At 34.1% G+C, this 57,671-nt stretch carries 45 protein-coding genes (1 of these 45 running past the window's edge); 33 read left to right on the top strand and 12 right to left on the bottom strand.

The annotated features are described in order from the left end of the window. Positions 1 to 483: 483 nt before the first annotated feature. The 18 genes from H8R24_RS04255 to H8R24_RS04340 all read left to right on the top strand — a co-directional run bounded on the left by H8R24_RS04255 (position 484) and on the right by H8R24_RS04340 (position 34,290). The gene (locus H8R24_RS04255; RefSeq protein ID WP_225876765.1) at positions 484 to 3,456 is read left to right on the top strand and encodes a SusC/RagA family TonB-linked outer membrane protein; all 2,973 of its coding nucleotides are present in this window, start codon (positions 484 to 486) and stop codon (positions 3,454 to 3,456) included. Between the two features lie 11 nt (positions 3,457 to 3,467). Further along, positions 3,468 to 5,045, top strand: coding sequence for a RagB/SusD family nutrient uptake outer membrane protein (locus H8R24_RS04260; protein WP_187017322.1), 1,578 nt, complete (start codon positions 3,468 to 3,470; stop codon positions 5,043 to 5,045). Positions 5,046 to 5,184: 139 nt separating this feature from the next. Then, positions 5,185 to 8,529: an FG-GAP-like repeat-containing protein gene (locus H8R24_RS04265; RefSeq protein WP_225876766.1), complete on the top strand. Its 3,345-nt coding sequence runs from the start codon at positions 5,185 to 5,187 to the stop codon at positions 8,527 to 8,529. Continuing rightward, positions 8,522 to 11,773 (top strand): VCBS repeat-containing protein, encoded by a 3,252-nt coding sequence (locus H8R24_RS04270; RefSeq protein WP_187017323.1) that lies wholly within the window; start codon positions 8,522 to 8,524, stop codon positions 11,771 to 11,773. The genes H8R24_RS04265 and H8R24_RS04270 overlap by 8 nt, the downstream gene beginning before the upstream one ends. Before the next feature lie 37 nt (positions 11,774 to 11,810). After that, positions 11,811 to 13,136, top strand: a complete 1,326-nt coding sequence (locus H8R24_RS04275; RefSeq protein WP_187017324.1) for a vanadium-dependent haloperoxidase — start codon at positions 11,811 to 11,813, stop codon at positions 13,134 to 13,136. A 1-nt stretch (position 13,137) separates the two neighbouring features. Next, the gene (locus tag H8R24_RS04280) at positions 13,138 to 14,052 is read left to right on the top strand and encodes a hypothetical protein (protein WP_187017325.1); all 915 of its coding nucleotides are present in this window, start codon (positions 13,138 to 13,140) and stop codon (positions 14,050 to 14,052) included. Positions 14,053 to 14,213: 161 nt separating this feature from the next. Beyond that, positions 14,214 to 15,515: an MFS transporter gene (locus H8R24_RS04285; RefSeq protein ID WP_187017326.1), complete on the top strand. Its 1,302-nt coding sequence runs from the start codon at positions 14,214 to 14,216 to the stop codon at positions 15,513 to 15,515. Positions 15,516 to 15,536: 21 nt separating this feature from the next. After that, complete coding sequence (locus tag H8R24_RS04290; protein ID WP_187017327.1) at positions 15,537 to 16,475, top strand: carbohydrate kinase family protein; 939 nt, start codon at positions 15,537 to 15,539, stop codon at positions 16,473 to 16,475. A 21-nt stretch (positions 16,476 to 16,496) separates the two neighbouring features. Continuing rightward, a complete protein-coding gene (locus H8R24_RS04295; protein WP_187017328.1) occupies positions 16,497 to 17,744 on the top strand; it encodes an MFS transporter in 1,248 nt (415 codons plus the stop codon). A 21-nt stretch (positions 17,745 to 17,765) separates the two neighbouring features. Beyond that, entirely contained in the window at positions 17,766 to 19,637 is a 1,872-nt protein-coding gene (locus H8R24_RS04300) for a trehalase family glycosidase (RefSeq protein WP_187017329.1), read from the top strand. A gap of 68 nt (positions 19,638 to 19,705) precedes the next feature. After that, complete coding sequence (locus tag H8R24_RS04305) at positions 19,706 to 20,140, top strand: CBS domain-containing protein (RefSeq protein WP_187017330.1); 435 nt, start codon at positions 19,706 to 19,708, stop codon at positions 20,138 to 20,140. A gap of 154 nt (positions 20,141 to 20,294) precedes the next feature. Further along, positions 20,295 to 22,580, top strand: a complete 2,286-nt coding sequence (locus H8R24_RS04310) for an NADP-dependent malic enzyme (RefSeq protein WP_187017331.1) — start codon at positions 20,295 to 20,297, stop codon at positions 22,578 to 22,580. Between the two features lie 69 nt (positions 22,581 to 22,649). After that, positions 22,650 to 23,231, top strand: a complete 582-nt coding sequence (ruvA, locus tag H8R24_RS04315; RefSeq protein WP_187017332.1) for a Holliday junction branch migration protein RuvA — start codon at positions 22,650 to 22,652, stop codon at positions 23,229 to 23,231. 22 nt (positions 23,232 to 23,253) lie between these two features. After that, positions 23,254 to 30,402 carry a T9SS outer membrane translocon Sov/SprA gene (gene sov / locus H8R24_RS04320; RefSeq protein WP_187017333.1) on the top strand — a complete coding sequence of 2,383 codons (7,149 nt, stop codon included), beginning with the start codon at positions 23,254 to 23,256 and terminating at the stop codon, positions 30,400 to 30,402. An 86-nt stretch (positions 30,403 to 30,488) separates the two neighbouring features. Next, positions 30,489 to 30,869, top strand: a complete 381-nt coding sequence (gene gcvH, locus H8R24_RS04325; protein ID WP_187017334.1) for a glycine cleavage system protein GcvH — start codon at positions 30,489 to 30,491, stop codon at positions 30,867 to 30,869. Next, positions 30,862 to 31,245 carry a VanZ family protein gene (locus H8R24_RS04330; protein ID WP_187017335.1) on the top strand — a complete coding sequence of 128 codons (384 nt, stop codon included), beginning with the start codon at positions 30,862 to 30,864 and terminating at the stop codon, positions 31,243 to 31,245. Before gcvH ends, H8R24_RS04330 begins: the two co-directional genes overlap by 8 nt. Before the next feature lie 167 nt (positions 31,246 to 31,412). Beyond that, positions 31,413 to 32,156, top strand: a complete 744-nt coding sequence (deoC, locus tag H8R24_RS04335) for a deoxyribose-phosphate aldolase (RefSeq protein ID WP_187017336.1) — start codon at positions 31,413 to 31,415, stop codon at positions 32,154 to 32,156. 19 nt (positions 32,157 to 32,175) lie between these two features. Then, on the top strand, positions 32,176 to 34,290 hold the full coding sequence (locus H8R24_RS04340) for a gliding motility protein RemB (protein ID WP_187017337.1): 2,115 nt from the start codon (positions 32,176 to 32,178) through the stop codon (positions 34,288 to 34,290). Positions 34,291 to 34,292: 2 nt separating this feature from the next. On the opposite strand, the gene H8R24_RS04345 is transcribed toward H8R24_RS04340, so the two are convergent. Continuing rightward, the gene (locus H8R24_RS04345; RefSeq protein WP_187017338.1) at positions 34,293 to 35,591 is read right to left on the bottom strand and encodes a glycoside hydrolase family 71/99-like protein; all 1,299 of its coding nucleotides are present in this window, start codon (positions 35,589 to 35,591) and stop codon (positions 34,293 to 34,295) included. Between the two features lie 246 nt (positions 35,592 to 35,837). Between H8R24_RS04345 and cyoE the strand changes: the two genes are divergently transcribed. From cyoE to H8R24_RS04385, 8 genes are all read left to right on the top strand, one after another. Beyond that, positions 35,838 to 36,740, top strand: a complete 903-nt coding sequence (gene cyoE / locus H8R24_RS04350; protein WP_187017339.1) for a heme o synthase — start codon at positions 35,838 to 35,840, stop codon at positions 36,738 to 36,740. A gap of 2 nt (positions 36,741 to 36,742) precedes the next feature. Continuing rightward, the gene (locus H8R24_RS04355; protein WP_187017340.1) at positions 36,743 to 37,330 is read left to right on the top strand and encodes a cytochrome c oxidase subunit 3; all 588 of its coding nucleotides are present in this window, start codon (positions 36,743 to 36,745) and stop codon (positions 37,328 to 37,330) included. Positions 37,331 to 37,372: 42 nt separating this feature from the next. Further along, a complete protein-coding gene (locus tag H8R24_RS04360; protein WP_187017341.1) occupies positions 37,373 to 38,401 on the top strand; it encodes a cytochrome c oxidase subunit 3 in 1,029 nt (342 codons plus the stop codon). Positions 38,402 to 38,419: 18 nt separating this feature from the next. Next, positions 38,420 to 38,770, top strand: coding sequence for a cytochrome C oxidase subunit IV family protein (locus H8R24_RS04365; RefSeq protein WP_187017342.1), 351 nt, complete (start codon positions 38,420 to 38,422; stop codon positions 38,768 to 38,770). A gap of 76 nt (positions 38,771 to 38,846) precedes the next feature. After that, positions 38,847 to 39,488: a hypothetical protein gene (locus H8R24_RS04370; protein WP_187017343.1), complete on the top strand. Its 642-nt coding sequence runs from the start codon at positions 38,847 to 38,849 to the stop codon at positions 39,486 to 39,488. A gap of 10 nt (positions 39,489 to 39,498) precedes the next feature. After that, complete coding sequence (locus H8R24_RS04375; RefSeq protein WP_187017344.1) at positions 39,499 to 40,185, top strand: SCO family protein; 687 nt, start codon at positions 39,499 to 39,501, stop codon at positions 40,183 to 40,185. A gap of 3 nt (positions 40,186 to 40,188) precedes the next feature. Then, the gene (locus H8R24_RS04380; RefSeq protein WP_187017345.1) at positions 40,189 to 40,734 is read left to right on the top strand and encodes a DUF420 domain-containing protein; all 546 of its coding nucleotides are present in this window, start codon (positions 40,189 to 40,191) and stop codon (positions 40,732 to 40,734) included. Next, a complete protein-coding gene (locus H8R24_RS04385; RefSeq protein ID WP_222617360.1) occupies positions 40,727 to 40,960 on the top strand; it encodes a hypothetical protein in 234 nt (77 codons plus the stop codon). Before H8R24_RS04380 ends, H8R24_RS04385 begins: the two co-directional genes overlap by 8 nt. 12 nt (positions 40,961 to 40,972) lie before the next feature. On the opposite strand, the gene H8R24_RS04390 is transcribed toward H8R24_RS04385, so the two are convergent. Then, a complete protein-coding gene (locus tag H8R24_RS04390) occupies positions 40,973 to 42,376 on the bottom strand; it encodes a DUF4403 family protein (protein ID WP_187017346.1) in 1,404 nt (467 codons plus the stop codon). Between the two features lie 317 nt (positions 42,377 to 42,693). On the opposite strand from H8R24_RS04390, the gene H8R24_RS04395 reads away from it, so the two are divergent. The 3 genes from H8R24_RS04395 to tsaB all read left to right on the top strand — a co-directional run bounded on the left by H8R24_RS04395 (position 42,694) and on the right by tsaB (position 46,286). Beyond that, positions 42,694 to 44,130, top strand: coding sequence for a TolC family protein (locus H8R24_RS04395; protein WP_187017347.1), 1,437 nt, complete (start codon positions 42,694 to 42,696; stop codon positions 44,128 to 44,130). A gap of 7 nt (positions 44,131 to 44,137) precedes the next feature. Further along, on the top strand, positions 44,138 to 45,433 hold the full coding sequence (locus tag H8R24_RS04400; RefSeq protein ID WP_187017348.1) for an efflux RND transporter periplasmic adaptor subunit: 1,296 nt from the start codon (positions 44,138 to 44,140) through the stop codon (positions 45,431 to 45,433). 184 nt (positions 45,434 to 45,617) lie between these two features. Further along, positions 45,618 to 46,286 (top strand): tRNA (adenosine(37)-N6)-threonylcarbamoyltransferase complex dimerization subunit type 1 TsaB, encoded by a 669-nt coding sequence (tsaB, locus tag H8R24_RS04405; protein WP_187017349.1) that lies wholly within the window; start codon positions 45,618 to 45,620, stop codon positions 46,284 to 46,286. A 19-nt stretch (positions 46,287 to 46,305) separates the two neighbouring features. On the opposite strand, the gene H8R24_RS04410 is transcribed toward tsaB, so the two are convergent. The 4 genes from H8R24_RS04410 to H8R24_RS04425 form a co-directional block, all read right to left on the bottom strand. Then, complete coding sequence (locus H8R24_RS04410) at positions 46,306 to 47,130, bottom strand: mechanosensitive ion channel family protein (RefSeq protein WP_187017350.1); 825 nt, start codon at positions 47,128 to 47,130, stop codon at positions 46,306 to 46,308. A 97-nt stretch (positions 47,131 to 47,227) separates the two neighbouring features. Beyond that, entirely contained in the window at positions 47,228 to 47,692 is a 465-nt protein-coding gene (locus H8R24_RS04415; RefSeq protein ID WP_187017351.1) for a YtxH domain-containing protein, read from the bottom strand. Between the two features lie 174 nt (positions 47,693 to 47,866). Continuing rightward, on the bottom strand, positions 47,867 to 48,067 hold the full coding sequence (locus H8R24_RS04420) for a dodecin family protein (RefSeq protein WP_187017352.1): 201 nt from the start codon (positions 48,065 to 48,067) through the stop codon (positions 47,867 to 47,869). A gap of 119 nt (positions 48,068 to 48,186) precedes the next feature. Further along, the gene (locus H8R24_RS04425) at positions 48,187 to 49,086 is read right to left on the bottom strand and encodes a NifU family protein (protein ID WP_187017353.1); all 900 of its coding nucleotides are present in this window, start codon (positions 49,084 to 49,086) and stop codon (positions 48,187 to 48,189) included. 162 nt (positions 49,087 to 49,248) lie between these two features. Between H8R24_RS04425 and H8R24_RS04430 the strand changes: the two genes are divergently transcribed. After that, positions 49,249 to 50,247, top strand: coding sequence for a PorP/SprF family type IX secretion system membrane protein (locus H8R24_RS04430; protein WP_187017354.1), 999 nt, complete (start codon positions 49,249 to 49,251; stop codon positions 50,245 to 50,247). A gap of 17 nt (positions 50,248 to 50,264) precedes the next feature. Next, complete coding sequence (locus tag H8R24_RS04435) at positions 50,265 to 50,780, top strand: gamma carbonic anhydrase family protein (RefSeq protein WP_187017355.1); 516 nt, start codon at positions 50,265 to 50,267, stop codon at positions 50,778 to 50,780. Here the strand turns inward: H8R24_RS04435 and H8R24_RS04440 are convergent, their stop codons facing one another. The 5 genes from H8R24_RS04440 to H8R24_RS04460 all read right to left on the bottom strand — a co-directional run bounded on the left by H8R24_RS04440 (position 50,781) and on the right by H8R24_RS04460 (position 54,834). After that, entirely contained in the window at positions 50,781 to 51,494 is a 714-nt protein-coding gene (locus tag H8R24_RS04440; RefSeq protein WP_187017356.1) for a LytR/AlgR family response regulator transcription factor, read from the bottom strand. A 35-nt stretch (positions 51,495 to 51,529) separates the two neighbouring features. Beyond that, a complete protein-coding gene (locus H8R24_RS04445) occupies positions 51,530 to 52,615 on the bottom strand; it encodes a sensor histidine kinase (protein ID WP_187017357.1) in 1,086 nt (361 codons plus the stop codon). Continuing rightward, the gene (locus H8R24_RS04450) at positions 52,616 to 52,879 is read right to left on the bottom strand and encodes a DUF4907 domain-containing protein (protein WP_225876767.1); all 264 of its coding nucleotides are present in this window, start codon (positions 52,877 to 52,879) and stop codon (positions 52,616 to 52,618) included. 82 nt (positions 52,880 to 52,961) lie between these two features. After that, positions 52,962 to 53,969, bottom strand: coding sequence for a Kelch repeat-containing protein (locus tag H8R24_RS04455; protein WP_187017358.1), 1,008 nt, complete (start codon positions 53,967 to 53,969; stop codon positions 52,962 to 52,964). A gap of 16 nt (positions 53,970 to 53,985) precedes the next feature. Then, on the bottom strand, positions 53,986 to 54,834 hold the full coding sequence (locus tag H8R24_RS04460; RefSeq protein WP_187017359.1) for a DUF6268 family outer membrane beta-barrel protein: 849 nt from the start codon (positions 54,832 to 54,834) through the stop codon (positions 53,986 to 53,988). A 231-nt stretch (positions 54,835 to 55,065) separates the two neighbouring features. On the opposite strand from H8R24_RS04460, the gene H8R24_RS04465 reads away from it, so the two are divergent. Both H8R24_RS04465 and H8R24_RS04470 read left to right on the top strand, forming a co-directional pair. Next, entirely contained in the window at positions 55,066 to 56,385 is a 1,320-nt protein-coding gene (locus H8R24_RS04465) for a DUF4270 family protein (protein WP_187017360.1), read from the top strand. Continuing rightward, the gene (locus H8R24_RS04470; RefSeq protein WP_187017361.1) at positions 56,386 to 57,630 is read left to right on the top strand and encodes an aromatic hydrocarbon degradation protein; all 1,245 of its coding nucleotides are present in this window, start codon (positions 56,386 to 56,388) and stop codon (positions 57,628 to 57,630) included. On the opposite strand, the gene murI is transcribed toward H8R24_RS04470, so the two are convergent. Next, a protein-coding gene (gene murI / locus H8R24_RS04475; RefSeq protein ID WP_187017362.1) for a glutamate racemase crosses the window boundary here: on the bottom strand, positions 57,631 to 57,671 show its 3' portion. 736 nt of this gene lie beyond the right edge of the window; 41 of the gene's 777 nt are visible here — the last part of the coding sequence; its start codon lies beyond the right edge, outside the window; the stop codon is at positions 57,631 to 57,633.

Below are 57,671 nucleotides of genomic sequence, written 5' to 3' on the forward strand. Positions count from 1 at the left end.
ATTATGAAAGTGATTATTTGGTGAAATTAAATCCAGTTATATGAAAATTGAGAATACTTTTTCAGCAAGCCCTAAATAAGTGTATTTAGTTGGTTTTGTGGTTTTTGCAGGAATTTTTGTTAAACAAGGTTTTTTGGCTGAAGGAGCGTTTTTAGAGAAAAATCAGTAAAAAGGATAAAAACGCAATAAATCTGCAAGGTTTTGGCGTTTCGGTTCTTTTTTTTAACAAAAACGCAGGTGTTTGAGCTTGTAAAACTTAATAAATCATTCATATTGATAATATTTAGTATTTATTTTTAAGTAATATATAATTTTATCTTTAATTTTTTAAAGGATTAATTTTAAAATCGAAAACGTTTTCGGCTATTCGAAAACGTTATAGTTGCTGTATTTCTTAAAGTTTTCATAAATTATGTCTAAGTTTGATTTTGAATTTAAACAAAACCATTTAAACAATTTATTAACCAACTTATTTTATTACGTATGAAAAATAGTCTAATCAAAGGCTTGATGGTGTTTCTAACGGTACTATGTGCAGGTTTGGCATATTCGCAAGATGTGTCCGGTACAGTATCAGACGCTAGCGGCCCACTTCCAGGGGCTTCAATATTAGTTAAGGGAACAACAATTGGAGCACAGACAGATCTTGATGGAAAGTTCACTATCAGGAATGTTGGAGCAAATGCAGTATTAGTTTTTAGTTACATTGGTCTTAAACAACAAGAAGTAAATGTAGCAGGAAAAACAACAGTGAAAGTACTTTTAAAAGAAGACTCAGCTGAATTAAATGAAGTAATTGTCGTAGGATACGGTAGCGTGAAAAAGAAAGATGCAACTGGTGCAGTTGACCAGATCGGAGCAAAAGATTTTGACAATGTAGCTTCTCCGTCACCAGCACAATTATTAAGAGGTAAAGTAGCGGGTGTACAAGTAACGCAATCAAGTGGGGAGCCAGGAGGTGGAGTTGCAATTAGAATTCGTGGAAATACTTCTATTCGTTCAGGTAATGGACCGCTTATTGTTATTGATGGTGTGCCATTAGACGGAGGAAATGTTTCTGGAGGTGGAGATGATTTATTAGGAACATCTTCTTCAAGAAATCCTTTGAATTTTGTTAACCAAAATGATATTGAAAGTATTAGTGTATTAAAAGATGCTTCTTCTACTGCGATCTACGGTTCTCGTGGAGCAAATGGAGTAATCGTAATTACTACTAAAAAAGGTAAATCAAAAGAGCCGCAATTGTCCTACAATACATCGGTACAGTTTAGTAAAATGTCTGGTAATTTTGATGTGATGAACGCCTCTCAATTTGTTGCTGCAGGTGGTGATGACAAAGGCTCAAGAAGTTACAACTGGAAAGATGCGGTATTAAGAAATGGATTCTCAATGAATCACGATTTGTCTTTTACAAAATCAACAGAGAATTCTAATACTAGAATCTCTTTGAGTGCTTCTAATACTAATGGTATTGTGAAAAACACAGGTTTAGATAAGTATACAGCTACAGTTTATAACTCAAATGACTTTTTTGGCGGAGCTTTGAAAGTTGAAGAAAGAATCATGTATGCGTCTTTGAAAGATGAAACTACAATTTTATCTAATAACGCTGGTTATATCGGGAATATCATAGGTACTGCTTTGTATTGGAATCCAACCTTGCCAATCTATAATGCAAATGGTACATATAATGTAGTTAGTAATACGTATTTGAATCCAGTTCAATTATTAAATTCTTATAAAGATTTTACTAATACGAATAAATTTTTAGGAAGTATTAATACAACTTGGAAAATTAATAGTAAATTGAAATACACGTTCTTAGTTGGTGTAGAAAGTTCTACTTCTAGCAGAAAAAGTCAATTATTGCCTACTATGGATATTCAGAATGTTGCTCAGGCGACAGTTCCTGGTTCTACAACAGTTAAGCATGGTCAAGCTTCAATTAATGCGCAAAATAAATTTAATAAAACTTTTGAACATACTTTGAATTACAACAATGACTTTGGTGATAATTTCAATTTGGATGCATTAGTTGGTTATTCTTATTATGATTACACTGCAGACGGAAGTTTTGCTAGTGGTAAGGGGTATGATAGTGCACAAACAAATTTGATTGATAATATTGAAGGTGGATTACAAAATGAGTTCAGAGTTTCTTCTTATAGAAATAGAACAGAATTACAGTCTTATTTTGGAAGAGTTAATGCAACGCTTTATAAAAAGTTAATTATTACAGGTACATTACGATCTGATGGGTCGACTAAATTAGGAGTTAACAATAAATACGATTATTTCCCATCTGTTGGTATTGCTTACAAAGTGATTGAAAACAAAGAAGGAATTGTTAACGATTTCAAAGTAAGAGGGAACTTTGGTAAAACAGGTAACCAAGAGTTTTCACCAAATTCAGCAATTGCAAGAGCGTCTTATGCGTTAAATGGTGCATTAACTGTAGATAGTAATGCAAATGCTGACTTGAAATGGGAAACTACTAAGTCATACGGTATTGGAGCAGATTTTGAATTGTTCAATAACAAGTTAACCGGATCTGTTGATTATTTTCAAAAGGATACGAAAGATTTGATTTTTCCAGTTCCTGCTGCTGCAACGCAACCTGGTGCTTCTTCTGCACGTTTTAAAAACTTACCAGGAAATTTAATTAACAAAGGGTTTGAGATTTCGTTAAATTACAAAGTAATTGATAAAGAAAATTTTGGTTGGGATGTTTCTGGAAACGCTTCATTTTTGAGCAATAAAATGACTAATTTTGCAGGGTTTATTGCAACAGGAGGGATTAATGGTCAAGGTTTAACGGGCGCTTATGCGCAAGTTGTTACTAATAATCAGCCAATTTATTCTTATTATATGTATGAGTGGAGAGGATACGATTCTACAGGTAATTCAATCTACGCAGATGCGGCTGGAAATGATACTGGTTTAGGTACAGCAGTTAAAAAGATTTTAGACAAACAACCTTTGCCAAAAGTGAATGTTGGGTTCAATACTAATTTTAGATATAAGAATTTTGATTTAGGAGCTTCTTTTTATGGTGCTTTCGGACATTATATTTACAACAACACAACAAATGCTTATTTCTTTAAAGGAGCTTTCTTAGGTGGTAGAAACGTAACGGCAGCAGCAGCTAATTCAGCTCAAGCACAAGGAGATCCTAACTCGCCTTCAACTAGGTACTTAGAAAAAGGAGATTTCTTAAGAATGGGTAACTTAACTTTCGGATATACAGTTAAAGGAGCAGTTTTAGATAAATTCAAAATGTCATCTGCAAGGTTTTTTGTAAATGCATCTAATTTATTTGTAATTACGAGTTATTCAGGAACAGATCCAGAGGTTGATACTGATAAGTCATTGAATGGTGTGCCTTCTGCGGGTATGGAGTATTTATCATATCCAAGAGATAAAAGTGTGTCACTAGGTCTTAATGTAACATTTTAATTAAAAAAACGATGAAAAGAATAAATATTATAAAAAGCATCTTATTGACTAGTACTGTGGTATTGGGGGTAAGTTGTACCAATCTAGATGAACAGGTATTGGATGGTGTTGTAGTTTCAAATGCTGCAGGAACAGTCAATGCTACCTCACTACTAAAAACGGCTATTAACGGTCTTAGGGATTTTCAAGGTCAAGGTCAAATGTTTGCCTTGGATGAGATAGCTGGAGATGGATTAGTAGGTCCTACACGTGGTGGAGACTGGGATGATAATGCAAAGTGGAGACAAATTCACGTGCATACTTGGGCTTCAGATCACGAGGAGGTTAGAAATGCTTGGAATGCATTGCTTTCGCAAGTGTATAACTGTAATTTAGTGATTGAAAATGGAACTGCGACTGAAAAAGCACAAGCTCGTTTTTTAAGAGCTTTTTATTACTACAATGTAATTGATTTGTTTGGTCAAGTACCATACAGAGAGGCAGGATCTACTTTGACGGACGATCCGAAAGTATGGACAAGAACTGAAGCGACAGAGTTTGTAATTGCTGAATTAGAGGCTGTTGTAAGCGCTTTGCCTGCAAGAACTGCTGGAGATGCAAGTATAATTAATTCTGATGCAGCTCACTTTTTATTGGCTAAATTGTATTTAAATAAAGGGGTTTTTGAAGCGGCAGATCCTACTGCTCCAACTTTTGCAGCTGCAGATATGACAAAAGTAGTGGCTAATGTTGACGCTATTAATAGTTCTTTGTCTCCAGATTATTGGGATAACTTTAAACCAACGAACAACACATCTCCTGAGATCTTGTTTTCTTCAAAAAACATTCAAGGTGGTGAAGGTGGAGGTTTACAATTTCATTGGAGAATGGGAATGCATTACAACCAAACTCCCGATGGATGGAATGGTTTTGCAATTGTAGCTGAATATTATAATAATTATGATCCTAATGACAGACGTATTAAAAATTCAGATCCATACATCGTCAATGAGTTTGGAAATAATGTTGGAATGCAAATTGGGCAAATGAAAAACGGTAAAAACCGTGATCAATTTGGTAAAGATAAAGATGCAGCGGGTGTGGCTTATACAAATATACCAGCGGGGACTTTAAATTTACAGGATAGAGTTGGGCATCCACTAATCTACACTTCGGCAGTTACTTTAATAACAGGTGGAGCTACGCTAGAAACAGCGGGTATTAGAATGCAAAAATACATCCCAGATTCAGGAAGTCTTGATAAGCCTGATAATGATTTTGTATTAATGCGCTATTCTGATGCCTTGATGATGAAAGCGGAAGCAATTGCTAGAGGCGGTGCAGGTACAAATGATGTTGTTAAATTAGCAGCTATTGTAGGAAGATCAGGTCAGCTTGGGGTGTTTCCAACTGATTTAGCTGGTATTTACAAAGAAAGAGGGAAAGAATTGTGGTTAGAAGGATGGAGAAGAAACGACATGATTCGTTTTGGAAAATTCTTAGCTGCTAGAGAATTAAAACCTTCTGTTTCTGATAAAAAATACATTTTATACCCTATTCCAGCGGATGCTTTGTTTAATTTGAATTTAAAACAAAACCCTGGTTACTAGGTTTTAGAAAATATGATTATGTTTTGAGTTAGTAGTAAAGAGGGCAATCGTATTGCCCTCTTTATTTTTTTAATTTTAACGCGATTCATTGCTTTATTTACTGAATATTATATAAATTAGACCATTATTTCCTTTCAAAATGTCTGAACTAAATACGACCTATACTATGTTAAATCGTTCTATTTTATTTTTCTTATTATCGCTTCTTTTTGTGAGTTGTTCTAAAGAAAACACAGAAAATAAAAACGCTCTTTTTTCTAAAATGGAAACTGCACAAACCGGAATTAATTTCATTAACGAAGTGAAAAACGGGGAAGATATGAATATCTTCAAATATCGAAATTTTTACAACGGTGGAGGTGTTGCTATTGGAGATATTAATAACGATGGACTTTCGGATATTTATTTTACTTCAAATTTGGGTACTAATAAACTGTATTTGAATAAAGGCAATTTTAAATTTGAAGACATTTCTAAAAAAGCAGGAGTAGAGGGAACAAAGTCTTGGTCTACAGGTGTGGTCATGGTCGATCTTAACGGGGACGGATTTTTAGATATTTATGTCTGTAATGCCGGAAATATTACGGGTGATAATCAAAAAAATGAACTTTTTATTAATAACGGAAATGGGACTTTTACGGATAAAGCTGAACAATATAATTTAGCAGATACAGGAATTACCACTCACGCAGCCTTTTTTGATTATGATAAAGATGGAGATTTAGATTGTTATATTCTCAACAACAGTTTTATACCAGTGAGTAGTCTTAATTATTCCAATAAAAGAGAGTTAAGAGATAAAGACTGGGATGTTGCGGATATTCTAAAAGGTGGAGGTGATCGATTGTTGCGTAACGACCAAGGGAAATTTGTGGACGTGAGTAAAGAATCGGGTATATATGGAAGTCTTATTGGTTTTGGTTTAGGAGTTACTGTAGGTGATGTAAATGGAGATTTATATCCAGATATTTATATTTCAAATGATTTTTACGAAAGAGATTATTTGTATATCAATAATAAAAACGGAACGTTTACAGAACAAATTGAAGGGTGGACATCTCATATTAGCCAATCTTCAATGGGAGCGGATATGGCTGATGTTAATAATGATGGAAAGGCCGATATTTTTGTGACGGATATGTTGCCAGAGGGAGACGAACGTTTAAAGAACACAACTAGTTTTGAGAACTATGATTTATATCTAAGAAAATTAAATCTTGATTTTTTTAATCAATACATGGAAAATACACTGCAAATTAATAACGGTAACAATCAGTTTTTGGAGGTTGCAAATTATGCGGGTGTCTCAAAAACCGATTGGAGTTGGGGAGCATTAATGTTTGATATGGACAACGATGGATATAAGGATATCTATGTGTGTAACGGGATTTATCACGATTTAACAAATCAAGATTTTGTTGATTTTTTTGCCAACGAATTCATGCAAAAAATGGTTGTTACAGGAAAAAAAGAACAGATCGAAACGATTATTAATAGAATGCCAAGTTCACCTATTCCTAATTATGCTTTTAAAAACAATGCTAATTTAACTTTTACAAATGAAGCTCAAAACTGGGGACTAAGTACGCCTAGTTTTTCTAATGGTGCTGCCTATGGTGATTTGGACAATGACGGAGATTTAGATTTAATTGTCAACAATGTTAACATGGAAGCCTTTGTTTATAAAAATAATTCGGATAAAAATAAGGACAATCATTTTGTTAAAGTAAAATTAAAAGGGGATAACCTCAATAAATTCGGTGTAGGGAGTGTTGTAGAATTGTTTTCGGGAAGCGAAATTATGAGACAAGAATTAATTCCATCCAGAGGTTTTCAATCTTCAATAGATTATGTGATGGCCTTCGGTATTGGAACTAAAAAAATTGATTCATTGCAAGTAATTTGGCCAAATGGAAAATTCCAAACTATTAATAAAGTAGTTAATAACACGACACTTAATTTAAATATTACGGATGCTAAGTTAAATTACGTTCCTAAAACGGATAAGTCTACACCATTATTTACAGAAAAGAAATCGACGTTTATTGCGCACAAAGAAAATGATTATATCGATTTTGATTACGAGGGTTTAATTTCAAAAGAACTTTCTCAAGAAGGTCCTTCACTAGCCGTTGGAGATATTAACGGAGACGGAAATGAGGATCTTTTTATTGGAGGAGCCAAAGGTGCAGCTGGTAAAATATACATGAATAAAGGCAACGACAGTTTTGCTGCAACTTCTCAAGTTGATCTGGATAGTGATTTGAATTATGAAGATACAGCAGCCAGTTTTTTTGACGCTGATGGTGATGGTGATTTAGATTTACTAGTGGGTTCTGGAGGAAATGAAAGAGCAGACCAAGCCAATTATAAGAACCGTTTGTATTTGAATAATGGGAAAGGATCGTTTACCAAAAGCAAAACGGTGGTTCCAACCACAAATAATAATGTCTCAGTTATTGCAGCCTATGATTTTGATAATGATGGAGATGTAGATGTTTTCATAGGAAGTAGATCTGTTCCAGGGGTCTATGGAATCAATCCTAAACATCTTATTTTAGAAAATGATGGAAAAGGAAATTTCACAAATGTTACTGAAAAAGTAGCTTTCAAATTAACAGAGGTAGGAATGGTAACTGATGCCGTTTGGGAAGATGTTGATAATGATTCTAAGAAAGATTTGATTCTTGTAGGAGATTGGATGGCTCCAAAAATATTTAAAAACACAGGTCGAAGATTGGCCGATTTTAAATCAAACCTTTCAGATTATTCTGGTTTTTGGAATGCTGTGAGTTGTGTGGATTTGAATAATGATGGAAAAAAAGATTTTATTTTAGGAAACAAAGGAACAAATACTAATTACAAAGCAACTAAGGATAAACCAATGCGATTGTTTGTTAATGATTTTGATAATAATGGAACTATTGAACAAATTGCAACACGATTGATAGACGATAAGGATTTACCTTTGAACTTAAAACAGGACATCACCAAGCAAATTCCAATGGTTAAAAAGAAAAATTTAAGCTATGCTGATTATGCTAAAAAATCCTTTCAAGAATTATTTGCCAAAGAGGTGGTTGATAATACGATCAAAAAAGAGGCAACAATTCAAGAAACGGTGATTGCGATCAATAAAGGAAATGGTCAATTTGAAATTAAAATTTTACCCAAAGAAGTTCAGTTTTCAAGTGTAAATACCATTTGTACTATGGATGTCAATAAAGATGGTGTCTTGGATATTCTTTTAGGAGGAAATCAATATGAATTTAAACCACAATTCTCTCGATTGGATTCTAATTATGGAAGTTTGCTTTTAGGGAATAAAAATGGAACTTATTCCTGGGTTCCTTATAGTGAATCAGGATTTTTCATGAAAGGAGAAGTTAAGCATTTAAGAACTATTAAAAATGCAAATAACAGCATATCAGTTGTTGCAGTAATAAATGACCAATCACCAAAAATATTTAAAGGCAATGAATAATTTTTTTCGAATAGTACTCTTTTCTTTTGTAGTTGTAAGCTGTACGCAAAAACAAGACCGTTTATTTGAAAAATTGTCTTCAGATAAAAGTAACATTACGTTTAATAACAAGTTGGATCCATCCAAGAATATTTCCATTCTTGACTATTTGTATTATTACAATGGGGGTGGCGTAGCGCTAGGCGATATCAATAATGATGGTTTAGTGGATGTTTATTTTACCTCAAATCAAGGAAAGAATAAATTATACCTCAATAAAGGAGGGAATGCTTTTGAAGATATAAGTGTCAAAGCGGGTGTAGAAGGACAAAGCGATTGGAGCGCGGGTACTGTAATGGCAGATGTCAATGGAGATGGATATCTTGATATTTATGTATGTGCCGTGGTAGGAATCAATGGATTTGAAGGGCATAATGAATTGTTTATCAATAATAAAAACAACACATTCACCGAGAGTGCTGCTGAGTATGGTTTGGATTTAGATAATTACAGTTCATCAGCTGCTTTTTTTGACTATGATTTAGACGGTGATTTAGATATGTATCTTTTAAATCATGCAGTGCATTCAGAGCAATCTTTTGGAAATGCTGATGTGAGAAACACAAGAAGTTACGAGTGTGGCGATAAATTATTTAGAAACGATAACGGGAAATTTGTAGATGTAAGTGAAAAGGCGGGAATCTTTGGCGGTGCCAATGGATACGGTCTGGGCTTAGCGATTTCTGATTTCAATTTGGATGGATATCCTGATATTTACGTGGGTAATGATTTTCATGAAGACGACTACTACTATTTGAATAATGGAGATGGTACGTTTACCGAAAGTTTAAAAAGTCATTTTGGTCATACGAGTCGTTTCTCAATGGGAGTTGACGTGGCAGATATCAATCATGATGGATTTCCAGATCTTTTAACCTTGGACATGTTGCCTGAGGACGAGAAAGTATTAAAAAATTCATTAGGCGATGATAATGTACAAATGTTGAAAATGAGAACGGAAAAATTAGGCTATCATTATCAATACAGTAGAAATATGTTGCAGTTAAATAATGGGGGTAATAATTTTACCGAAACTGCATTATTGAATGGTGTAGCAGCTTCAGACTGGAGTTGGAGTGCTTTATTTGCCGATTATGATCAAGATGGAGAACAGGATTTATTTGTAGCAAATGGAATTCCAAAGCGTCCAAACGATTTGGATTACGTGAAATATTATTCGAATGATCAAATTAAAAACAAAATCACTTCGACTAAATTATTAGACAAAGAAGCCTTGAAAAGAATGCCAAAAGGCAATGTAACTAATTTTATTTTTCAAGGATCATCAGATCTTCAATTTAAAAATCGTTCTAAGGATTGGATTGAAAACGATTCGATAATCTCTAACGGAAGCGGATATGCCGATATTGACAATGATGGAGATTTAGACCTGATCACTAATAATTTAAATACTGTTGCGTCAATTTATATCAATAAAACAGATAAAAATGCTAATTATTTAAAAGTTAAGCTACAGTTTGGAGGAAAAAATACTTTCGGAATTGGAGCAAAAGTTATTTCGTATGTAAAGGGTAAAAAACAATTCAAAGAGTTGCAAACAACAAGAGGTTTTCAATCATCATCTGAGCCAATTGTTCATTTTGGTTATGGAAAAACGGCTGTTGTAGATTCGATTGTTGTGGTATGGCCAGATAAAACATATCAAACCATTAAGAATGTAAAAGTGAATCAAACTCTTGTAGTGAAAGCAGCTGCAAATAGAAAAACATTTGATTATAAAAAGTTACATCCTACAGTTGTGCCTGTTTTCAAAAAGAGCGAAACGAGTTTAGGGATTAATTTCACACATGAAGAAAATAGCTTTATTGATTTTTTAGCACAAAAATTAATTCCGTACCAACGATCAGACCGCGGTCCTGCTGTGGCCATTGGTGATTTGAATGGAGATGGTAAAGAGGATATCTTTTTTGGCGGAGCCAAAGGAAAAGCAGCACAGGTTTTTATACAAAATGCCACAGGTTTTTCAAGAAAGCCATACGCATCGATAGAAAAAGACTCTGTTTTTGAAGATGCTTCGGCAGTGATTGGTGATTTTAATAATGACAAAATAAACGATTTGTTTGTGGCTTCTGGTAACGGAGAAAATGCGCAAAATTTATTAAGTCGTTTGTATATAGGTACTCAATTAACCAATGCGAGTTTGCCACAATTGGCTCAAAATGCTTCGGTGGTTAAAGCATTTGATTATGATTACGATGGAGATTTGGATCTCTTCATCGGAACCAATTCTAAGTACAATCGTTTTGGGGAGTATGCAAATTGCTTTTTGTTGAACAACAATAAAGGGATGTTTACAATAGTTCAAAATAAGACTTTTGAAGGAATAGGAATGGTTACTGATGCTGTTTTTTCGGATTTTAATAAAGATGGAAAAACGGATCTTGTTGTTGTAGGTGAATGGATGAAACCAACATTCTTTGCGAATAAAAATGGAAAATTTACAGATGTAACAGCAACTGTATTTCCTGACAAAAGCAATGGTTTATGGCAGGCTATTATTCCATTTGATATCGACAATGACGGCGATTTAGATTACATGATAGGAAACTGGGGGGTTAATTCTAAGTTTAAGGCTTCCGAAGCATTTCCTATGAAAATGTATTATGATGATTTTGATGCCAATGGTTCATTTGAAACAGTCGTTGCGGTCGAAAAAAACGGAAACTACTATACTACAATGGGGCTTGATGATCTTGCGGAGCAATTTAGCGGTATGATAAAAAAGAAATTTAAATCGTATCAATCGTTTTCAGGTAAAACAGTCGAAGAAGTTTTTAGTCCAGAAATGCTGTCAAAAGCTAAATTATTTGAAGTAGATAATTTAAAATCGGGTTACTTGAAGAATAATAATGGGAAGTTCACTTTTGTAGCTTTTTCGAATGATTTACAGGTAGCACCAATTAACTGTTTTGTGAAGTCAAATTTCGATTCAAATAAAAAAGAATCAGTATTTGTTGCAGGGAATTATTTTGGAGTATCTCCTTATCACAGTCGATTTGATGGGTTTTCGGGAGCGTTGATCAAGAATCAAAACCAAATAATTTTGGGTAGTAAGTTAGGGATCGATTTGTCTCAAAAGGCAGTTAGACATTTAGATATTATACATTTTAACGGCAAAAGTTATTTGTTAGTAACGATCAATAATAAAAAAGCAGAGGTGTATGAAATGCCTATGTTGCAATAGATTTACAACTTAGAATTTAATTATTAAAAAATAGAGAATGAAACATAAGATCTTAATCATAACAGCGGCTTGCCTTCTATTTATTTCTTGTAAAAAAGAGAAATCTATTGTTATAACTACTGACGAATACCATGCAGCGGTGGAGAATGTGACTCAAATTATGATTCACGATATTTTTTCGCCACCAGTTGCGAGTAGAATTTTTGTGTATCCTAATATTGCTGCTTATGAGGTAGTGGCTCAAAATAGTAAGAAGTATGTGAGTCTTCAAAACCAGCTGAAAGGGTTGGATTCTATTCCGAAATTAGATCCTAAAAGCGGTGTGAATATCGAGCTTGCTGCTTTGGTAGCGCATATGGATGTAAGTAAGCAATTGGTTTTTTCAGAGGAATTAGTAGAACATTTTAGAGATAGTTTGTATCAAAAATGGGGACAAGAAAATCAAAAAGAATTTGAGGTTTCTAAAGAATATGGATTAAAAGTAGCAGAACGCATAAAGAAATGGATGGATAAAGACAATTACAAGCAAACTCGTACTTTGCCTAAGTTCTCTGTTCTCCCTAATGTTGCTGGGCGTTGGCAGCCTACACCTCCTGCATACATGGATGCAATTGAACCGCATTGGGGCGAAATAAGAACATTAGTTTTAGATTCAGCTTCTCAATTTAAACCAATTCCTGCTCTGCCTTTTTCATTGGATAAAAACTCTGCCTTTTTTAAACAAGTTCAAGAAGTATATGATATTAGTTTGAAAATGAAAAAATTGGGGGATGGTTGTGACGAAATTAAAATGGCGCAGTTTTGGGACTGTAATCCTTATGTTTCAGTTAGTCAAGGACACATGATGTTTGCCAAAAAGAAAATTACTCCAGGAGCACATTGGATGGGAATTACTAAGATTGCTTGTAAAAAATCGAAGGCTGATTTTGAGCGAACAGTATTTGCATACACACAAACTTCTATCGGAATGTTTGAAGCATTTATAAGTTGTTGGGACGAAAAATTTAGAAGCAACGTGATACGACCAGAAACGGTAATCAATCAAAATATTGATGAGAATTGGAAACCAGCATTGCAAACACCTCCATTTCCAGAATATACTAGCGGTCACTCTGTAGTGTCGACTGTTTCGTCTAATATTCTTACCAGTATTTTTGGCGATAACTTTGCTTTTGTAGATGATTCAGAGTTACAGTTTGGTTTGCCTAATCGATCTTTTAAATCTTTTAATGAAGCATCAAAGGAAGCGGCTATGAGTCGTTTTTATGGAGGAATACATTACAGAGCAGCAATTGAAAACGGAATAGTTCAAGGTAAAAACATTTCGGATTTTGTAGTGAATAAATTAAAAATGACTAAATAAAATGAGTGCAAAGAAGGTTTTATTATTGGTTTTGAGTGTTGCTTTTTCACTTTTCATGATTTGGTATCTTTTTATTAAAAAAAGTGATTATTGCATCTCGTTTAAAGTAAAAACAGCTACAGGAACTGTTTTTCAAGGTATTCAAGAATGGTCTACAGCACGATTAACGACAGACCATGAAAAATATGTTTTAATTGAAAAGAAAGATTTTAGTTTTATCAAACAAGAGATGACAATGGATAAAACAACGATGGAGTACAGTTGGGATATCGTTGCTGTTAATGATTCTATTACAACAGTTGAGGTAAGTATAAAAGATGGAGATCACAGTATTTACAATCGTTTAACAGCGCCTTTTTTTAATACAGATTTTAAAGAATCTCAAATTAAGAAAATCACCGCTTTTAGAAATGGGTTAAACAAGCATTTGGAGAATTTTAAAGTAAAAATAGACGGACTAGGTCAGTCTGAAGAAACGTTTGTTGCTTACATCAGTTTAGAATCGGTTTTACAAGAAAAAGCGCAGACTATGATTATGAATGACGGGGCTATCACAGGTTTTCTAGAACAAAATAAAATAAAAATTATAGGTAGGCCCTATGTTGAAGTCGAGAACTGGAATCTAGACAAAGAAAGATTAAATTTTAATTATTGCTTTCCTATTGATAGCAACGTTAAAATGATTAACAATGGTATTGTGAAATTTAAAACAATTAAGGCTCAAAAAGGACTTGCAGCAACGTATTATGGTAATTTTAGAACTTCAGATCGTGCTTGGTTTGCGTTGTTAGATTATGCGACAAAACACAACTATAAATTAAGTAATAAACCGTTAGAACATTTTCTTGCCAATCCTTTTAATGGAGGAGATGAGCTAAGTTGGGAAACTAAAATTGTAATTCCGTTCGAGCAATAGTTTAGAGCTGTAAATTTAGATTTTATTATGAATTCGAAAACGTTTTCGGTACTTCCGAAAACGTTTTTGTTTTTATAATGCAATAAATTGTTATTTTTAAAATTAGTTTTATATAAAATATCTAAAAAATTTACGAAATAATTAATTTATAAAAACGAAACATGAAATTAAAGCTTAGTTTTTGGCAGATAATTAATATGAATGTTGGTTTTTTTGGAATTCAATATAGTTTTGGATTGCAACAAAGCGCCGTTAATCCTATTTATGATTTCTTGCATGCAAGTCCAGATGAAATCCCTATTCTAAATTTAGCGGGACCGTTGACGGGATTATTAATTCAGCCCATAATAGGGGCAATGAGTGATAAAACTTGGCATCCAAGATGGGGTAGACGTAAGCCTTATTTTTTTATAGGTGCTTTGGTTTGTAGTATCGCTTTATTTTTGTTTCCGTTTAGTAGTTCCTTGTGGATGGCTGCGGGCTTATTGTGGATTTTAGATGTTGGTAACAATACTGCTATGGAGCCTTATCGCGCATTTATTGCTGATACACTTGATGAAGAGCAACAACCGATAGGTTTTCAAGCGCAAAGTTTTTTTACTGGTTTCGGTCAGTTTTTAGCATATATTTCCATTGGGATTTTTCCATTAATAATTGTTGGTTATACCGGAGAATTGCCCAATTGGATGTATGCCTCCTTTTTTATTGGCGCCGTTCTGTCGATTACTTCCATTTGGTGGAGTATGAAAAAAACTCCAGAAGTCCCACCATCAGACGAAGAGATAGCTTATATAAAAGCGAATCCTTTAAATTTACTGTCCCCTTTTGTAGATATTTACAAGGCAGTTTTAGAAATGCCAGCCGTCATGTGGCAGCTGTTTTTAGTGTACTTGTTTCAATGGTACGCTATGATGTGTTACTGGCAAAATAATTCCAAGAGTATCGCATTGTCGGTTTGGAATACTACTCCGTCGGATAAAATTGGATATGGTGAAGCCGTACGCTGGAACGGATTGGTCGGTGCCTTTGGATTCATTGTAACATTTTCGATCGCTTTCTATTTGGCTAAATTAGCCAAAAAACACAGTGCCAAAACAGTGCACTTTGTCTGCCTTTTGCTTGGAGCGATCTCTTTCCTATTTTTTCCGATACTACAAAACCAGTACTTGTTTTTTGCAGTAATTATAGGGTACGGAATTGCTTGGGCCAGTATGATGGGAATACCATATTTAATGGTTGTTTCCAATATCCCAAAAGAACGTTATGGAGTGTACATGGGAATTATTAATATGATGATTGTGATACCAATGATTATTCAAAACTTGTCATTTGGATTTATTTTGAAACATTTTTTAAACAATGACCCTCGTTTAGCGATCACTTTTGCAGGTGTATTGTTGTTTATTGGTGCGATCTGTACCTTATTTATAAAAACGAAAAAAGTAGCATTAACCGAAATATAAATTTTAAAATTGAGATTTAAATTGGAAAAGAAAATAGATATAATCTGTGCAGGAGAGGTGCTTATTGATTTTATTGGACACGAAATCAATACTTCTATAAATAGAACAAAAGACTATCATCGATTTTTGGGTGGGTCACCAACGAATGTGGCTGTCAATGCGGCAAGACTCGGACTAAACTCGGTCTTAGTAGCGACCTGCGGGCAAGATGGTTTGGGTGAATATATTGTGCGTAAATTAAATGCAAACAATGTGGTTACTACCCAAATTAGAAAATCAGATATTGAACCTACTTCGGTAATCTTTGTTTCTAAATCTACTGGAACGCCGGATTTTATACCGTATCGTGAAGCAGATTATCAAATTCATCCAAGTCAGATTCCAGAAGATTTATTGTCTACTGCCAAAATCTTTCATACCACTTGTTTCGCTTTAAGCAAAAACCCAGCAAGACAAACCATTTTAGATAGTGCCAAGAAAGCGCAAGCATTAGGATTGCAAACAAGTATTGATATCAATTTTTCCGAACGTATTTGGCCAGACCGAGAAGAGGCTAAAGCAGTTTTGAAAGAATATTTATCAACGAATCCGTTAGTGAAACTAAGTGAAGATGATTGTTACCGCCTTTTTGCGGAGTCGAAAACGGAGGATTATATTTTTGAATATTTTCATGGTTTAGGCGCATCAACGATTTGCTTGACTAAAGGGAAAGACGGAGTGGTTTTGTCTGATAAAAATTTTGGTATGTTTTATCAAAAAGCACAGCAAATTAATGATATAAAAGATGCAACTGGTGCAGGAGATGCTTTTTGGACGGGCTTTTTATATGCAAGATTAAAGAATAAAAACTTTGAAGAAACGATTTCAATAGCCCAAAAGCTAGCCGTTTTAAAATTACGTAATGTAGGCAGGTTGCCCGAAGACATTAATATTGCAGACTACTTAAACACAAACGAGTAGTTTAATAAAGAATAAATTTTTATGAAAAAAAGCACCATCAAGTTGGCTATGTATTTAAACTATTTTGTCTTCGCTATTCTGTTGAATAGTGTAGGAATAGTGATATTGAAAGCCCAGAATAATTACGGAGTAGATGAACTGCAAGCTAGTATTCTAGAAGCGTTTAAAGATTTGCCTATTGCAATTGTTTCGTTTTTGATTGCTTCATTTTTACCGCGGTTAGGGTATAAAAAGGCTATGCTCATTGGTTTGGCATTGGTTACGGTGGCTTGTATTGCCATGTATTTTGGTAATTCATTTGAAGCGGCAAAGATTCTTTTTGCAACTGTAGGAGTTTCATTTGCTTTGATAAAAGTGTCGGTTTACTCACTCATTGGAACGGTGACTGAAAATCAAAAAGAGCACAATAGCTTGATGAGTAGTATCGAAGGTGTTTTTATGATTGGTATTGCATTAGCGTATTTCTTGTTTCCAGCGTTTAATTCAGAAACGAATCCAGATGCGTGGTTAAATGTGTATTGGCTGTTAGCTGCAATTTCGTTGTTGTCATTTGGTTTTTTATTCTTTGCTAAATTCGAAAATCAAACTGATATTCCCGGTGTTGATTTGATGGATGATTTTGCTCAAATGTTCAAACTATTTGCAAAGCTGCTGACTATTGTTTTTGTAATCAGTGCCTTTTTATTTGTGATGATTGAACAAGGTATTATGACATGGTTGCCTACATTCAATGACAAAGTGTTGCACTTGCCCGAAAATGTTAGTATAATGATGGCGAGTATTTTGGCAATAACATTAGCGGTAGGGCGATTGCTTGCCGGAGTAATAACTAAAAAAATCAATTGGATTTGGGTGCTTACTTTTTGCATCATCATGGCCATGCTGATCGTTATTTTTGTTTTGCCAAGAACGGTAGGCTTAGAGGTAAAGGAAATAAATACGCTTAGTGATATTCCATTAATAGGATTCGCATTTCCATTAGTAGGTTTGTTTATTGCACCTATTTATCCGCTTTTAAACTCGGTTGTTTTAAGTGCTTTGCCCAAAAAACTACACAGTTCAATGACTGGATTAATTGTTGTCTTTTCTGCGCTAGGTGGGACTTTGGGATCTAGAGTAATAGGTTATTTGTTTAAAAACGAAGGGCCTGAAAATGCCTTTTATTATACTTTGATTCCAATGGCAATGTTGCTTATTTCTTTTTTTATATTAAAAAAGTTAACAGGCAATAGTACAGCAGTTTTAGAGGTAAAAAACAGTGGTCATTAATAATTTAAAGTACAGTTTAAAATGAAATTTTTACTCCATATAGATAAAGTGTTTCGTGACCTCTTGCTTCAAGAAGACACTGATAATGATAAAAAGATAACCAAGGATGATAATGGACCTAAGCGATTTGTACTAGTTGACGAAACAACAAAGGCAGAGAAAGTGATTGAAGGAACGTATCATTTGGCTAATTTATTACAAGAGTTAGCGGTTCTGAAAGAAAAGAAAATGGAATTGGCTGAGGTTGATTTATCGAGGATACAAGAAGAGCCGGTGGATAGAATTTCGAGAAAAATTAGAGAGGATTACTGGAATGAACTCACGAGGACGATTGACAAGAAAGGGTTGTTACAAATTTTACAAGACGAGAAAACGACTAATGAAATTCCTACTCTGTACGTTTCGGCCAAAGACAAACAAGGCGTTAAATATTTTCAAGATTTAGAAAAAGAGCTTAAAAATTTTAAAGTTAGTGTTTTACCTGAAGGCTACACAGAAGATTATGTGGCTACTTTGAATACAAAACCAGGTATCCTAGCTTTGGGATTGGAACAAAAGTTGTATAGCTTGCAAGGTGTTCCGTTTGTAGTTCCTGGTGGGCGTTTTAATGAAATGTATGGTTGGGATAGTTATTTTATTGGTGTAGGATTGCTTATTGACAAACAGCTAGATAAAGCCATGGCGATAGCAGATAATTTTAAGTATCAAATTATTCACTACGGAAAAATATTAAATGCTAATAGAAGTTATTATTTAACTCGAACACAACCACCATTGTATTCCTCTTTATTAGTTGATATTGTAAAAAATAAAATTCCAGATTTGGGCTGGTTAAGAGGGCATTTAGAAACGGTTATTCTTGAATACAACACCGTTTGGATGGTTCAAGGAGGTCGCTTGACCGCAACAGGATTAAACAGGTATAAGTCTGGAGGGGTAGGAATGCCATTTGAGGTTGAGCCGGGACATTTTGATGATGTTTTAGCGCCTTATGCACTAAAGTATAATTTGCCTATTCGAGAATTTGAACAACAATATTTAAATAGAACTATTGTCGATGCTGAGCTTGATGTTTATTTTGTGCATGATAGAAGTTTGCGTGAGAGTGGTCACGACACTACAAATAGGTTAATTGATACCTGTGCGAATCTAAATTCGGTTGATGTTAACAGTTTTCTTTATAAGTATGAAAAAGACATTGCGTACATTATCGAAAACTTCTTTAATGCATCGATTCAAATTGGAGATTTAATATATACGTCTCAGGATTGGGAAGCGAAGGCAGTGGCAAGAAAAAATAGAATGGATACCCTCTGCTGGAATGAGAAATTGAGCATGTACTTTGATTACGACTTCATTAATGGTAAACAATTTCCATTTGAAGCGGCTACTACTTTCTTTCCATTATGGGCAGGCTTATGTAGTGAGCAACAAGCTAAACAGTTGGTAGAAGTGGCTTTGCCGCAGTTTGTAAAAATGGGAGGAATTACGGGAAGCACACAAGCAAGTACCTTGAACTTTCCTATAGATGCGCCGCAAAGACAATGGGATTATCCGTTTGGATGGGCTCCGCATCAAATGTTGCTGTGGGAAGGATTACTTAATTATAAGTTTTTTGATAAAGCACAAGAAATGGTGTACCGATGGTTGTGGTTGATAACAAAAAATGCTGTGGAGTACAATGGTACAATTCCAGAGAAATTTGATTTGGAATCTAGTTCACATAAAGTTTTTGCTGAATACGGCAATGTAGGGACTGAGTTTGACTATATTTCCAAAGAAGGTTTTGGGTGGGTAAATGCTTCTTATCAATACGGACTGCAAATTTTAAATCCATATTTAAAAGAAGAATTAAACAAGTTAACACTGCCAGAAGATTTATTTAAAGACTAATAATTTTATTAAATTGGTGGTTTGTATTTAATTTTTTTTAACTTTATAGTCAATTAAATATTTTCAATATGACTGTAAATCAAATATTAAGCAAAAAAGGTACGGATGTTCATTCTATAGTTTCTTCAATAACGGTTTATGAAGCGTTGAAGGTAATGGGAGAGCGAAACGTAGGTGCAGTTCTCGTTATTGAAGATAATTTATTAAAAGGTATTTTATCTGAAAGAGACTATGCTCGAAAAATTGTGTTGAAAAATAAAGCTTCGAAAGATACATTTGTCCATGAGATTATGGAGCCGAATGTGATAACGGTAAAGCCAACAGATAATTTAGATTACTGCATGGAAATCATGAGTACAAGAAGAGTGAGGCACTTGCCAGTAGTTGAAAATACTACGGTTTTAGGTGTGATCTCAATTGGTGATGTGGTAAAGTCAATCATTGAGGTTCAAAAAGAAACAATACAACATTTAGATTCTTATATAAGTGGTACAAACTTGTAAATAACCATTATGACTATAAAAAAATAGCTGCAGCTCTACTGCAGCTATTTTTTTGCCTACAATTTTAGTTGGTTTTTTATAAAAGAATAATAGAAAAGACTGCTTTTTACCATAAGTCTTGTATCTTTGTCAGTTAGAATAAATTCTCAAAAAAATGAACAAAAACAGTAAAAGAAGAGAGGCATTATTATACCACGCGAAACCTACACCTGGGAAAATCCAAGTAGTTCCTACTAAAAAATATGCTACACAAAGAGATTTGTCTTTGGCTTATTCACCTGGTGTGGCTGAACCATGTTTAGAAATTGCAAAAGATATTGATAATGTATATAAATATACTGCCAAAGGAAATTTAGTAGCAGTAATTACTAACGGAACAGCAGTTTTAGGTCTTGGAGATATTGGTCCAGAGGCTTCTAAACCAGTTATGGAAGGGAAAGCCTTGTTGTTTAAGATTTTTGCTGATATTGATGTTTTCGATATAGAGGTAGACGCTAAGGATATTGATAAATTTATCGAAACGGTAAAGGCTATTGCTCCTACTTTTGGAGGGATAAACTTAGAAGATATCAAAGCGCCAGAATCTTTTGAAATAGAAAGACGTTTAGTAGAAGAGTTGAATATACCGGTCATGCATGACGATCAACATGGTACAGCCATTATTTCATCGGCAGCACTTTTAAACGCTCTAGAACTTGCAGGAAAAGAAGTGGAGAAGGTAAAAGTCGTAGTATCAGGTGCTGGTTCGGCGGCATTGGCTTGTGCTAATTTATATGTTTTACTTGGAGTTAACCGTGAAAATATAATAATGTTTGATAAAGATGGTGTTCTTTCAAAAGACAGAACTGATTTATCATTATTACAACAAAAATATGCAAATGGAGCTGCAGGAACTGTACTAAAAGAAGCACTAAAAGGTGCGGATGTGTTTTTAGGACTTTCGGCGGGGAATGTGCTTACTCCAGAAATGCTTCTTGGTATGGCCAATGATCCCATTGTATTTGCAATGGCAAATCCAGATCCTGAAATCGAGTACAATTTAGCGATAGCTACAAGAGATGACATAATCATGGCAACAGGAAGATCTGATCATCCTAATCAAGTAAATAATGTACTAGGTTTTCCATATATTTTTAGAGGAGCTCTTGACGTTCGTGCAACCAAGATCAATGAAGCGATGAAGATGGCTGCGGTTAGAGCGTTGGCTTCATTGGCGAAAGAGTCAGTTCCTGAACAAGTAAATATTGCTTATGGAGAGACAAAGCTGAATTTTGGTCGTGAATATATTATTCCAAAACCATTTGATCCAAGATTAATAACAGTGGTTGCACCTGCTGTTGCCAAGGCAGCGATGGAATCTGGTGTAGCATTGAACCCTATCACTGATTGGCATCGTTACGAAGAGGAACTTTTAGACCGTTTGGGGAATGATAATAAAATGGTTCGATTGATTACCAATAGAGCTAAAATGAACCCAAAGAGAATTGTTTTTGCAGAAGCGGATCACTTAGATGTACTGAAAGCAGCTCAAATCGTTTTGGAAGAAGGAATAGGGATTCCGGTTTTATTAGGGAATAAAGAAATCATCTTAGAGTTAAAAGAAGAACTTGGATTTGACGCTGATGTGGAGATAATTGATCCTAAAATCAACGAAGAAAACGATAGAAGAAATAGATTTGCCAATAAATATTGGGAAACAAGAAAAAGAAGAGGTGTTTCTCTTTTGGATGCTCAAAAATTAATGCGCGAAAGAAACTTTTTTGCAGCCATGATGGTGAATGAAGGTGATGCCGATGGATTAGTTTCGGGACATTCAAGAAGTTATTCGTCTATTCTAAAACCGATGTTGCAGCTTATTGACAAAGCGCCAGGAGCTTCGATTGTAGCTACTACAAACATGATGATGACATCTCGTGGGCCTATGTTTTTATCAGATACAGCAATTAATATTAATCCATCTGCAGATGATTTAGCTAAGATTGCTATCATGACGGCTAAAACGGCAAGAATGTTTGGTGTTGAGCCAGTAATGGCAATGGTTTCTTTTTCGAATTTTGGTTCGTCAAATAACCCAGATGCTGCAAAAGTGAGAGAGGCAGTAACTTATTTGCACCAAAACTATCCTGATATGATCATTGATGGAGAAGTACAGGCTGATTTTGCTTTGAATCCAGAAATGTTAAAGGAGAAGTTTCCATTCTCTAAGTTAGCAGGAAAAAAAGTCAATACATTGATTTTCCCAAATTTAGATTCGGCTAATATTACTTATAAATTATTGAAAGAATTGAATAAAGTGGATTCTATTGGGCCTATCATGTTAGGTTTAGGTAAGCCAGTTCATATTTTTCAATTGGGAGCAAGCGTAGAAGAAATGGTTAATATGGCTGCCATTGCGGTTATTGATGCACAGGAAAAACAAAAAACAAAAACAAACAAATAAAGTACTATATTGCTTACCATGACATTAGGTTATGGTAAGCTTTTTTTTAAGTATTAATTTAGGATTTAAATGATAGGACATTTACAAGGTAAACTGGTGGAAAAAACACCAACACAGGTAGTGATTGATTGTGGAGGAGTAGGCTACGAAGTACATATTTCGTTACATACTTATTCATTATTGCCTGCGACAGATTTTATAAAGCTTTTTACCCATCTGCAAATTAAGGAAGATGCGCATACTTTATTTGGTTTTGTCGAAAAATCAGAGCGTGAGATCTTTAAGATGTTATTATCTGTTTCAGGAATTGGAGCTAGTATTGCTAGAACAATGCTTTCATCATTAGAGCCCAAACAAATTATTAATGCAATAGGATCATCGGATGTAGTTACTATTCAATCTATAAAAGGGATTGGTAGTAAAACGGCACAACGAGTGATTCTTGATTTGAAAGAAAAAATGCTAAAGTTGTACGACCTTGATGAAGTTTCTATGACACAAAGCAATACAAACCGAGATGAAGCGTTATCTGCTTTAGAGGTATTAGGTTTTGTACGAAAATCTTCTGAAAAAATTATAGAAAAAATTGTTAAAGAGGATCCAGATGCTTCTGTTGAATCGATTATTAAAAAAGCTTTAAAAAGCTTGTAAAAAGTTCGAAAACACGAATTGTATGCGTAAAATTTGTTTTTTTTTGATGGTAATGTTTTGTGGTTTCGTCTCTCGAGCTCAGGTAAAAGAAGAGGTTGAAGATACGATAAACAAAGGGGTTTCTTTAGGGAAGCTTCAAATAAAAAACCCACAAAGTATTCTTTCAGCTTATACTTATGACCCTAAAACGGACCGCTATGTTTATAGCAATTCTGTAGATGGGTTTTCGATTAATTACCCCATTATTTTAACCCCAAAAGAGTACGAAAAATTAGTATTGAAAGAATCTATGCGAGATTATTTCAAACAAAAATCGGATGCGATTGATGGAAAAAAAGAAGGTAGTGAGGCTGCTCAAAAGGATTTATTGCCCCAATATCATATCAATTCAGGACTTTTTGAATCCATATTTGGAAGTAATACCATCGATGTGAAGCCTACAGGGTCTGTAGAGATGGATCTAGGTGCACGTTATACAAAACAAGACAACCCTTCCTTTTCACAACGCAATAGGTCAAATTTAGCTTTTGACTTTAATCAAAGAATAAGCATGAGCTTATTAGGAAAAGTGGGTACGAGACTGAACGTAAATGCAAATTATGATACCCAATCTACATTTGCTTTTCAAAATTTAATCAAGTTAGAATACACACCATCAGAGGATGATATCATCCAAAAAATTGAAGTTGGAAATGTAAGTATGCCGTTAAACAGCTCCTTGATTAGAGGTGCTCAAAGTTTATTTGGTGTAAAAGCACAATTGCAATTTGGTAAAACTACAGTTACGGGAGTTTTTTCTGAGCAAAAATCGCAAACTAAAAGCGTGGTAGCTCAGGGTGGAGGAGTGATACAGGATTTCGAAATGTTTGCTTTAGATTATGATAATGACAGACACTTTTTCTTATCGCAATATTTTAGAAATAAATACGACCAAGCTTTAAAAAACTATCCTTTTATTGATAGTAGAGTTCAGATTTCAAGATTAGAAATTTGGGTTACAAACAAGCAAACGCGTGTGAATACAACTTCAAATAATTTAAGAAACATTATTGCTATTCAGGATTTAGGTGAGGGTCAATTATCAGGATTGGCAGATAATGAAGTCGTTGTACTCGATCCGTCTACTGGTATTTTCAATAATGGCATTGATGCACCATCAGATAATTCGAACAACAATTACGACCCTGCTCAAATTAAAAATGGTAGCGGTTTGTTGAATAGTAATATTCGAGAAATTGTAACTTCAAGTTCAGGATTTAATGTTACCGTTAGTGAAGGTCAAGATTATTCGAAATTAGAAAATGCTCGAAAGTTAAATGCGAACGAATATACTTTTAATGCGCAATTGGGTTATATCTCCTTGCAACAAAGGCTAGCTAATGATGAGGTTTTGGCAGTAGCCTATCAATATACTATCGGAGATAAGGTTTATCAGGTAGGGGAATTTGGTAATGACGGTGTTGATGCAACAGTTGTAACAGGGACGAGTACATCAAATCAAGCGGTGATTACGCAAAGTTTGATTTTAAAAATGTTAAAGAGTAATTTAACGAATGTTAAAAATCCAGTGTGGAATTTGATGATGAAGAACATCTACCAAATCCAAGGAGCATATCAAGTAAAACAAGAAGACTTTAGATTTAATATTCTCTATACAGATCCTTCGCCATTGAATTATATTACGGAGGTTGCTGGAAGTCCATTTCCTGCTAATGCTACTGCAGATAATGCTGTAGCCGAGACACCTTTGTTAAAAGTATTTAATTTAGATAAATTAAATTACAATAATGACCCGCAAACAGGTGGTGATGGTTTCTTTGATTTCATGTCAGGCTTAACTATTGATTCGCAAAACGGAAGAATCATTTTTACGACCAAAGAGCCTTTTGGGGAGCTGTTGTTTTCTAAGCTTTCTAATACAGGAGCTGGTGAGGATTATAACAATGTATCTACTTATAATGCCAATCAGTCCAAATATGTGTTTCGTAGTATGTATCGTAACACACAATCGGGCGCTTTGCAGGACAGTGACAAGAACAAGTTCATGTTGAGAGGTAAGTATAAATCATCAGGAGGAGACGGGATTCCAATTGGGGGTTTTAATATTCCGCAAGGTTCTGTTGTTGTGACAGCAGGTGGGCGTAAACTAGTTGAAGGTATTGATTATAGTGTCAATTATCAATTAGGACGAGTACAAATATTGGATGCTTCCTTACAGGCTTCAAATACACCTATTAACGTCTCGCTAGAAAATAATTCTATTTTTGGTCAACAAACTAGAAGGTTTATGGGGGTGAATGTAGAGCATAAAATTTCGGATAAATTTGTGGTAGGGGGTACTTATTTAAAAATGAGTGAAAGACCTTTTACACAAAAATCTAGTTTTGGTCAAGAGTCGGTTAATAATACGATTTTTGGATTCAATACTAATTTTTCTACCGAGGTTCCTTTTCTTACTCGTTTAGTGAATAAGTTACCTAACATGGATACGGATGTGCCTTCGAATCTTTCGATTAGAGGTGAGGTGGCGTTTTTAAAACCTGATGCCTCAAAAGCAGATCAATTTCAAGGAGAATCAACTATTTATGTTGATGATTTTGAAGGTTCGCAATCAACAATCGATATGCGATCAGCCTATTCTTGGAGCTTGGCTTCAACACCAGACAGGAATACTAAGAGTACCTATGATTTTAACGCTAGCGCAAATGATTTAAGCTATGGTTATAACAGAGCAAAGTTAGCATGGTATCAGATAGATCCTGTTTTTTATACTCAAAAACCATCAGGTATTTCTAATGATGATTTATCATTAAACACTACCAGAAGAATCTTTAGCGAAGAGTTGTATCCATTAACAGATATTGCACAAGGGCAATCGCAGGTGATTAGCACTTTGGATTTGAGTTACTATCCTTCTGAAAGAGGACCGTATAATAACAACCCTAATTATGCAGCGAGTCCTTCTAGTAATTTTGGAGGAATCATGAGAGCGATCAATTCTACTAATTTCGAACAAGGAAATGTAGAATATATTCAGTTTTGGATCATGGATCCTTATGTAGGTACAGGTAAAGCTCCAAATGATAATACGGGTAAAATTTATTTCAATTTAGGTGAAATATCTGAAGATGTGTTAAAAGATGGAAGAAAACAATATGAAAATGGTTTAGGTCCGGACCAAATATTAGTAAATCCAAGGCCTATTTGGGGGGATGTTCCAGCTTCGCAATCATTAATTTATGCTTTTGATACTGATGCGGGTAATCGAGCCAATCAAGATGTAGGTCTAGACGGATTGCCTAATGGCAAGGAAGGAGCGATTTATACTAATTTTGCTGCTGATCCAGATCCAGCTGCCGATGATTATACTTTTTATTTGAATACTGCTGGTGGTGTTAAAGAACGATATAAAAATTATAATGGTGTAGAAAATAACTCTACAGTTGATATCAATGATGCTAATCGTGGTTCTTCGACAGTTCCTGATGTAGAGGATATTAATAGAGATAATACGATGAACACGATTAATGCGTATTATGAATACAGTATTAATATGCAACCTAATATGACTGTGGGGCAAAATAACATTACCGATATTAAAAACACACAAGTTACTTTGGCCAATGGAGAGGTGACAGATGCAAGATGGATTCAGTTTAAGATACCAGTTTCTCAACCGCAAAACACAATAGGAAATATTTCTGATTTTAGATCGATTCGTTTCATGAGAATGTTCATGACAGGATTTAATCAAGAAGTAACGGTGCGTTTTGGTGCTTTAGATTTAGTACGAGGAGAATGGAGACGCTACACTAATACGCTTGATTTTAATGATACCAATGTTGATGACGATCAAACAGATCTAGATGTTTTGGCAGTAAATATCCAGGAAAATAGCGACCGTTGTCCGGTTAATTATGTTATTCCGCCAGATGTACAAAGAGAGCAGTTGTTTAATAATAACACTATTATTAATCAAAACGAACAAGCATTATCACTTCGCGTTTCAGGAGCAGGTCTTGAGCCCGAGGATTCTAGAGCCGTTTTCAAAAACGTGAGCATTGACATGCGTCAATTTAATAAGTTGAAAATGTTTTTGCATGCTGAATCTCTAGTAAGTGAAGTTGCATTAAGTGATGACAAAATGGTAGGTTTTATTCGTTTTGGAAATGACTTTACTCAAAACTTTTATCAAATAGAAATTCCATTAAAAGTAACTATTCCTACATCGAGCTCGGGGACTAATTGTTCTGCATTGACGGCACTTGAAGTATGGCCAGAAGCTAATAATATCGATTTATCACTGGCCTTATTGACCCAGTTAAAAATTAAAGCAATGAGTATTGATTTGAGTACTTTGCCATTGGACGGAATTTATTATCAAAATGAAGATGAGTTAGACCCTAGTTTGGCCGGTAAGTCTAATAAGTTGCGATTAGGAATAAAAGGAAATCCTAATTTCGGTTTGGTGCGTACCTTAATGGTGGGGGTAAAAAGTAATGAGCCACGCCAAAGAATCAAAGGGGAAGTTTGGTTTAATGAATTGCGTCTTGCTGAGATGGATAATCAAGGTGGTATGGCTGCGGTATTGAATATTGATACAAATCTAGCCGATTTTGCAACCATATCAGCAACAGGGAAGAAAAGTACAATTGGTTTCGGTGCATTAGAACAAGGACCAAATGAAAGAAGTCGTGAAGATATTCTACAATACAATATTGTTACTAATCTTAATTTAGGGAAATTATTACCTGCAAAATGGGGTATTAATCTACCGTTCAATTATGCTGTAGGTGAGGAAACAATTACGCCACAATACGATCCTTTTAATCAGGATATTAAGTTGAAGCAATTATTAGAAAACACAACTGATACTGCTGAGCGAGATAATATTACTAATAGAGCGATTGATTATACAAAACGTACTAGTATCAACTTTATAGGGGTTAGAAAACAAAGAAGTCCTGATCAAAAAGCACATGTATACGATCCGGAGAATTTTACTTTTTCACAATCGTACAACAAAGTAGAACGTCATGATTATGAAATTGAAGACTACATCGATCAGCAGGTAAATACAGCAGTAGATTATGCATTTACTTTCAAGCCAAAACCTGTTGAGCCATTCAAGAAAACTAAATTCATGAAAAAAAGCAGTTATTGGAAGTTGCTAAGTGATTTTAATTTTAATTATCTGCCTTCAAATATTTCATTCAATACAAATATTGTGAGACAATACAACCGCCAGCAATTCCGTCAAGTTGATGTTGAAGGGATAGAGTTGGATGCTTTGTATAGACGAAATTTTGCTTTCAATTACCAATATGCATTTAATTTTAATCTTACTAAATCTTTAAAATTAACCTATACAGCTTCGTCTAATAATATTGTAAAAAATTACTTGAACGCGGATAATGAGCCTATAGACAGTTTTACTATTTGGGATAGTTACTGGAATATAGGGACTCCTAATCAGCACATGCAGCAACTGGTACTGAACTATGAAATCCCAATTAATAAAATCCCGCTGTTTAGTTTTGTGAAAGCAAATTACTCCTATACGGGAGATTATAGCTGGCAACGCGCTTCTAATGCATTGTCGACTATAGAAATTAGCGGCGTCGATTACAATTTAGGAAATACCATTCAAAATGCACGTTCTAATACTTTGAACGCTACGTTTAATATGGATATGCTTTATAAATATTTGGGTTTAAAGAAAACAGATAATCCACTCGCTAATAAGTCAAAACCTGCAGCACCAAAACCAGGAGAAAAGGTTGTGAATACTGCGGCAAAACCAGCGGCAAAAAACAATCAAGTAGTAGATGGATTACTAGGTGTTTTAACGAGTATAAAAAATGTACAATTAAATTACACAGAGAATAGTGGTACTGTTTTGCCAGGATATACACCTAGCGTTGGCTTTCTAGGATCATCAAGGCCTACTTTAGGTTTTATTTTTGGTAGTCAAGATGATGTGCGATATGAAGCAGCAAAAAATGGTTGGCTTACCAACTATCAAGATTTTAATCAAAACTTTTCTCAGGTTACAAATAAGATGTTAAAGGCAAGTGCTAATTTAGATTTGTTTCCAGATTTTAAAATTGATTTGAATGCTGATCGTTCGTTTTTAGAAAATTTCTCAGAGCAGTATGACGTACTAAACGGAAATTACAATTCGAGATCTCCGTATACTTATGGATTGTTTTCAATCTCCACGGTTTTGATCAAAACTGCGTTTTCAACAAGTAACGAGGTTTCTTCGGCAGCTTTTGATGATTTTAGAGAAAATAGATTAACGATCGCAAATAGATTAGCCGAAGGTCGTGGTATTGATATTACAAACCCAGCTAATTTGGACGCAGATGGTTATCCATTAGGATATGGTAAAAATAATCAAGCGGTATTATTGCCTGCGTTTTTAGCAGCTTATTCTGGAAGCAGTGCTTCGGGTGTTTCGTTGGGGATTTTCAGGAGTTTTCCAATACCTAACTGGGCAGTAAAATACAATGGATTGATGAAATTTGATATGTTCAAAAGGAATTTTAAACGATTTTCCTTGCAGCATAATTACAGAGCTTCGTATACTATAAATCAATTTCGTTCTAATTTTGATTACGATAGTGATCCTACTGGAGTGGACGATAATGGCAATTTTTATAACAAAACAATTTTGGCTAATATCAACTTGGTGGAACAGTTTAATCCGTTAATTAAAATGGACTTTGAATTGAAAAGTTCTTTAAAGATTTTAACAGAGATTAAAAAAGACCGCGCGTTGTCTATGAGTTTTGATAATAATTTATTGACAGAAGTTAAAGGTATCGAATATGTAGTAGGACTAGGATATCGTTTTAAAGACGTAATTTTTTCATCAAAACTAGCAGATAATCCTACCGGAATAATAAAAGGAGATATCAATGTAAAGGCCGATTTTTCATATCGAAACAACCAAACTATTGTGCGCTATTTAGATTATAATAATAATCAGTTGGCTGGTGGACAAAATATTTGGTCATTAAAGGTACAGGCAGATTATTCATTAAGTAAGAATCTAACAGCCATTTTCTATTATGACCATTCTTTTTCAAAGGCGGTAATATCAACAACATTTCCTCTTACTAATATTCGTTCGGGCTTTACAATTAGATACAATTTTGGGAATTAAATTTTTAAATATCAACAAGATTTCATTAGAAGATTGTTATATTTGCGTTATAAAAAATCAATTATCAATTATCAATTAGTTTTATTATGAATATACCATCAAATTTAAAATACACTAAAGATCACGAATGGGTTAGTTTAGAAGGTGATGTTGCAACTGTAGGAATTACTCATTTTGCTCAAAAAGAATTAGGAGACATCGTTTATGTAGAAGTAGAAACTTTAGATCAAACTCTTGAGAAAGATGAGGTTTTTGGTACGGTTGAAGCAGTAAAAACGGTTTCGGATTTGTTTCTTCCATTGACGGGTGAAATTGTAGAATTCAATGATGCATTAGAAAGTACACCAGAGACAGTAAATTCTGATCCTTATGGAGCTGGATGGATGATTAAAATAAAAGTTGCAGATGTAGCTGATTATGATTCATTACTTTCAAGCGAAGCTTACAAAGAGTTAATAGGTGCGTAAACTATTGTTTTTTTGGATTGCTGTATTTTGGACGTTAGTAGTTGCTTATCTGTGCCTAACGCCTTCAACTAATATTCCTAAATTCACTTTTTTGTATCTGGATAAACTGGTTCATTTCTTTTTTCATTTTGTATTTACAGCACTTTGGATATTATTTTTCAAAATAAAAATGCAAAACGCAAAAGACTTTAGTCCCTATCTAACATCGTTTTCTTTGTCTGTTTTTTTTGGAATAACCATAGAAATAGTACAAGGTTTATTTACAACCACAAGAAGTGCAGATGTATTTGATGTTTTTGCAAATATATTTGGAGCTACAATAGGTGTGTTAGCTATGGCTTTGTTTTATAAAATAAAGAAAACATATAAAATGTAATTCAATTTTAAAATCCCACTTAGGTGGGATTTTTACATATAACGAATAGTTCTAAGTGACTTCCTGAGATGGAAGTATAAAAAAACGGATAGTAGATAACAATAGCATTGCTATTTTAAATGTATTTTTGTGATTCGTACATTTCCATAATTTGAAACCATAGCATCATGAACATTAGACAGTATTTAGATTCTACCTATTTAAAAACGCCAAGCCAGGCTGGTCTTGATGAAAAAGAGGATGTTGCAGTTGTTGCAAAATTTATACAAGAAGCAATAGACGAAAATTTTAAGCTTATAATGATTCGGCCTAATCGGGTTGCTTTGGCTAAAAAGATGATTGTTGATGCTGGTTCAACGGTTGAGGTAGGTACGGTAATCGATTTTCCAGAAGGACTATCTGATATTGAAGATAAACTTGTTGAGGCTGTGCAAGCAATTGAAAATGGTGCGGATGATTTAGACTTTGTATGTAATTATAAAGCTTTTATAGATGGTCAAGTTGATCTGGTAAAAGAGGAAATTTTGCAAGGAACAAAGTTAGGTTTAGAACATGGCAAAGTAGTGAAGTGGATTATAGAAGTCGCTGCGCTAAATGATAAGCAAATTGTGCAATTATCGGCATTGATAAAAAACATAGTCTTGTCTCATTTTAAAGAAAGTTGTTATAATTCGGTTTTTGTTAAATCATCAACGGGTTTTTATACTACTAAGGATGATTTGCCAAACGGTGCTACTATTCATTCGATCACCATGATGCTAGAAAATGCGTTTCCGCTTCCTGTAAAAGCGGCTGGAGGTGTTCGTACCTATGAAGAAGCGGTTGCAATGATTAAATTAGGAGTGAAAAGAATTGGAACATCAGGTGCCAAAGCAATTGCAAATGGAGAAGAATCAAAATCGGGGTACTAAATCCACATTAAATAATAGTATGAGAAATAGTTTTTTGGCTTTATTTATAATAGGTGTTTGTAGCTTTGCCTATGCTCAAAACAGTGATGGAAGTGCAAATCAGGAGGCAGAACGTTTTCCTGTTTTTCCAAAGTGTCAAAGCGTAGCAACAACGGAGCTGCAAGATTGTTTCTATAATGAAGTACAAGAGTTTGTTTTTCAAAACTTTGTTGTACCAGAACATTTGCTTAAAAACAATTTTAAAACAGTTGTCAAAGTGCTTTTTGAGGTTGATAGTAAAGGACAATTTAAAGTAATTTATGTCAATGCACTTGATGAAGACTTAGTTCTCGAGTCTAAAAGAGTATTTGCTAAATTTCCTAAAATAAATCCGTCAACATATAATGGAAAAGCGGTTTATTCGAAGTACAATATCTCATTTTCGATTCCGTTAAAAAGTTCCGAAACTATTGCCGCCGAAGCTTTGGTTAAAGCTTCAATTATACCAACTAATGAAAAACCACTAACAGAGTTAGATAGTATAGTGTATCATAAATACACAAATCCTGAATTTGAGAGTCATTTGAACATCCCTTTTTCGCACAGTTATTATGCTCAGTTTGATGGTTCGATGAATCAGGTGGGTAGTAATAATCATACAGCTTCTAAACCATATACGTATCAAGAAGTATCAAAATACTATAATTTAAAAGCGGTAAATGAAAAGCTAAAAAAGCAAACAGCTGGATGGTGGTCTAGAAAGCTTTTTAATGAAAATATGGTTCAAATTCAAGGTGAAGGATATTGGTTCACTCTAAATCCGATATTTGATTTACAACTAGGTAAAGCGACCAATAGTGATGCTTCGTATACCTACGTCAATACACGTGCGCTTAATTTTAAAGGAGGATTGGGCAAGCAGCTTAATTTTACGACCACCGTTTTTGAAAGTCAAGGTCGTTTTGCTGATTATTATAATAATTATGCCAAATCAATTGCACCGGCAGGAGGTAATCCAGCGATAATTCCAGGCATGGGTATTGCAAAGGGTTTTAAAACTGACTCTTTTGATTTTCCTTTGGCGGAAGCCAATATCACTTATGCTCCAAGTAAAAGTATTGATTTGCAATTGGGTTATGGTAGAAATTTTATAGGTGATGGTTACCGTTCGCTTTTAGAAAGCGATGGGGCTAGTCCGTATCCTTATTTTAAGATCAATACCAATTTCTGGAAAATAAAGTATACCAATACTTATATGTGGTTAAAGGATGTGCGTCCAGAAGTGACGTTAGAGCGCACTTATGCGACAAAGTTCATGGCAAACCATTATTTAAGCTGGAACGTTTCTAATAAGTTAAATCTAGGGTTCTTTGAATCGGTTATTTGGACAAACACAAATGACAGGGGTTTTGATGCGAGTTTTGTCAATCCGATCATTTTTTATAGATCGGTAGAGTTCGCTTCTTCCTCTAGAACAGGAAATGCACTTTTGAGCTTAACTTATAAATACAAATGGAGCAACCAGATTAATCTCTATGGTCAATTTTTGCTAGATGAATTTTCAATAGGTGACATTAAAAAGGGGGATAATAGTTGGAAAAATAAATACGGTTATCAGTTAGGTGTTAAATATTACAATGCATTCCATGTAGATAATCTTCTGTTGCAGTTAGAGTACAATCATGTGCGCCCTTATGTGTATTCACATAGTGATCCACTTACTAATTACGGACATAATAATCAAAGTATCGGTCATCAATGGGGTGGTAATTTTAAGGAATTTGTAGCCATCGGTCGTTACCATCAAGGCAGGTATTATGCCGATGCTAAAATGACAATTGGTACCAGAGGCTTGGATTTTGACACTAGTACAAATGCCTTCAATTATGGAGGAAATATATACAAGGATTATGATTTGAATCGTCCTTTTAATAGCGGAGTAAAAGTAGGGCAAGGAAATAAAACTGCCGTTTTTATTGCAGATATTCAAGGGGGATACTTGGTTAATCCGTCAACCAATTTGAAAGTCTTTGGTAGTTATATTTATCGAAGTTTTGATCCTTCGCAAAATACGGCAACTGCTTTTAACCAGAGTACAAATTGGTTTACAATAGGATTACGATCAGATGTGTTTAATTGGTATTTTGATTATTAACGTTAATACGTTTGTTCGATTGCGTCAATAATGGTTTTTGCTCTTTCCAATTTTAAAGTGAAGATCAATTGATATACTCTGTTTAAAATGACTTGTATTTTAGGATCGGTTTTGTATTTCTTTCTTAAAAGGTAAAGTTTATAAGGTATTTCTAGATCTTTTTTAGAATAAGTGACTCCAGTATAGATTTGTATTTTTTCTAAAAAATCATATCCATATTCAAGGGTAGGCTCTACCATTGTACCTTCGCCAAAGTCATTCCAAGTAATGAGTTGAATAAAATCGACGGGGTATTGGTCGGTTAGGTTTAAGGTTTCTTCTAGTGTTTGCGTATTATTGTGAGGAATCTCCCAATCGGTACTTGGGTTAGTTCTCCATCCTCCTTCGTAATAATAGTCGTTAAAGCCGGGATATATACCGCCAATAGTTGCAATGTTATTCTCGACTGTATATTCATAGTAGTAATATAAAGTATTAAGATGGTTCCTGTCAATCCAGCTAAATTCTCCGCTAGAAAGATTTCCTAATCGGTTGCTTCCTTTCCATAAATTGATATATCGTGGTGTCGTATTTAGTTTAGAGTTGATGTATTCCCAGTCTAAGGGGTCTTTGATGTAATTGGGTCCAAATAAAAATAGTATTTCTGAATCGTTTTTTCGTAGGTAATTAGGGCTGGTAAAGTATGTTTTTTCGATATATTTCAAGTCAGTCATGGCTGCGTTTAGGTTTGCTTTTGGGATTCTTTGTGTTTGAATGTTTTCGGCAACTTTATCCTCATACATGATGGAGAATTGGATGCCCACATCTTCTATTTTATTAATAAATGATTCGGTACTTTTTTTAATCGAATTGTAATCATAAACATCGCGTGCTCCGTACCAGTCAAAAATAACCCCGTCTATTCCGGATAATTTCATGAGTAACAAATGGTATTCTTGCAAGTCCTTGTCATTTGAAGAATACGGGCCAATTATTGGGTAATAATGAGATGCTATTTCTCTTTTTCCGTCAATATCTATTCTATTAGGATTTCTATTTAGCATAGTCCAGTGTTGTCCCCAGTACCCATCTTCTTCTAGGCTTGTGAACCATGGCATGTAGTGCACATATATTTTTTTCGGATTCTTTTTGGTTACATCAATTGCTTCAGGCACCCTTTTTTGAGTAATCATTTCTTGGTATACTTGGTCAAGAATGGAATTTGGGTTTGATTTTTCAATAAATTCAGGAGCTCTGTCGTTCGTGCAAGAAATAAATAGTGCAATTAAGATCAGGCTTATGATTGGGGTAATTCTTTTCATTTTTTTGATTTTTAGAATTGATCCAAATTTACCCGTTTTTAGGTCTTTTTTTGAATTTTAATCGGTTAGTCACTACTGTTTTGTCGATGAAAGGTAGGTTTTTATCGATATAATGCATTTGTATAGATAATTCAACGAGTCCAAGATGCATTAGTTTTCGATTCAAAAAAATGAAGGGCATATTATTAATTACCAATCTAATTTGTACCTTTGCATCAGTTTTATAAAAACCTAATAAATACCAGATTGAATACTACTACAAATACATTTTCTCTTAAAACGATTTTTTTAGATTTTAAAGAAATTACCAAAGCTGGACTTGCTATTAGTGTCTTGTTTTCCTCTATTGCTGGATATTTTTTAGGTATTGATGATCAAAATCCTTTTCAATGGTCTGTTTTGTTGATGCTGATCGTGGGCGGATACTGTATGGTAGGAGCGTCGAATGCATTTAATCAAGTCATAGAAAAAGATTTAGATGCTTTAATGGATCGAACAAAAAATCGTCCTGTGCCTTCGGGTAGGATGACGGCTAATACAGCTTTGATTGTTGCGAGTTTACTTACTATCATTGGGCTTTCGATGCTTTATGCTATAAATCCAAAGTCGGCCATGTTTGGTGCGATTTCAATATTTTTATATACCAGCGTATATACTCCATTAAAAACAATGACTTCGTTATCTGTTTTTGTTGGTGCTTTTCCAGGAGCTATACCATTTATGTTAGGATGGGTTGCTGCTACTGGGAATTTTGGGATTGAAGCAGGTACTTTGTTTTTGATTCAGTTTTTCTGGCAGTTTCCACATTTCTGGGCAATTGGATGGTTTTTATATGAAGATTATGAAAAAGCAGGCTTTTTTATGCTTCCTACAGGAAAAAAAGATAAAGGAACGGCTTTACAGGTTATCTTGTATACGGTTTGGCTTATTATAGCTTCATTGTTGCCTTCATTGGGTTATACGGGTAAGCTGTTTATTAGTCCAATAGCAGCTGGAATTGTGTTCTTGTTAGGTGCTTGGATGTTGTATTATTCGGTTCAGTTGTATAAGTTGAGAACTGCAAAGGCGGCTAGAACGTTAATGCTGGTAAGTGTTTCTTATATAACGTTGTTGCAATTAGTGTATATATTTGATAAATTTTTAAGATAATTATGGAGGTTACAATGACAACAGAGGAACATAGATTGAGAACCGCAAGATCATATAAATTGATTTTGTTGTTTGCAATGGTTAGTATGACTATGATGTTTGCCGGACTTACAAGTGCTTTTGTGGTAAGTAAGTCTAGGGTGGATTGGTTGAAGGATTTTGAATTGCCAAACGCGTTTTATTTTAGTACTATAGTCATTATTGGTTGTAGTGTTACATTTCATTTGGCAAAAAAATCTATTCAAAAAGACAATAAAAGTGCTACTAGTTTATTTCTTTTAGCTACTTTAGCGCTCGGAATTTTATTTGTTATTTTGCAATTTGTAGGCTTTGGCCAAATTGTGAAAAACGGCTATTATTTCACAGGAAGTGAAAGCTCAATAACAACAACATTTTTATATATTGTGACTGTTGTGCACTTAATGCACCTTGCGGGTGGGTTAATTTCACTGTTAATTATAATTTATAATCATTTTAAACAAAAATACAATTCGACTCAAACTCTTGGAATAGAACTAGGTGCAATGTACTGGCACTTTCTTGATTTCCTTTGGCTTTATTTATTTGTATTTTTATATTTCTTTAAATAAGAAAAAAACGTAAATTTGGGAACTTTTTAACGAATAACTTTTATGGAAGCGACAGTTACTACTGCAAATAGTGAAGAAAAAACTTGGGGAGGCGGCAATGAGCCAATGGGAGCAAGTTATGGTAAATTAATGATGTGGTTTTTTATCGTATCAGATGCCTTAACGTTCTCTGGATTTTTAGCAGCTTACGGTTTTTCTCGATTTAAATTTATCGAAACTTGGCCATTGGCCGATGAAGTGTTTACGCACTTCCCATTTATGCATGGTGTATCTGCACCAATGTACTATGTGGCATTAATGACTTTTATTTTAATTTTCTCATCTGTAACAATGGTTTTGGCTGTTGACGCAGGTCACCAAATGAAAAAGAATAAAGTTATTATTTATATGTTTTTAACCATTATCGGTGGTATGATCTTCGTAGGATCACAGGCTTGGGAATGGAAAAATTTCATAAAAGGAGAATACGGTGCTATTGAAACAAAAGGAGGTAGTTTGCTTCAGTTTGTTGATAAAGATGGTAAACGTGTTGCTTTGGCTGATTTCTCGGCTTCTTTGCATGAAGGTAGAGAGCAGTTAAAAGGGAATAAAGCCAAATGGTTTATGAGTGAACCGTCATTGCCTACTTACACTGTTGCTGAAGTTCAAGCAGGGTTTAAGGCGCATCCTGATTTATTGATTAGAACAGAGGTGATTTACGAAGGAGATGAAGCAGTTGCCAAAGATCCTAAAATCAACCATGATTTAACTAAAATCAAACATAAAACAGTTTTGACTAGAGCTGAGTCTGAGGCTAGATTAGCTCAAGCAACTTTTGTTGTTGAAGGTGCTAATTTGACAAGAAATGAATACGGAAGTAAGTTATTTGCTGATTTCTTTTTCTTCATTACTGGATTTCACGGTTTTCACGTTGTTTCAGGTATTATCATTAATATCATTATCTTTTTTAATGTTCTTCTTGGAACGTACGAGAAAAGAAAGAGTTATGAAATGGTTGAAAAAGTTGGTTTATACTGGCACTTTGTCGATTTAGTTTGGGTATTTGTATTTACAGTATTCTATCTAGTTTAATTTTTAAAGATTATTATTATGTCACACGATCACGTTTCTAATACAAAGAGAATTTGGTTTGTTTTCGGATTATTATCTCTTGTAACAACTGTTGAGGTAATTCTAGGGATTATAAAGCCAGAGTTTTTACACCTTACTAAATTCCTTGGCATGAACTTGCTAAATTGGATATTTTATATTTTAACTGTTTTTAAAGCTTACTATATTGTATGGGCATTTATGCACATGGAAGGTGAGAAAAGCAGTTTGAGATCAGCAGTGGTTTACCCTGTTGTATTCTTGATTTTATATTTACTTTTCATTCTATTGACTGAAGGGCATTATATTTATGGGGTTTTTAAAGATTCAACCATCAAATGGAATTTTTAACACTATATTAATTCAAAAAAAGGGTACGCATTGCGTACCTTTTTTTATTTTTGTACTTTAAATTAGTATTGTCATAATGAAAAAAAATATAGTTCTCTTTATACTTTTTATTTTACCTATAGTTGCTTACTTGTTTTTTGCTTCGGGTATAAATAGCTTTACAAAACTACCTGTAATTACGCCTAAGGTAGCTGATCTAGGTGATTGGAATTCTCTACATGGTGAAAAGGTGTCTTTGGATAAAAAAATAACAATCCTGGGATTCTCGGGTAGTGATGTTTTAAAAAATCGAGGAAATCTTTTTAATCTAAATGAAAAGATCTACCAGCGTTATCACACTTTCAAAGATTTACAATTTGTAATGATTTGTCCTCTTGGGACAGAAAATGGTATTAAAAGTATCCTAGATGCTTTGGATGAGTTTACAGATGTGTCGCAATGGCATTTTGTGTTTACTAGTCCGGATCAAATTAATGACTACTACAAGCAATTGAAGTTAAAAGGTAGTCTTGATAAAAATGCAGGTACATCTCTCGTTTATATCGTAGATAAAGAACGCAATCTAAGAGGTAGAAAAAAAGTAAAGGAATACATGGAAGGTTATGATACTTTTCATCCGGCTGATTTAAGTAATGAAATGCTAGATGATTTTAAGGTGATATTGTACGAATATCGTGCTGCTTTGAAGAAAAATCATAATGCTACAAAACGACTTTAAAAAGATTAAGATGTTTAAAAATAAATCATACATAGGGATATCCTTTATTATTTTAATTTTTGGAATTTATGCTGTTCCAAAGATAGTAAACAGGATAAAAAACGGTGAAGTTGTAAAAGGAGATCGATTGGATAAAGTAATTACTGTTGTTAAGGAGCAGGGCAAGCTAATGAAAATTGGTGCCGCACCTAAGTTTGAGTTGATTGATCAAAATGGAGAAAAAATATCTAATGAATCTTATAAAGGAAAAGTATATGTTTTAGAGTTTTTTTTTACTACTTGTCCTTCTATTTGTCCAAAGATGAATCAAAGTATGTTGTTGATCGAAAAGAAATTTTTTGGTAATCCTAATTTCGGGATCGCATCTATTACGATTGATCCTGCTCATGATACTGCTAAGGTATTGAAAGAGCATGCCCAGGTTCTGGGAGCTACATCTACCAATTGGCATTTCTTGACTGGGGATAAAGAGTATATCTTGAACTTGGCAAATAAAGGATTTAATTTATATGCTGCTGCAAATGGTAAAGTTGCAGGAGGTTTTGAACATTCTGGTTTGTTTGCTTTGATTGATCAAGATGGTACTATTCGTTGCCGACAAGATAACTTCGGGAATCCAATATTGTATTATGATGGATTGGATAAAAAAGGCGTTAGAGATATACAGCAAGATATTAGTATTTTATTAGAAGAATAGAAAATGAAGAATACAGAGAGAAGTTTGGAAAGTAAATACAACAAATGGATAGTGCTTTTATCGGTAGCTATTCCGCTGGTTGTTGTATTGTTGTTTAATGTTAATTTACGTAAAATGGGTTTTGATGTTGAGCCATTAACATTTCTGCCTCCTATTTATGCTACTATAAACGGTTTTACTGCGTTTTTACTTGTTGCTGCTATTTTAGCTATTAAGAACGGTAATAAAAAATTACATGAGTATTTAATGAAGGCAGCAATAGGTTGTTCTATTGCTTTCTTAGCAATGTATGTAGCTTATCATATGACTTCAGATTCTACTAAGTTTGGTGGTGAGGGTGTGATTAAATATGTTTATTATTTTATATTATTCACCCATATTATACTTTCGGTTATTATTATCCCGTTGGTATTGATTACTTATGTTAGGGCGTTGGCTCAGGTTTTTGATAAACATAAAAAAATTGCCAAAATAACGTTTCCTATTTGGCTATATGTTGCCGTTACTGGTGTAATAGTTTTTTTAATGATTTCTCCCTATTATGCTTAAAAATAAATTCAAGTACGTTTTAGTCCTAGTTGTTTTCTTTGGTTATTCATTGGCAGCTTCTGCGCAATGCGCTATGTGTCGTGCTGCATTATCAGGTGATGCGAATAAAGAGCAAGCTCAAGCTGTAAATGATGGAATTGTATACTTAATGGTGATTCCGTATCTATTAGTTGCAGCTATTGGTTATGCTGTTTATAGAATGAGAAAAAAGAAAAAACTAGATTAAATACTCTAGTCGTTATTTAAGTCCATCGACGGCAACGTTTATTTCTCCGTTTACCTTAATAAAAGCAATAATCGCATTTTTAGTTAGTTCTATTTTATCAAATTGAATGTCGTCCATTTTTCCGTTAACGTATACACCAGGCATGGGTGAGTAGTTTTTAAGGTAGTCCATCATGGTTTTCTTGCCTTCTTCTAGGTTAGGCTGGATGGAATAACGACAACTTTCTTGAATTTTTCGCAATACAATTCCTTGTGCCATCCAGTTGGCTGTTCGTAATAGTTTGCTTTTAGTATCTAAAACATAATCGAGTTGGTCAAAGTAAATTTCTTTTGTTTTTTCATCGTACTGTGGGAATCCAGCCAAGTAAATTTTTCCGTTTATGGTTCCTAATAATTCTAATGCAATTACCATTTTACCTTCTTTATGCCAGATGGCAACATCCTGAACTTTAACCTTTTTAGTTCCTGATGTGAATTCTTGTCCTATAAAATTCTTTCTGATAATTTTAGATGCATCTTGATAGGTCGAAATAGCAACAATGTTTGCGCTAATTTGGTTTGGGATTTTTGTAACAGGTTTTAGTACTATTTTATTCGAATCAAATTTGGAAATGGGTTCTTGGCCTATTAAAGTTTCCATATTACATTTCATGCCCATTTGCATTAAAAAACTATCGTTTTTTAGTTTAGCTGCTGTAGTGTATATTTCCACAGGTACAATTCGAAGCCAGCTTTCATAAGCTTCATTCATTTGAAAAGGGGTGCATATTTTTTCAAGTGCAGTCAGCACATTGGGTTTGAAATCCATAGACTTTTCAATTGATTCGTCTATTTTCTTTTCGAGCTTAGACTTAAAAACTTGAATTGTAGGGTTGATTAGGTAGGTTACGGGTACATTTTTACCAAAAACGGTCATTGTAGGACTCTCATTCCAGTCAAATGATTGGAGTGTTGTTTTGGTTTTTAGTTGCCAATTAGTCAGCGCTACTTCACTGCTTAGAGTAATGACTCCGTTAAGGTTGAATTCACGAATGTTGTATAATTCCACTCCCATTGTTTTGGTACCTACACGGTATTTGATATTGGCTTTTAGCGGAAGCACTGTTTTTATTCTGTTTTCGGCTGTTGTGTTGCCATTTTGTATGGTAATTGGAGCTAGTTTCCAAATTTTGATCTCAATATCATCATCTTCAATATTGGTGTCTTCATAGATTAAGCCATTCATCAAAGAGTTGGTTTGGTTTTCAATATCTTTTAGCTTTACGCTAATGGGTAAATTGATAAACGATGGAGTGTTTTTGTATACTATCGGGCTAGCATCATCGGGTTCGGGTTTTAAAGTGTCTATTTTTTGTGAAGTAGAACAGCTCATTAGTAAGGAGCAAATTAACACGAAGCAAGCGCTGTATTTAACCATTTTTTGTTGTATTTTAAAGCTGTAAAAGTAGCAAAAGAAATATATTTTTATTTATTATTGTAACAATTATATTGTATTTAAGTCTTATAGTTTATAAAGCTTCAAGTAACTACTGGTTTAGATACAGCTGTGGTTGTAATACGGCTACTTTTTGCAGAAAAGGAATACTACAATATGTGGGATTAGCTTAATTTGGTATTTCTGAATAGAGGTTCAAATTGTGTTTTTTGATAAAAAAGGCAGATTAAAAGGAGTTTTAGTTTACAAAATAGTGTTAAATTTGTGTAGTACGTTTGTTACACTTCGATATAAAATATATGAAAAAAAATAGTTGGATCCCATTAGTTTTTCTACTCGCATTTAGCTTGATGTCAAGTGCGCAAGATAAAAAGTGGACGTTAGAAGAATGTGTTAAATATGCTATAGATCATAATATTACAATTAAACAAACTGCATTAGATAGTGAAAATGCTTTAATTGATAAAAAAGACGCATTTGGTAATTTTTTACCATCTGTAAATGCGTCTGCATCTCATTCTTGGAATATTGGTTTGAATCAAGATATCACTACGGGTCTGTTGCAAAACAAAACTACTCAGTTTACCTCTGCGGGAGCAACAGTAGGTGTAGATATTTATAAAGGTTTGCAAAATCAAAATACATTGAGAAGAGCTAAGCTTTCTATCATTGCAGCCCAGTATCAATTGACAAAAATGCAGGAAGACATTGCGCTTAATGTTGCAAATGCCTTCTTACAGGTTCTTTTTAATAAAGAAAATTTGAAGGTGCAAAACTTTCAAAAAGAGATTAATGAAAAGCAATTAAGTCGCTCGCAGGAGTTAGTAAACGCAGGGACAATTCCAAGAGGTGATTTATTTGATATCAAAGCAACATTAGCCTCTGATAGTCAAAAAATTATTGCTGCCGAGAACGCTTTATTGATTTCTAAATTAAGTTTAGCACAACTATTACAGTTGGATAGCTTTGATAATTTTGATGTGGTTGATGATACCATGGCCAAAGATGTAAATAACATATTAGCTCAAGAACCTACTGCAATTTATAACAAAGCCAAAGAGGGAAGAACTTCTTTGAAAATTGCACAAACTAATCTAGAAATAGCCGAGAAGAATGTAGCTATAGCCAAAGGGAAGTTACAGCCTACTTTACAAGGTTTTTATAATTTTAATTCTCGTGTTGCTTATGCGGATAGGGTAGTAGGAGTAGTTCCTAATACGGCCAATCCTACATCAGCTATAGGTTTTGTTGAAGGGACTAATCAAGTTGTTTCTCAGCCAAATTTTTCAGCTGTTACAGGTAAGCCTGATGCGTTCTTTGATCAGTTTAGTAATAATAAAGGACAAACGTTTGGTGCGCAGTTGAGTATTCCTGTTTTTAATGGGTTTTCGGCACGAAATAATATTGAGCGTTCTAAAGTGAGTCTTGAGAAATCTAAAATTGCATTAGAGCAACAAAATTTAGATTTACAACGAAACGTATATACAGCTTTTACAGATGCAAAAGGAGCTTTGAAAGCACATGAGTCTGCAATAGTAGCACTAGAAGCAAGACAACAGTCTTATAATTATGCTAAGGATAGGTTTGATGTGGGTTTGATGAATTCATTTGATTTGAATCAAGCACAAACATTATTGTCTAGCGCTCAATCAGAAGTCTTGAGAAGTAAGTACGATTACATTTTTAAAATAAAAATACTTGAATTCTATTTCGGAATTCCTATCATTAAAAACTAAATACATTATGTCAAAAAAATCAATTTATTACATATTAGGTGGAGTTGTGCTACTTGTTGTTGCTTTAATTGGGCTTTCAAAAGCGGGAGTAATCGGGAATAAAGATAATGGTATCGAAGTAGAAATTGCTCAAATTAATACTTCGACAATTATCGAAACAGTTTCGGCTACTGGTAAAATCCAGCCCGAAATAGAGGTAAAAATCGCTTCAATGGTATCCGGTGAGATTATAGCTTTGCCAATAAAAGAAGGTCAAGTAGTAAAAAAGGGTGATTTATTGGTAAAAATAAATCCAGACTTATATACATCTAGTTTGAATAGAACAAAAGCAGGTTTATCTGGTTCGAAAGCAGGTTTGACTCAGGCAGATGCGCAGTTTAACGAAGCGAAGTCAAGTTTTGAAAGAAATAAAACATTGTTTCAAAAAGGAATTATTTCAAAGTCAGATTGGGATAAAGCAACTGCAACCTACGAAGTGGCCAAAGCAACCAAGCAAACGGCTTATTTTAATGTGCAAAGTGCTTCGGCGTCTGTAAATGAAGCTATGGATAACTTGGGGCGTACAATTATTTATGCGCCAGCTGACGGAACAATTTCGATGCTTAATGTGGAGTTGGGAGAACGTGTTTTAGGTACGCAACAAATGACCGGTACAGAGCTTTTAAGAGTTGCTAACCTAAATAATATGGAAGTTGAAGTTGATGTTAATGAAAATGACATTGTGAAAATCAAAGTAGGTGATGAGGCTAATGTTGAAGTAGATGCTTATTTGAAAAAGAAATTTAAAGGTGTTGTAACCAGTATTTCAAACTCAGCAAGTAGTGCATTAACGGCTGATCAGGTTACAAATTTTAAAGTTAAGGTACGAATTGTAAAAGAGTCTTATCAAGATTTATTGGTAGGTAAACCAGATACTTATTCTCCATTTAGACCAGGTATGACCGCTACAGTTGATATTATCACAAAAACAAAGTCGAATGTTCTAAATGTTCCTATTAGTTCTATTGTTGTAAAATCGGATACTGCAGCAGTAAAAGAGGTACAAATGATAGAAACAGCTGATGATAAAAATGCGGCACCAAAAAGCGATAAAAAGTTCGAATGTGTTTTCGTGAAAGTAGGAGATAAAGCAAAAATTAGAATCATAAAAACAGGAATTCAAGACGATACAAATATTGAGATTCTTAGTGGTTTGAAAAAAGGAGATGTTGTTATTACAGGTCCCTATACTACCGTAACTAAGGATTTGAATTCTGGTGATAAAGTGAGTTTAAAATCAGATAAAAAAGACGATAAGAAATAAGGCGTTCATTATTTAGTTGCCGTTTTTAAACCCTTTGTAGTTGTGCAAAGGGTTTTTGTTTTTATAGCATCATTCGCTTTAAAAGACACAGTCTTTAGTGATTTGGATTGTTTTCTAAGTGCTTTTTTTATTCCTTTGCAAGAACTTATAATTGTTTTATTTCTAACTTAAATCTCATTACAAAGTGTCGTACATTTTAAATATTGAAACAGCTACAAAAAACTGTTCTGTGGCAATTGCCAAAGATGGAGTTACAATCGTTTGTAATGAAGTGGCCGAGGAAGGGTATTCACATGCCGAACGTTTGCATGTTTTTATTGAATCTAGTTTGGCTGAAGCGGGACTAACATTCAAGGACTTGGACGCAATTGCGGTAAGTCAAGGTCCAGGCTCTTATACGGGACTGCGTATCGGGGTTTCGGCGGCCAAAGGACTATGTTACGCTTTGTCTATACCTCTAATTGCGGTAGATACTTTAAAGGCATTAGCTGCGCAAGTAACTGTTTTAGATGGAGTTGTCGTTCCTATGATTGATGCACGAAGAATGGAGGTTTATAGTGCTGTTTTTTCGGCTGATGGGAAACATCTTAGAGAAACGCAAGCAGAGGTTATTGATGAAGGTTCTTTTCAAGAAATAGATGCGCCTGTTTATTTTGTAGGTGACTGCAATGAAAAATGTAAAACAGTGCTAACAAAACCTAATTTTAGATTTTTAGATCAAATAATATACCCTTCGGCTCGTGAGATGGGATTGCTAAGTTGTGAAAAATACAAAAAAAGCGACACTGTTGATGTCGCTTACTTTGAACCTTTTTATCTCAAGGATTTTATGATCACTACTTCTAAAAAATAGTATTTTAGAGCATAATTTATCAATTGCTTTGAGACTTTTCTTTAACAAAGGGTTGGAAGGCAATTCCAGCGCTGTCAAAAGCATTTTTACAACTTTCTAAAGTTTCAGTAAATACTTCACCAAAATCTTCGCTTTTTGCCCAAGGACGCACGGCTAATTGTATAGCGCTATCCGTTAGGTTTTTTACAAAGACTTCAGGTTTTGGATTTTGAAGTACCTTTGGGTTGTTGTTTAATATTGCCAAAATCAAGTCTTTGGCCTGTTTTATATTCGATTCATACGATATTGAAAATAAAAGATCGGCTCTTCTGTTTTTTTCTAAGGAATAGTTGGTGATCGTACCGTTTGATAAGATTCCATTGGGAATGAAGACGGTCTGGTTGTTCGCTGTTGTTAATTTAGTTACAAAAATTTGTATTTCACTAACGGTTGCAAACACACCTTGAGCCTCGATAGTGTGACCTACTTTAAATGGTTTAAAGAGTATAATAAGCATTCCACCTGCAAAGTTTGAAAGAGATCCTTGTAGTGAAAGACCTATTGCAAGCCCCATTGCTCCTAGAATGGCAACGAACGATGATGTTTCTATTCCTAGTTTAGAAATAAAGGTCACAAATAATAAAATACGCAATGTCCATAAGAGTATGTCGGCCAAGAACTTGGTGAGTGTAGGGTCGAGTTCTCTTTTAATCATTAGTTTACGGATCAATCTATTGATAATCCTGATGGCATAGAGACCTATAAACAGTATGACGAAAGCCGAGATTAATTTTGGGGAATACGAAAGGAATTCTTTGAAGTATATGTTCGCGTAATTGGAGACAACGTCTATCGTTAGCATCATTTTTTGTAAATAAAAAACCTTCTTTTAGAAAGAAGGTTTGTGTTTGATGTGTAAAAATACAGAAAAAATATTTTTAATGGTATTTTTTAAGTTTTATTTAAACGGTTGGATTTGATTTTTCGTCTGAATCCTTCTCGGTAAAAGTATCTATTTTTTCCTCAATTGTTTTTTTGGCATCTTCGGTGAAGTCTTCTACTTTTTCCATTGCAATTCCAGCATTTTCTTTTACGGAATCAATAGTGTTGCCAAGTGCTTCTCCTGCTTTGTCGGAATATTCACTTACTGTTTCTTTGGCTTGAGCTGTTAAGCTTTCAGCTTTTTCTAACATTGGCGCTGCAGCTACTTTTGCATCTTCGATTGCTGCTTCGGCTTTTGTAGCTAGTTCACTTGCTGTTTCTTTTGCTTTAGCAAAAGATTCTTCTGCAAAATCTTCGGCTTTTTCTAAATATGGCGAAGCCGCTTCTTTGGCTTGGTCAAATGCAGTTTCAGCTTGGTCAGCTAATTCGGTTGCAGTTTCTTTGGCTGAGCCAAATAGGTTTTTAAAAAATGATGATACTCCCATGTTTTTTATAATTTGATTAGACTACAATATTAATCATTAAATCATTAATAAAATATTGTAAATCAATAATTTGTTTAAAGATCGGTAGAATGGAGTGGTATAAAGTACTCCAATCAAGTCGTATAAAAAAAGAGGCGTTTCAATTGAAACGCCTCTTTTGTAAATGCTATAGTGTTATTCTAATTCAAATGTGATTTTTAAATTGACCCTGAATTCCGCCACTTTTCCATCTTTTACAGTAGCGCTTTGGTCTTGTACATAAACAGATCGTATGTTTTTGACAGATTGTGATGCTTTTGTTACTGCTTTTTGTGTTGCATCTTCCCAGCTTGTTGTTGAACCAGAAAGTACTTCAATGACTTTTAATATTGACATACATTTATATTTTTATGGTTAAAAAATAAAGTTACTAAAAAATTAGATAATATCATAGGAAATAGTTTATTGTTTTTGAATTAGTGGTTTTTAAATCAATTGGTTATCGTTTTTGAGGGTTAAGCATTAATTGCTTCTACATTAATTTTTTCATCGTTTAACATGCTTTTTAACATGTTTTCGATTCCGCTTTTTAGCGTAAATGTAGAAGATGGGCAACCGCTACAAGCTCCTTGAAGGATCACTTTTACAGTTTTTGTGCTTTCTTCATAAGAGTCAAAGGCAATATTACCACCATCTGCGGCTACTGCAGGTTTTACATATTCTTCTAATATGTTGATGATTTTTTGAGAGATTTCGTCTAATGAATCAAAATTAGCGTCTTTCGTCTTTTCGTCTTTTTCAATAGTTTGTATAAGACTTTCGTCTAAAACTGTTCCGCCGTTTTCAATGTATTGCTTGATGAATGTGCGCAACTCTAGTGTGATTTCTTCCCAATTATTAACTTCGTATTTCGTTACTGAAATATAATTTTCATCAATAAAAATTTCTTTTACGTACGGAAATTTAAAAAGTTCTTTTGCTAATGGTGATGAAGCTGTTTGATCGATATTTTTAAATTCGATAGCAGTTTTAGTCAACATTCTACTTACTACAAACTTTAAAGCAGATGGATTAGGAGTTGTTTCTCCGTATACAGTAATAGGTTGTTTTTTTGGTTTGTTTTCTTGGATGTTGATTATCGTTCCGCCGTTGTCTATAAACTTCTCAATTTGCTCGGCAACTGCGTCTTTGACATCATCCCATTCTACAATACTAAATCTTTCAATACCAATAAAATTACCCGAAATGTAAACCGTTTTTACAAATGGTAAGTAAAATAATTGTTGTGCAAGAGGCGATTCTTTTGCCTCGTCTATATTTTTAAATTCGTAACTTTCGTTCTCAGTTATAAAATCTTCAAATTCAAACTTTAATATAGTAGGGTTTTGAGTTTCTTTTATGCTAATTTTTGTCATGTCTTTTGTAAATTTCTACAAATTTAGTAAAGTTATTTTCTATGAATAACTATATTTGATTTATAAATGAATAAATTAACTTTAGTTTAATATTTTTACGGGTTCGTTGTCTTGTTTATCAGCGTTGAGATTGCCTTTTTTTATAAAAAAAATAACTTTTACATGTATTCTAAAATTAAAATTTTCATAGTACTTTTTCTAATCAGCTCGTATTCTCATTCGCAAGAAGGGATTGCAGTCTACTCGGATTATCTATCAGATAATTATTATTTGATACATCCTTCAATGGCGGGTGCTGCTAATTGTGCTAAGGTGAGGCTTACTTCACGTAAACAGTGGTTTGGTCAAGACGATGCTCCTGCACTTCAAACTTTGAGTTTTAATGGGCGTATTAGTGAAAAGGCCGGGGCGGGTATTATCATTTTTAACGATAAAAATGGGTATCACTCTCAAAAAGGGGTAAAGGTTAGCTATGCCTATCATTTAATGTTTTCTAGAGACGAAATCGATTTAAATCAATTGTCTTTTGGTATTAGTGGTGGCTTGATCCAGAGTCAATTGGATGAAACTAGCTTCAGGCAATCGGGTAGTTTTGATCCCATTATAAATGGTACTATTGTTCAAAAAGATTCTTACTTTAATGTTGATATAGGGGCTTCGTATAATTTCCTGGATTTTTATGCACATGGAACGGTTAAAAATGTAATTGAAACAAGAAGAGATATTTATACAGAGTACGAAAGTGATAACTTACGTAAGTATTTGTTGAGTGCAGGTTATGTTTTTGGCGATAAAAACAGGGTTTTATTTGAACCTTCGGTTCTTTTTCAAGTGGTAGAAAAAACGCAAGAAAAAACATTTGACTTGAATTTAAAGGCTTATAAAAATATGGATTTTGGAACTTTATGGGGAGGACTTTCTTATCGTAGAAGTCTAGATGGCGCCCAGTATTCAAATGGATCTGGTGTTTCGTCTCAAAAACTGCAGTATATTACCCCAATTGTTGGTGCTAATTTTAAGAATGTTATGTTTGCTTACACCTATTCGCATGTAACGGGTGCCGTTAAATTTGATAATGGTGGTTATCATCAGATTACATTGGGGATCAATCTGTTTTGTAAACGCGAAAAGTACGAATGTAACTGTCCTGCAATCAACTAAACTTTATATTTTTTAATATGGTAATTAAAACGGTAAACGGTAAATCACCAAGTATTCCTGTGGATTGTTATGTGGCTGAGAATGCTACAATTGTGGGTGATGTAAGCTTTGGTGACTCTTGTAGTGTCTGGTTCAATGCTGTGATTCGCGGAGATGTGAATTTTATTAAAATAGGCAATAAAGTCAATATTCAAGATGGGGCCGTTATCCATTGTACTTATAAAAAACACCCAACTATAATAGGGAATAATGTCTCAATAGGGCATAATGCAATTGTACATGGTTGTACTATACACGACAATGTTTTGATAGGAATGGGCGCAATTGTTATGGATAATTGTGTGGTAGAAAGTAATTCAATTGTTGCGGCAGGTGCTGTGATTACTCAAAATACAGTTGTTACTGCAGGGTCTATTTGGGCAGGTGTTCCTGCCAAGAAAGTTAAAGACCTTGATCAGTCTAATTTTGCTGGAGAAATAGAAAGAATTTCAAATAATTACGTGATGTATTCTAGTTGGTTTAAGGAGGAGTAGTTACAGATTTATCTTTTCAAAAAAGGAATTTTTGTAGCTTTCGCTAATAGGAATGCGTTTTTCTGCAATTACTACTTTGTTTTTTTGAATTGATTTAACATGCTTGATGTTAATGATATACGAGCGGTGTATGCGCGCAAATCCTTTAGTAGACAATAAATTCTCTAACTTTATTAAACTGATTAGCGTTAAAGTGTATTTTTGATCGGTGGTGTATATTTTTACATAATCTTTCAATCCTTCAATGTACAATATATCTTCAAAGTTAAGTTTTACATTCTCATACTCAGCTCTTACAAACATAAAATCTTGCTCTATCTCTGGAGTCGTGATTAAAGTGGCTGGTGCGGCTATTTGTTGAGGATTAAAGATTTGCTGCGCACGCATCACTGATTTTAAAAAACGATGAAAAGGTATTGGTTTTACTAAATAATCAACTGCGCCTAGATTAAAACCTTCCACAGCATATTCTGAGTACGCGGTTGTGAAAATAATAAGTGGTTTTTTGTCGATTGCGTTTATAAAATCAATCCCTGAAAAGTGGGGCATCTCTATGTCTAGAAAAATTAAATCAACGTTCGATTGGTTAATTATTGATATGGCGTCAATGGCATTATTAAAAGTATTGACAAGCTCTAGTGTATCTACTTTGCTTACAAACTCTTTGATTAAATCAACTGCTAATGGTTCGTCATCTATAATAACACACTTCATCTATGTACTTTTTTTAGGATTGTTGATCTTGTTTATTAGCTTTTTGCTTGTGTTTTATCTAAAATAAGGTTCAAATGAACACTATAGTTATTTTCGGTTTCAGTTATCGTTAGACGGTGCGTATTGGGATATAAAAGATTGAGTCTACTCTCAATGTTAGTAAGCCCTATTCCAGAATTTTTAGGATCTTTTATATAGTTTTCCATTCTGTTTTCTACCCAAAAGTCTAATACATCATCAGTGATGCTGATTTTTATTTTAACATGGGCGACTCCTTTGTAATCTGTGCCATATTTGAAGGCGTTTTCGATAAAAGAAATTAAAAGTAAGGGTTCTATCTGTTTATTTCTAGTTTCACCATGAATATTTATGAAAATATTCTCAATATTATTTAATCGTAACTTTTGTAGTTCGATATAATTTTTAATATAATTGATTTCTTTTTCAAGCAACACCGTTTTGTTATCGGTTTCATACAGCATATAGCGCATCATTTCAGACAAGGTTACAATAGCGTCTGGAACCACATCTGATTTTTTGTAAGCCAATGAATAGATGCTGTTTAGTGCATTAAATAAAAAATGAGGGTTTGTTTGCTTTCGCAAATAATTCAATTCGGTTGCTGTTTTGTGCGTCTCGGCTAGTAGTTTATTTTGTTGATTTTCATAAAACTCAGACAGTGTTTTAACTACAGTGCTAGATGCTATGATGAAGATGTAAAATACTGATGGAAATATGCGCATTAAAATGGGGTCTTTTCTACGAAAACGCAACGGTCTGATGATTTCTTTCCCGTTTGCATCAAAAAATTTTGGAGGACCAAATTCTTTAAAGTCCGGCATGAAGTAGTTGATCCGTATAATTGTAAAGAAAGCAATAATTCCAAGTGCAATGGCAAGATAGGTCCAGTATTTTTTGTGTAACAATAAATTGGGTACAAAATAAAAATAATTCAAATAAAACAAACCAATACCAGTGCTCCATTGAATGTAGAAATCGAGGTTAATCAACAAATAACTTTCATAGGAAGAAATAAGTGAAGTGGCCATGAAAAAACACCAAATGATACTGTGTATTAGTATTTTATTTGAATTACTATTTTTTATTCCGTCTATTGTCATTTAGATTTTTATCGCTAATGTATTTAAATCTTTTTTTGTTACAGTGGGTGATGCATTATCATTTAGTTTTTGGAGGACCAAGTTGCCTACTTTTAGGGCATCTTCTTCTGTTTTGAAACTCTTATTATCACTTATTACTGGAATGACGGTTTGTTTAATAATGATTTTTTCGTTATTACTAATAGTGTAACCCCAGCCGGCCTCTGTTTTTAATGAAGTAAGTTTTAAGTTTTCGTTTTGTTTGCAAGATACAAATAGAGTCATACAAAGTACTAGTACAATTGTATATTTGTTTACGAGCAAAAGAAGCTGCTGGATACTAGTCCAGCAGCTTTTTTTAATGGTATTAATTATCATCATCGCTTTGTTCATCTGATGGTTTAAATTCCCATACGTCATCAAAATACGATGACCCAGTTCTTCCTAATAAAATAAATCCTCTTTGGTTAATTGCAAATCCGGTAGCATCAGTTCTAGCTGATCCTTCTAGTGATGTTTTCTCAGTCCAAACATCATCTGATGGATTGTATTCCCAAATTGATCGCGTACTTTCACCACAACCTATATATCCTAAACCATTCATAGAAAATGCAGAGGCATTTGATCTTACGATTACATAATCATCATTGTATGAGTAATCATCGCTATCGTCTTGGTCGATATCTCTTTTTCTTGTCCATGTGTCAGTTGCTGGGTCAAACATCCAGAAATCTACTTGATATGTACCGCTGTTTACACCTAAACCTAAGTATACTTTATCGTCAATTACAAATGTACTAGCGCCTCTTCTTTTATTTCCGCTAAAACCATTTACTAAGGTCCATGAGTTATCGGTTGGGTTGTATTGGTAAAAATCTTTTAGATAATTCCCATCATAACCTGTTCCAAAATATGCTTTTCCAGCTGCTTGAAAACCTACAGCAGAGTAGCGTGCAGTACCTGCAAAGTCAGCTTTTTGAGTCCAAGTATTGTTGGTTGGATTGTATTCGTAAAAATCTTTTAGTTTATTGGTGCCATCATACCCTAGACCTACATATCCTTTTGAGTTGAGTTCAAATCCTGAAGCAGCACTACGTCCTACACCATTAAAGTCGGCTTTTTGTTCCCAATAATCTCCGTCAGAGTTGTATGCCCAAAGGTCTTTTAAGTACTCGTCACCAGTATAACCAGTGGTTACATATGCATAGCTTCCTATAACAAAGCTAGCTGCGCTAGATCTTGCAGGACCATCAAAAGATGATTTTTTGATCCAGTTTCCTACCAAGTCATCTGTAGTAGAATCGTTACTGCAACTCACCATTACTATACTCATGATGAGTGTAGATAATACCATTCCTTTTCTTAAAATATTCATCTGTTTACTGTTTTTATTAATGTTTGAATTTTATACCTATATTAAAAATATAGCCGTTGTTGTTATTAAAATCGTATTTTACGTTAGCCACGTCATCGGTTAAATAATACTTGTTGTTAAAACCATAACCTCCAGACAAGTTGATTGACCAAAACGAGTCTATGTTGCGCACGTACCCTACTGTAGTTGCCATTTGTGAGTAGGCCATTCTAGTTGCACCATTGTAATTGTTTGTCCCTTGATTAGTCGCTAAATTGTAGATTGATCCTTGAAAATCATTGTTGATTAAAAAGGTGTTCCGTTTATTATTCGAGTAAGAAATTTGCGAATTAGGAAATCCAATTTGGACTGTGGTATTGTTATTTATTTTATTCGAATAAGAAAATGTTGGTACAAAGGCTATTTTTCCAAAAAGGGTTGTGCGTTGTGCTCCTATCGAAAAAGAATTGGCGTCATTGAAAGTATGTTTAATTTGCAGGGAAGCAAGTAACATTACATCTTTGAAGCTGAAACTTTTTTCAAAATTAGCAGTTGGTTGTACTGCAACGGCAACGCTTGTTTTAGAGTCAATCTCATGTGCAAGTTCAAATTTATTTTCCAGACTAGTAAAACGATTTAGATTATCACCTAGGTCATATTTGGCTAGTTCATAGTTAACTCCTATTTGTTTGTATTTTAAAGTATTTGTTATTGTATTGATAGCGTTGACTTTTGTCGAAAGACCAAAATCCAATTCGGTTTCATTTCGGGTCATTTTTTCTGTTGGTGCTGTTTTTGTGTTTAGTTCTAAAGTATAATTAGTTTGGGCTGTTATTTTTAGAAACGAAAACAGAAACAATAGAGTTGTAAAAATCTTTATTCTCATTATTATTTTTTATTGTTTCAAAAGTAGTTGCATTATCTATTTTAAAAAATAAAGATATATGTATGCGATGTTTTTATAGACTAAATAGGCTTTTGTATAGTTGAATGCTTATGCTGGTGTCGCAATAGTAGTTGTAGATAAATTATGCCTTTTTATAGATGTAAATCTTCCAATGGTATATGTTGTAATGCAGTATAAAAAGGGCTCTCCTATATTTGTTAAAAAACATTTATGTATAAGGTATTGTTAGTGCTTTTTCTTGGAGCTTTGATAACCTCTTGTGATTCCGATGTAGATACAGGAGAGTTTGTTGTAGGATCAGATTATTTATCGGTAAGTAATAAGGTTGTTTTAGTGGATACTTTAACTGTTGATATAAGTACGATTAATTTAGATTCGTTGGTGACTTCTAGTCAAGGTAGGTTGTTGATAGGGAATTATGACGATCCTTACTTTGGGAAAGTAAAGAGCGAAAGCTATTTCCAGTTATCCGGTTCTACCTATGCTTTAAGCTCGAGTAGTTCGGATACAGATTCTCCTAATTATGTGTTTGATTCTATTCGAATGATTTTAAGGCCAGATGGTTATTACTATGGCGATAGTACAAAGGTGCAAACCATAAGTATGCATCGCTTGCTTGAAAAAGTCAAAGTGAAAGATGATGATTATTATTTTTATAATGATTCTAAGCTTTCGTATGATTCGGAAAGTTTAGGATCTGTTTCTTACAAACCTACGCCGGTTCGTAAGGATTCTGTGGTTTTAAAGGTAAATAATGTTTTTGGAGAGGCGCTGTTTCAAAAAATTAAAAAGCGTGAAGTAACTAATTTTGATGAGTTTACAGAGTATTTTAAAGGAGTAGCGATCAAAGGAACAAGTAGTAGCTCTACTGCTGTCGTGGGATTTAATAGTTCTAGTGTACTTCGTATGTATTATTCGAAATATTTGGGAGACACAGAGGAATCATTGACTCTTGATTTCAATATCTTAGATGCTTCGAAGCAGTTTAATAATATTAGTTTGGATAGGACAGGTGCGCAAATTGTTGATTTGAAGGATTTTACGAGTAGTTTGTCTAGTGTTAAAACATCAAATAGTGCTTATGTGCAGTCTGGAACGGGAATAGCTTGTAAAGTTGATTTTCCTAATATTAAACAATTAAAGTACATCTCGACCAAGGGAGCTATTGTAGATGCTAAATTAATTATAAAACCAGTAAGCAATAGTTATTCTACCGCTTATCCAATGCCGGATTCTTTACGGGTTTTTGTTGCTGATAAGTTGAATAGAATTACTGGTACGTTGAATAATACTGGAACGGCTACCTATGCTGTCTTGAATAAGGAAAAAGATGAGTTTAACGAAAATATTGGTTACGAAATTTCGATAGGTGCATTTTTGCAGAACGAAATGATTAAAAATTCTGATTCTAAGTTGTCGCTATTGTTGACAATTCCTAATATTTCAAAAACGGTAAACCGTGTGATACTTGGGGATCAGAAAAATAAAAACAATAAAATTCAATTGAAAATTTATTATATCTCTTATTAGATGAAAAATAAAATAATTCTTGCAGCTGTATGTACCCTTTTTTATATGTCTGCATTTTCACAAAGTATATCTAGTTCCCCTTATTCTATTTATGGACTAGGAAGCTTGTATGATTCTGATTTTGGTTCCAATGCATCGATTGGTTCATCTGGAATTGCTTTGCCTTCTACGAGTTCAATTAACAATCTTAATCCCGCTTCATTGGGTTTTATGTATCAAAATCATTTTCTGTTTGATGTAGGAGGGAAGTCTATATTTTCGTCTTATCAAAATAGTCCTAAAACAGAGAGTCGTAATAATGTTCAGTTTTCTCATCTGGCCTTGGCGTTTCCCGTAAGTCCAAAGTCAGCAGTTAGCGTGTCTTTGAAACCTTATTCTAGTGCTACCTATAAAATTTCAAACTTGGTTTTACCAATTGAAAACAGTACGGAGAGTTATACATTAAATGCAACTGGTTCTGGAGGATTAAATGATTTTAATATGTCTTATGGGCATCGAATTGGTAAGAAAGTAGCTTTGGGTGTTTCGGCTAATTTTCTATTCGGAAACATTATTGATAAAAGGGATTATACGATTGCAAATTCGGTTAGTTCAATTGATAAAACATCCTATTACAAAGGTGTGAGAGCATCGCTAGGAGGACAAGTACAAGTAGACTCAACGATGTCTTTAGGTATCAATATTAAATCGCCTAGCCAAATAGGGGCTTCAAAAACGCAATCAGTTACTTCTTATAATGGTTCTACACTTACTTCAAGTACTATAGAAACAGATGCTAACTATGATGTGGTTGATTATTATTTGCCATTAGAAGTAGGAGTTGGGGTGAGTAAGGTTTTTAAGAACAATGTCAACTTCACCATGGATTATACAAAGAGTTTGTGGAATGCTACAAATCAATCGGATATCTATGGGACTTATGTCAATCAAGATAAATTTGCGATGGGTTTTTCATTTAGTAAACCTAAAAATATTAGAAGTTATTTTGATCGTATTAAGTACGCAACGGGTTTTAACTACGACACCGGTTTTTTAGAAGTTGATAATAAACGAATCAATAATATGTCACTTTCCTTAGGAGTGTCGTTGCCGGTTGAGAATAGAACTTTTTCAGCTTTGAATGTCACTTATTCATACGGGCAAAAAGGTAGCGTCAGTAATGGTTTGATAAAGGAAAACTACCATAAGATATCTGTTAACTTAAGTTTAGATGGAATATGGTTCGTGAAAAGAAAATTCGATTAATTAAAAATCTTTTTCGATCACTTCGTATTTGTTTTCTAAGA

Origin of the sequence: Flavobacterium muglaense (genome assembly GCF_014305155.1) — a bacterium.
Classification (GTDB): domain Bacteria; phylum Bacteroidota; class Bacteroidia; order Flavobacteriales; family Flavobacteriaceae; genus Flavobacterium; species Flavobacterium muglaense.

Excerpts from the sequence above, each read along its gene's own strand:
- H8R24_RS04255 (WP_225876765.1), top strand. The coding sequence starts at position 484 with ATGAAAAATAGTCTAATCAAAGGCTTGATGGTGTTTCTAACGGTACTA.
- H8R24_RS04260 (WP_187017322.1), top strand. The coding sequence starts at position 3,468 with ATGAAAAGAATAAATATTATAAAAAGCATCTTATTGACTAGTACTGTG.
- H8R24_RS04265 (WP_225876766.1), top strand. The coding sequence starts at position 5,185 with ATGTCTGAACTAAATACGACCTATACTATGTTAAATCGTTCTATTTTA.
- H8R24_RS04270 (WP_187017323.1), top strand. The coding sequence starts at position 8,522 with ATGAATAATTTTTTTCGAATAGTACTCTTTTCTTTTGTAGTTGTAAGC.
- H8R24_RS04275 (WP_187017324.1), top strand. The coding sequence starts at position 11,811 with ATGAAACATAAGATCTTAATCATAACAGCGGCTTGCCTTCTATTTATT.
- H8R24_RS04280 (WP_187017325.1), top strand. The coding sequence starts at position 13,138 with ATGAGTGCAAAGAAGGTTTTATTATTGGTTTTGAGTGTTGCTTTTTCA.
- H8R24_RS04285 (WP_187017326.1), top strand. The coding sequence starts at position 14,214 with ATGAAATTAAAGCTTAGTTTTTGGCAGATAATTAATATGAATGTTGGT.
- H8R24_RS04295 (WP_187017328.1), top strand. The coding sequence starts at position 16,497 with ATGAAAAAAAGCACCATCAAGTTGGCTATGTATTTAAACTATTTTGTC.
- H8R24_RS04300 (WP_187017329.1), top strand. The coding sequence starts at position 17,766 with ATGAAATTTTTACTCCATATAGATAAAGTGTTTCGTGACCTCTTGCTT.
- H8R24_RS04305 (WP_187017330.1), top strand. The coding sequence starts at position 19,706 with ATGACTGTAAATCAAATATTAAGCAAAAAAGGTACGGATGTTCATTCT.
- H8R24_RS04310 (WP_187017331.1), top strand. The coding sequence starts at position 20,295 with ATGAACAAAAACAGTAAAAGAAGAGAGGCATTATTATACCACGCGAAA.
- ruvA (WP_187017332.1), top strand. The coding sequence starts at position 22,650 with ATGATAGGACATTTACAAGGTAAACTGGTGGAAAAAACACCAACACAG.
- sov (WP_187017333.1), top strand. The coding sequence starts at position 23,254 with ATGCGTAAAATTTGTTTTTTTTTGATGGTAATGTTTTGTGGTTTCGTC.
- gcvH (WP_187017334.1), top strand. The coding sequence starts at position 30,489 with ATGAATATACCATCAAATTTAAAATACACTAAAGATCACGAATGGGTT.
- deoC (WP_187017336.1), top strand. The coding sequence starts at position 31,413 with ATGAACATTAGACAGTATTTAGATTCTACCTATTTAAAAACGCCAAGC.
- H8R24_RS04340 (WP_187017337.1), top strand. The coding sequence starts at position 32,176 with ATGAGAAATAGTTTTTTGGCTTTATTTATAATAGGTGTTTGTAGCTTT.
- H8R24_RS04345 (WP_187017338.1), bottom strand. The coding sequence starts at position 35,591 with ATGAAAAGAATTACCCCAATCATAAGCCTGATCTTAATTGCACTATTT.
- H8R24_RS04355 (WP_187017340.1), top strand. The coding sequence starts at position 36,743 with ATGGAGGTTACAATGACAACAGAGGAACATAGATTGAGAACCGCAAGA.
- H8R24_RS04360 (WP_187017341.1), top strand. The coding sequence starts at position 37,373 with ATGGAAGCGACAGTTACTACTGCAAATAGTGAAGAAAAAACTTGGGGA.
- H8R24_RS04365 (WP_187017342.1), top strand. The coding sequence starts at position 38,420 with ATGTCACACGATCACGTTTCTAATACAAAGAGAATTTGGTTTGTTTTC.
- H8R24_RS04370 (WP_187017343.1), top strand. The coding sequence starts at position 38,847 with ATGAAAAAAAATATAGTTCTCTTTATACTTTTTATTTTACCTATAGTT.
- H8R24_RS04375 (WP_187017344.1), top strand. The coding sequence starts at position 39,499 with ATGTTTAAAAATAAATCATACATAGGGATATCCTTTATTATTTTAATT.
- H8R24_RS04380 (WP_187017345.1), top strand. The coding sequence starts at position 40,189 with ATGAAGAATACAGAGAGAAGTTTGGAAAGTAAATACAACAAATGGATA.
- H8R24_RS04385 (WP_222617360.1), top strand. The coding sequence starts at position 40,727 with ATGCTTAAAAATAAATTCAAGTACGTTTTAGTCCTAGTTGTTTTCTTT.
- H8R24_RS04390 (WP_187017346.1), bottom strand. The coding sequence starts at position 42,376 with ATGGTTAAATACAGCGCTTGCTTCGTGTTAATTTGCTCCTTACTAATG.
- H8R24_RS04395 (WP_187017347.1), top strand. The coding sequence starts at position 42,694 with ATGAAAAAAAATAGTTGGATCCCATTAGTTTTTCTACTCGCATTTAGC.
- H8R24_RS04400 (WP_187017348.1), top strand. The coding sequence starts at position 44,138 with ATGTCAAAAAAATCAATTTATTACATATTAGGTGGAGTTGTGCTACTT.
- H8R24_RS04410 (WP_187017350.1), bottom strand. The coding sequence starts at position 47,130 with ATGATGCTAACGATAGACGTTGTCTCCAATTACGCGAACATATACTTC.
- H8R24_RS04415 (WP_187017351.1), bottom strand. The coding sequence starts at position 47,692 with ATGGGAGTATCATCATTTTTTAAAAACCTATTTGGCTCAGCCAAAGAA.
- H8R24_RS04420 (WP_187017352.1), bottom strand. The coding sequence starts at position 48,067 with ATGTCAATATTAAAAGTCATTGAAGTACTTTCTGGTTCAACAACAAGC.
- H8R24_RS04425 (WP_187017353.1), bottom strand. The coding sequence starts at position 49,086 with ATGACAAAAATTAGCATAAAAGAAACTCAAAACCCTACTATATTAAAG.
- H8R24_RS04430 (WP_187017354.1), top strand. The coding sequence starts at position 49,249 with ATGTATTCTAAAATTAAAATTTTCATAGTACTTTTTCTAATCAGCTCG.
- H8R24_RS04435 (WP_187017355.1), top strand. The coding sequence starts at position 50,265 with ATGGTAATTAAAACGGTAAACGGTAAATCACCAAGTATTCCTGTGGAT.
- H8R24_RS04440 (WP_187017356.1), bottom strand. The coding sequence starts at position 51,494 with ATGAAGTGTGTTATTATAGATGACGAACCATTAGCAGTTGATTTAATC.
- H8R24_RS04445 (WP_187017357.1), bottom strand. The coding sequence starts at position 52,615 with ATGACAATAGACGGAATAAAAAATAGTAATTCAAATAAAATACTAATA.
- H8R24_RS04450 (WP_225876767.1), bottom strand. The coding sequence starts at position 52,879 with ATGACTCTATTTGTATCTTGCAAACAAAACGAAAACTTAAAACTTACT.
- H8R24_RS04455 (WP_187017358.1), bottom strand. The coding sequence starts at position 53,969 with ATGAATATTTTAAGAAAAGGAATGGTATTATCTACACTCATCATGAGT.
- H8R24_RS04460 (WP_187017359.1), bottom strand. The coding sequence starts at position 54,834 with ATGAGAATAAAGATTTTTACAACTCTATTGTTTCTGTTTTCGTTTCTA.
- H8R24_RS04465 (WP_187017360.1), top strand. The coding sequence starts at position 55,066 with ATGTATAAGGTATTGTTAGTGCTTTTTCTTGGAGCTTTGATAACCTCT.
- H8R24_RS04470 (WP_187017361.1), top strand. The coding sequence starts at position 56,386 with ATGAAAAATAAAATAATTCTTGCAGCTGTATGTACCCTTTTTTATATG.